The following is a 57,671-nucleotide window of genomic DNA, read 5'->3' as shown; positions in this document are numbered from 1 at the left end:
CCGTAAAAAGGAAATTCTTTTAAACACTCTTTTAAAAGTCTTTAAAGACTCTAAAAATAAAGAACAATTAACGCAAATTTGCACAACTAATTATTGCCTCTTTTCTAATCCTCAATCCATTCTCAAAGCCTTGCAAGATAATGCAGAGACTATAAAAGTTTTAGAGGCTACACAAAATATATTCTCAACAACTTTTGGGATTTTTTCTAAAGAGGCAGAAGAAAATATAGAAAAATTAAGGGCACAAATTAAAGCACAAACACTCAAAGGGGTTTATATTGGAATTGTTCTTTTAATCCTTACAGCCATTGCCATTTTTACAAAATTAGGGGTGCGTAAATATATCCATAATAACGAAAGGATTTATACTGCTAATAAGATTATTAACTTTTTAAACATTACTTTAATTATTGTAATATTGCTTTTTTCTTATTTGGATAATGTTAGCTATCTTGTAACTGTGCTTGGATTTGCCTCTGCTGGTTTAGCCATTGCAATGAAAGACTTGTTTATGTCAATTTTAGGGTGGTTTGTTATTATTATTGGTGGAGCCGTGCATGCAGGGGATAGGATAAAGGTTATCAAAGATGGGGCAGTGTATGTAGGGGATGTCTTAGATATTTCAGTATTAAGAATTATTTTATATGAAGATGTTACTTTAACCTCTTATAAAGAAAATCGCCGTGCAGGGAGAGTGATATTTATCCCTAATAATTTCGTCTTTACCACTATGTTTTCTAATTATAGCCATAGTGGTATGCAAACCGTATGGGATGGCATAGACTTCACCATAACTTTTCAATCTGACCACGCAAAAGCTTGCCATATCGCTAGAGAATGTGCTAGAAAATATGCTAAAGGCTATACAGAATCTACAAGGAAGCAATTTAATAAATTAAGGAATCGCTACACTTTACGCAACCTTAGTGTTGAACCTCGTGTATATAGTTTCTTAGAACCCAATGGTATTAGAATTTCTGTATGGTATCTCACAAATTCCTTTGCAACTTTAGCACTCCGAAGCAACATTAGTGCAGAGATTATTAATGAAATCCTTAAAACCAAAGAGATTGAAATTGCCTACCCAAGCACTACTATTTATTATAGCGGAGATAAAAATATCCCTATAAATGATGGTTCTATTCCTCCCATACAAGGAGATTTATGATAGCTGATACCTTAAGAAAACCTAAAGTTTATTTCAAGACTTTTGGTTGTCGCACTAACCTTTTTGATACACAAGTTATGATGAATGCTTTAAGGGATTTTATACAAACCCCCTATGAAGAAGATAGCGATATTATTATTGTAAATTCTTGCACAGTAACTAATGGGGCAGATAGTGGAGTAAGAAACTATATTAACCGCCTCCAAAATGAGGGAAAAAAAATCTATTTTACAGGCTGTGGAGTCAAAACTCAAGGAGAATCTCTTTTGCAAAAAGGGCTTGTATTTGGGGTATTTGGACATTCTTTTAAAGAACAAATCAATGAATTACTTAAACAATCAAAAAGCTTTTATCTACAAGATGATTTAGAAAATCTCGATTCTACAATCATCACAGATTTTATAGGAAAGAGTCGTGCATTTATTAAGATTCAAGAGGGATGTAACTTCGCTTGTAGTTACTGCATCATCCCTAGTGTTCGTGGAAAGGCTAGAAGCTTTAGCAAAGAAAAAATCTTACAACAAATCACCACCCTTTGCCAAAAAGGCTTTAGCGAGTTTATTTTAACAGGAACGAATATGGGAAGTTGGGGTATTGAATCTAAGCAGAGCATTAGCACGCTACTACAAGATATTTGCCAAATTGATGGAGTGAAACGCTTAAGATTAGGAAGTTTAGAGCCCTCACAAATTAATGGGGCTTTCTTTGAAGTATTAGCTAATCCTAAGATAGAGCGGCATTTACATATTGCCTTACAACACACCTCTCCTTTTATGCTAAAGCTTATGAATCGCCAAAATACTTACTCCAAAGATTATCTACTTTTTGAAAAGCTTTCTAAAATGGGCTTTGCTTTAGGTAGTGATTATATTATAGGACATCCACAAGAATCACAAAAAATTTGGGAAGAAGCGTTAGAGAATTTTAGGGCATTACCCCTTACCCATTTGCATAGCTTTATTTATAGCCCAAGAGATGGAACACCCTCAAGCACGCTTAAACGCGATGTGAGAGGAAATATCGCTAAAGAGCGTCAAAAACAACTTGAAGTAATTGTTGCAAACAATAATCTTGCTATGCGTCAAAAACTCCAACAATCTAATACTCCTCTTAATATTTTAATAGAATCGCAAAAAGTAGTAGAAAATCAAACCCTTTATAGCGGATTAGATGAATATTATAATCGAATTGAAATTACTTCTAAAATGCCAATTTCTAAAGACTGCTGGATAAAAGTAATCCATTTTACTGCTAAAGAGGATAAAAATTATGCACAAATCTAAATATCTTATTTTTGGGATTTGTCTTTCTATCAGTGCATTGATTTTACTAGTAATTCTTTCTTTAAAGGATAATGCTATGCTCATTAGCAATTCACAATTACATTATCTTATGCAAGATTCGCTCCCAAATTCTGCAAAAATAAGAGGGGATTATTTATATTTTAAAATCAATCAGCAATCTTATAAAATCGCTAAAGAAAGTGTAGATCTTAAAAGTTTTGGTGAGAAAATTCCCGTAGAAATTACTACACACTCTACTTTTTTAGAAAACTTCGAATGGATTTTATTTATTTTTGCCATTATTATTTGTTTATTTTTAGTAATTAAAAACTCTCAATACTCTAAAGAGTCTGGTAAAAATCTCTCTTTAAAAAATATTCAAGATATTCAGAAACTAAGCCACGAGATTAATCAAAGCCTTGATTTAGCTAAGATACAATCCACGCAATCTAATATCACTTTTGAAGATGTAGCTGGCATTAGTGAAGCTAAGGAGGAATTAGAAGAAATTATTGATTATCTAAAATCTCCACAAAAATACCAAAACTTTGGAGTGAAGCTCCCAAAAGGAGTGCTTCTAATAGGACCACCTGGAGTTGGTAAAACATTAATCGCTAGAGCCTTAGCAGGGGAAGCTGGTGTGCCGTTTTTTTACCAAAGTGGTGCAAGCTTTGTGCAAATTTATGTCGGTATGGGGGCAAAAAGAGTAAGGGATTTATTCACTAAAGCTAAGCTTAATGCACCCTCTATTATTTTTATTGATGAGATTGATGCAGTGGGTAAAGCAAGAGGAGGTATGCGTAATGATGAGCGAGAAGCAACGCTTAACCAACTCCTAACAGAAATGGATGGCTTTGAAGATAGTAAGGGCGTTATAGTAATTGGGGCAACCAATAATATGGATTCTATGGATGAAGCTTTACTAAGAAGTGGAAGATTTGATAGGAGAATATTTGTTGAATTACCCAATTTGCAAGAGAGGATTAAAATCTTAAAAGTGCATTGTAGGGATAAAAATTATGATTTTAATCTTGAAGAGGTAGCAAGACTTTGCGTAGGGTTTAGCGGAGCTGGTATCGCTTCACTCATTAATGAGGCAGCACTGAATGCGATCAAGAGGGATTCTAAAATTATCCAAAAAGAAGATATTTTAAGTGTGCGTGATAAGGTGATGATAGGGGTAAAGAAAAAACTAAGCTTTAATGAAAAAGAAAAAGAAATTCTAGCTTTTTATCAAGCAGCAAAAGCCTTTAGTGCGTATCATTTAGAAATACCTTTTGAGAAAACAACTTTAATGAGTGATGGTTTAAAATACTTAGATAAAGAATTTTCAAGCAAAAATGAATTAGAAAACCAAATCAAAGTGCATCTCTCGGGGGTTGCAGCATTAAAGCTACTTTATGATGAATACTACTCACATTCTAAAGAGGATTTAAACATCGCCAAAAACATTGCTAAAAAAATGGTTGAATCCTATGGAATGGGGGAATACCTTATAGGCAGTGAAGAAGATATTTTAAGGATTTTAGAAAATTGCAAAATAGAACGTATAGAATTTTTTAAAAATTACCAAAATCTTCTTAATACCATCCAACAAAAACTTTTACAAAATGAAAAATTAGAATACCAAGAAATTGGGGAATTAATCAATGCCACCCTTTAAAAGCTTTGGCACATATAGGCTTTTATCCCTCATCCCTAAAGAGCTTTTAACACCCTTTAGCGTTGTTGGGGTAAAAGAGCATTGTGTTTATGCGATAGATTATGCCTATAAAACCCTCAAAAAGCACCAAAGAATCCAAACTTTAACGCTTATTCTCCCTTCTTTACTTTCAAAGCAAGAACTAAAAACCCTTGATAATATTCAAAAATATGGTTGTAAGAGTTATTTTTTCCTAAGAAAAAAGGATTTAAGTTTTGAAGATTCTAAAGCTTTAAGCCAACTAGGAATGGTGCTTTATTATAATCTCTAGCTTAAAAATTCTTTTATAGTATAAAAAACAATGGTGAGATTGTAAGGGGATATATAACCTCTCCTTTTAGTATCTTTGATACTAAGTGCAAAGCTAAGTAAAAGCACTATAAGGGCTAACTCCTTTGTAAAAATATCTTAAGCAGGAGCGGAACTAAGTTTGCTTTTCCCAACTGCAATGCTAGCAGTTTAATAAAATAATAGGTATCCTCTCTCCCTTAAGCTTATTACCCTCTAAAATCGCTAATCCTACTCTTGCATTATCTAAAGGACAAAAATTATTTAAAATCGCACTTTGAAAGCTTTTTTTACCTTCAAAATCTATAGAAATCTTACCCCTTGTATGCCTAATATTGCAGACCCTAAATTCTAATCTCTTATCGCCTTTTTGCAAATCCTCTTGAAGTGTAACTTCTACAATCTCCTCTTTAAAGGGCATTCCACAAAGTTTTGTTAAAATTGCTTTAACAAAAAGCTCAAAGGTTACTAAAGTAGAATTAGGGAATCCAGGCAAACCAAAAAATTGCTTTTTATGAAAATGCGCATAAATAATATGTTGCCCGGGCTTAATCCTAACCCCCCTAAAGACTATCTTCTCACTCCACTCTTTAGAAATAGCTTGTATAAAATCATAATCCCCAACACTAGCTCCACCCGTTGATATAACCAAATCACATTCCTCTAAGGCATCTTTTAAACAAGATTGTATGCTAAATTTCTCATCTTTTAAAATAGGGTAAAGCTTAGGCATCCCTCCATTTTCTTTAACTTTAGCATAAAGCAAATGCCCATTAGCATTATAGAAGCAATGGGGATTATTCTTAGATTCTCCAATTTCTAAAATCTCATTACCACTGACTAAAATCCCAACTTTTGGTTTCTCAAAAACCTCTACAAAGATGTGATTTAAACTTGCAAGAAGCCCGATATGATTAGCATTTAGCCTCACTCCTTGGCTTAAGAGTTTCTCACCTTTTTTATAATTATCACCGATATTTCTTATAAACTCCCCTATTTTAGGAAATGCATTGATTTCTAAAGTTTCTCCTTTAATATTCACATTTTCAAAAGGAACTAATATATCTGCATTATGGGGTATTGCTGCACCTGTTAGAGTTTTAATAGCATAAGGCTGGGTAAGAGGTAATTCTACCTTTTTTTCATTCCCTGCTGGATTTTCACCTAGTATTGTAAAAATCCCTTTGCTTAACTCTATCATTGTAGAGCTTAGGGCATATCCATCCATATTTGATAATGCAACCTCTGGCATATCCTCACTAGCAAAAATATCTTTAGCTAAAACCCTCCCTAAAGATTCATATAAAAACACTCTTTCTAAGCCTTTGGGCGATATTTTTTGATTTTGCAGTATTTCTTTTGCTCTTGCATAGGTGATTTTCTCTTCCATAAAACTTCCTAAAGTAAATGCCCCATTTTCTCTTTTTTTACTTCTAAGTAATGTGCATTATGTCGATTGCACTGGATAATAATTGGCTCTCTCTCAACCCCTACCATCTGCTTAAAAATTTCTATTTTCTTAGGATTATTGGTAAGGAGACGAATTTGCTTTAAAGCATAAAATTCAAAGATAAACTTCACCACAGAATAATCCCTCTCATCCTCTTTAAACCCTAATTCTAAGTTTGCCTCCACGGTATCTAAACCCTTATCTTGCAAGGCATAAGCATTGACTTTATTAAAAAGCCCTATGCCTCTACCTTCTTGACGCAGATAAATTACCATTCCTTGCTCTTTAGCTATCTTTTTTAAAGCCATTTCTAGTTCACCGCCACAATCACATTTTAAACTCTGCAACGCATCACCTGTTAAGCACTCAGAATGCACTCTAACAAGTGGAATCTTAGGAAGTTCCTCACTCTTTATCACAAGATGATCTAAGTAATAAACCTCATCTCCAACCCTCTTTTTCTCTCTAAAAGATTGGATTTTAAAATCCCCAAATTTCGTTGGTAAGTTAGCTTCTTTAGAAACCTCTATTAATTGCATTTTACTCCTTATAAATATTTTTCTATCTTTTTTAAATCCTCTGGAGTATCAATACCAAAAGATTTGCTTTTAACCTTTGCTATTATAATGCACTTTCCATACTCTAAAGCTCTTAATTGCTCGAGTTTTTCTATCTCCTCTAAGGTAGATTTTGGGAGCTTACAAAATTCTTGCAAACTCTTCCCACTAAAGGCATAAATACCTAAATGCCCCCAATAGCTATTTGTGCTATTAGCTATTTTATCCTCCCTATCATAAGGGATAGGAGAGCGTGAAAAATAAAGTGCCTCATTAGCAGCATTTACAACCACTTTAACAAGATTACAATCTTTTGCTTCTTCTTTGCTAATAGCTTTAGCGCAACTCCCCATAAAGGGTAATTCTCCACTCTCTTTAGCTTTTTTTGCCATAAGATTCTTTAAACTTTGTATCACTTCTTTTTCGATAAAGGGTTCATCACCTTGTAAATTAATAATCATTTCATCCTCAGCTAATCCTAAGATTCTAGCACACTCAGCCATCCTATCTGTTCCACTCTCATGATTTTTAGCGGTTAAAATAGCTTCAAACCCATAATCTTTACAAACCTCTCTTACCGCTTCTTCATCAGTTGCAACCACAACCCTATCGACTTCTTGAGCAATCTTTGCTACACGAATAACCATAGGGATTCCCCCAATGGGGATTAAAACCTTATTAGGAAAGCGGGTAGATTTCAATCTTGCTGGAATAATAATCATAAAAACCTAACATATATTAAGAATTTAAAAGGCGAACTCTAACACACAAAGACTAAAAACAACATAATTTAAGATATTTTAGATTTGATAAAAATCTCTATACCAAGCGACAAAATTAGCTATTCCAACTTTAATAGAAGTGCTAGGCTTATAGCCTAACTCATTGACTAAATCGCTAACATCGGCATAGGTAGCAGGAACATCTCCGGCTTGTAAGGGGAGCATAGTTTTTTTTGCTTCTATTCCAAGCTCCTTTTCTAAAATCTCTATAAAATCCATTAATTTGACAGGATGATTATTGCCTATATTATAAACTTTATAAGGTGCTTTAGAGCTATGGGGGTCTGGATTTTTAGGATTCCAAGTAGAATCTAGCTTAGGTATGTTATCAAGCACTCTAACTACACCCTCTACTATATCATCAATATAAGTAAAATCCCTTAGCATTTCACCATAATTAAAAACATCTATCGCCTCTTGCTTTAAAATAGACTTTGTAAAAAGAAATAATGCCATATCAGGACGCCCCCAAGGACCATAAACCGTAAAAAATCTTAAACCTGTCGTAGGAAGATTAAATAAATAAGAATAAGTATGTGCCATAAGCTCATTACTCTTTTTACTAGCAGCATAAAGACTAATAGGGTGATCGACATTATCGCTGGTGCTAAAAGGCATTTTTTCATTTAATCCATACACCGAAGAGCTAGAAGCATACACTAAATGCTTAATCCCATAATGTCTAGAGCATTCTAAAATATTTAGAAAACCTACAATGTTGCTTTGGATATAAGCATCGGGATTAAGGAGTGAATAACGCACACCCGCTTGTGCGGCAAGATTACAAACTTTATCAAATGTTTCATTTTCAAAAAGTTTTAAAAGATTTTCTTTATCCTCTAAATTTAACTGGATAAAACGATAATTTGGGTATTTTTTGCTTTGTGCTAAAGTATTATATGCCACTAATTCTTGTGGTATTCCTGCCTTTTGCAATCTGCCATATTTAATTGCTACCTCATAATAATCATTAATACTATCTAAGCCTACAACCTCCTCACCTCTCTCTAAAAGCCTTAATGCTAAAAATGAGCCTATAAACCCCGCACTTCCTGTGATTAAAAATTTCATTTTTCTACTTTATTACATCATTTCATAATACTTTTGCAAAAAGATTTGATTAGCCCTGCCATCAAATTTTCTTACCTCCAATCTCTCTAAACTAAGCTCAATAGCATTAATCACCCAAGAAATTTCATTTAAAGCAATAAATCCCATATGATTAATCCTAAAAATCTTGCCCTTTAGATGATCCTGCCCACCTGCTACATTAACCCCAAAGTCATTCTTAAGAATCCTCCTTAAATCTTCACTAGATTCATTAAAAATTGTTGTCATTGCTAAAGCAGGAGTTTTAGGATAAATCCTCAATCCTATTCCCTCCATCGCCGCATTAGTTGCCAAGGCTCTAGCCCTTGTTTGCTGATAAAGTCTGTCTATACCCTTTTCTTGAAGTTTCTCTAAAAATGTATAAAGCCCTATAATAATCGTAGTAGGAGCCGTCCAAGCAGTTGTATTTTTCACTTGATTTTTAAGCTCTGTTTTGAGATTGAAATAAAACCCAATATTCCTTTCCTCAATTTTTGCAATAGCCGCTTGACTAATCCCAATAATACTCATTCCAGGAGGCAACATAAAAGCCTTTTGTGAGCCACCAATTAAAGCATCTACATAACTTACTTCTAAAGGCTCTACCCCCATAGCAGTAATACCATCTATAATAATCATAATGTTAGGGTTATAGGCTTTAATAGCTTTTGTAATTTCTTCATAGGGATGCCTTAATCCACCCGCACTTTCACACACTTGCATACAAAATGCGTCAATATCGGGATTGTCTTTTAATACTTGCAAAATAGATTCTAAACTTACAGGGGTATCCCACTCATTTTTAATTTCTATTAAAGGGATATTAAAAGCTTTGGCAATCTTTCCAAAACGTTCGCCAAACTTTCCGCTATTAACGCTTAAGAGCTTTTTTGTACAAAGAGAAGTTACACACGCTTCCATCGCTCCACTTCCAGAGCTTGCAAGCATTAAAACTTCACGCATTTTAAGAATCTCTTTTAAACCTGCTCTTACTTTAGCAAAAAGGGATTCAAACTCTAAAGTTCGATGATGGATGGTAGGCTCACTCATAGCCATACGCATAAATTCCGGGATAGGGGTTGGACCGGGGGTGAAAAGCAACATATAAAACTCCTAAAACTCAAATTATCAAATTATAACAACTTACAACTTTAATTAGAAACTTCCCCTTGATTTTCTAGCTTTAAGTTTTGATTTTAAACTCCCTAAAATTGGGGTTGAATAAATAAAGAGCTTTGTATTTAACCGCTTTAGATAATCCCTCTCCCCTCTTTTAGCAGATGCACTAGAGATACAAATCCGTTTTATAGCAAAATTATCACAAGATTCCACACAAGCGCCTCCTTCTATAGTAGAAAAAGCAAAAGAATATCCACACTCTCTTAAAGTCTCCTGGGACAAGGCATTAAATTTTCCACGGGGATAACAAAAACCAAAAATATCTTTTTGCGGAAAAAGTTCTGCTACTTTATTCTTAGAAGTAGTCAATTCAAACTCTAAAGTTTCCTTATCTTGTGTATTACAATTATAATGTGACGCGGTATGACTATCAAAAGCCATCCATTCCCTCATAGCAAAAATTTCTTCAGCGGTTAAAAAATATTCTATATCGGCAGTATAATCAATGGTTTTATGGGGCTTAAAAACAGGCTCTTTTTGCCTTTTTTCTACAATAGTATTAGTGATTAAAAAACAAACCGATGGAATTTTTAGCTCCTTTAAAACAGGAAATCCATACTTATAAACATCAAAATAACCATCATCAATACTTAAAAGCACTTGTTTTTTCAAAGGATTCTTTTTAGATTGCAAAATCTCTATGAATTGCGCATAAGAAATGAAGTTATAGCCCTTTTGCTTAATATTTATAAGAGCTTTACCTAATAATTGTGGGCTTACACTCAACCAATCCTCAAAGGGATGAATATGATGAAGGGTGAGAATACAAATGGGATAATTCATAATTTTTCCTTTTCCAAAATTTAATGCAACGAAGCTAAACTTTTATTTAACCTAAATCCTAACTCCCTACCCTCTAATCTCTAAATAAGCCCTTAAACTATCTCTTGTCCAAGTTTCTTGCTCTCTTTGAAAGCTTTGATAACTTTGTAAAACTCTTTTAAAATCTGGATTCTTTGTGCTTTCCTCATCAAGCACTTGCACTAAAGTCTTTTTAAAGCCTTGTATTATCTCTGGAGAGAATGTCCTAACCTTTACCCCTTGATTTTGTAATCTTTCCATTGCCTTTGCATTATAAAACTGCCCCATAGCCGTCATTTGTAAATGTGCTTCTTTGCTCGCAAATTCTAAAATATTTTGCACTTCTTTAGGATAGCTCTCCCATTTTTGTTTATTAAAGACAAATTCTGTAATAGAACCCGCTTCTTGCCAAGGCGTATAATAATAAGGTGCTACTTTATGAATATCAAGTTTCTCATCAAAAGCAGGAGAGACCCATTCTGCTGCGTCTAAAACTCCCCTTTCTAAATTAGGAACAATTTCTGCACCCGGCGTACTTTTAGGTGCTGCCCCAAGTTTAGCTAAAATCTGTCCTGCTACTCCTACCATACGAATCCTTAAACCCTCAAAATCTTTTAAGGTATTCATCTCCTTTTTATACCAACCCGCCATTTGGATACTTGTTGCACCCCCTAAAAGAGGATAAAGATTATATTTCCCTGCAATCTCTCTCCACAAATCCATACCCTCTCCATATAAATACCAGGCATTAATTTCACTATCAATCATACCAAAGGGGATACCGGAGAAAAGATTAAAGGCTGTATTTTTTCCCTCCCAATAATAAGGAGCGGAATGATACGCATCAATTTGCCCGCTACTAACTGCATCAAAGACTCCAAGTGCGGGGACAAGCTTACCTGCTGGAAAAATTTCTATTTGTATAGAACCCTCACTTAATGTGCTAACGACTTTAGCATAATGTTTAACTATATCTGATAATATCGGCAAAGTAAGTGACCAACTCATCGCAAGGGAGATTTTTATATTAGCTTTTTTAGCAGATTCTACACTACCTATATTCTCTCCTTGCTTTACCTTATCTTTACAACCTGCTAATGCTACGACACCCGCAACACCCACTGCACCCAAAGTAGTTTTTTTGATAAAATCGCGTCTTTTCATAATATCTCCTTAAAAAATAAATTGTAAAATTTTGCCCCAATCTTCACTATTTAAGGTAAGGTTTGGGAATAAAAACATCACCGCTAAGATTAAAAGCTGCAGCAAGATAAAGGGTAAAACCCCTTTATAGATTGCATTAATCTTAATACACTCTCCCACTGCAGACTTTAAAAAGAAAATAGAAAACCCAAAAGGAGGCGTTAAAAAACTTGTTTGCAAATTAATTGCCACAAGCAAAGCAAACCATAGCATATTAATTTGATAATGCATAGCAATTCCCGCTAAAATGGGTAAAACAATATAGCAAATCTCAAAAAAATCAATAAAAAAACCTAAAATAAAAATAACCAGCATAGCAACAAGCACAAAATATAAAGGGGAGTCCAAATACACTAAGAAAAACTCCAAAATTATGCTATCTCCCCCTAAAGTGTTAAACACAAGCGTAAAACAATTCGCACCAATTAAAATAGCAAATACCATACCACAAAAAAGTATCGTCTCTCTCCCGCTAACATAGAGCAAATCAATATCTAATCTCCCCTGCAAAAATGTTAAGATTAAAGCCCCTATAACCCCTAAAGCAGCGGCTGCGGTTGGCTCTATCAATCCGCCTAAAATACTCCCTAAAACAAGAATAATTAAAACAATAGGTGGAATAACTGCCTTAAGCGTTTCTAGGGCTAAAGATTTAATATTACTAGAATCTTCACTAGCGGGTGCAAAATGAGGGAGAAAGAAAACAACACCCAAAACAAAGAAAATATAAGCACCTATTAGCAAAATACTAGGCAAAATAGCAGCAGCAAATAAATCCCGCACACTTAATTGCAAAACATCAGCTAAAATAATAAGGATAATAGAGGGAGGAATAATCTGTCCTAATGTCCCACTTGCAGCAACTACACCAGAGAGAAAACTCTTATTATATTGTGCTTTTACCATCACAGGAACTGCAATAACCCCCATCATTACAACCGTAGCACCAACAATACCCGTACTAGCAGCTAATAAAGCCCCTACAATAATCACTCCAATAGCAGCCCCTCCACCAAGTGGGCCAAAAAACTTTGCGATAGAACCTATAAGTCGCTCTGCAATTCCGCTACGCTCTAGTATCATTCCCATAAGGATAAATAAAGGAATACTCATCAAAGTGGTATTGTTAAAAATCCCCTCTAAACGATTAGGCAAAAAGGATAAAATATAAGGATTATTTTCAAAAAATACTAAATAGCTACCAACAATTAATCCACTAGAGCCAAAGGCAAAAGCAACAGGCACACCAAGGATTAATAAAATAATACTAGAAATAATAAGGGCAAATAATTCCATTTTAGATTTATTCCTTTAAGTCTTTTGTTTGTTGTGCAGCAAACAACAAAAGGTTTTTAAAGATTCTCCAATGCTTTGTAAAGCCAATAAAATAAACCCCACTACCACAAAAGATTTAAAAATAAAATAATAGGGTATCTTGCCATTAGGCGAAGATTCACCAATGGAATAAGAGTGCATCATAAAATCAAAACTATATTTTGCAATCACTAAAGAAAAAGGTAGAATAAAGCATATATTAATAAGCAACCAGCTGATATTTTTTAGGTTTTTAGGATATTTTAGCAAATCTAAACGCACATGCCTATCTTCTTTTAGTGTATAAGAAAAGCTTAAAAGAATCATCAAAGCAAAGCAATAAAGGCTAAAATCATCTAATTGGCTATTAACATAAGAAAAATTTAATGCCACCGCTAAAGCAAAAACTAATAAACAAAGAATCCACAACAAAAAAATAGAAATCTTTGCCACTATTTCACTAATATTTTCTATACTTTCAATAATCCTTAATAAAATTTGCATTGAATAATCTTTAATGTTTAGAATTTAGCTTTAAAAAACTAAATTATCTCAAAAAATTCAAGAAAATTCAAGAATTGTAAAGAGTGCGAGGATAAAATAAGACCTTTTTATAAATTTGGTAGAATACCCTCATAAATAATTCAAAGAATAAGGAATACCTAATGCGACAAACTATTGATTTACTAAAAGCACATAATGAAATAAAAATCATAACAGAACCTTTAGATATTCATTTAGAAATTCCTCATTTAGCCTATTTAGAAGTCAAGAAAAAAGATTCTAAAGCCTTACTTTTCACCAATCCTATCCATAAAGAAAAAAATATTCATTTTAAAACACCAGTTTTAATGAATCTTTTTGGAAGTTTCAAAAGGGTAGAATTACTCATTGGGGATACGCAAAAAATCGCAGAGGATATTGCATATCTCCTAAGGTTAAAACCCCCCAAAGACTTTAAAACGGCTTTAAAACTCCTCCCAAAACTGCTTAATTTGCGTTTTTTAGCCCCCAAGATTCTCAAAGAAAAAGGACTTTGTCAAGCCCTCATCCAAAGAGGCAATACAATAGATTTACAATCCCTGCCTATTTTAAAAACCTGGGAGGAAGATGGGGGTGCTTTTATCACTATGGGGCAGTGCTACACACAAAGCCTTGATGGGAATGTTAAAAATCTTGGAATGTATCGTTTGCAAGTTTATGATAAGAATCATTTAGGTTTGCATTGGCAACTCCATAAAGATTCTATGAATTTATTGCAAACCTATAAAGAAGCAAAACAAAAAATGCCCGTTAGCATTGCCATAGGTGGAGACCCTCTTTATACTTGGTGTGCTACTGCCCCTTTACCTTATGGTTTATTTGAACTTATGCTTTATGGATTTATACGCAAGAAAAAGCCCCAAATGGTAAAATGTCTAAGTAATGACCTATATGTCCCTTATGATTGTGATTATGTAATAGAAGGCTTTGTTGAGCCTGATACCTTAAGGGATGAGGGCAAATTTGGAGACCATACTGGATTTTACACACCTATTGAACCCTATCCTGTGCTAAAGGTAGAGGCTATAACCTCTAAAGTCAATCCTATCTATCTAGCGACCGTTGTAGGTAAGCCCCCCTTAGAGGATAAATACCTAGGTTACCCCACAGAGAGAATCTTTTTGCCACTCTTGCAGACAACAACTCCTGATTTAATAGATTATTATATGCCAGAAAATGGGGTATTTCATAATCTCATCCTAGCGAAAATTAAAGCACGTTTTCAAGGACAAGCCCAACAAAGTATGCACGCATTTTGGGGAGTTGGACAAATGAGCTTTGTTAAACACGCCCTCTTTGTAGGAGAGGATGCCCCCTCTTTAAAAGAAGAGGCTATTATCCCCTATATCCTTAATCGCTTCAAAGTTGAAAATTGCCTTATTACAGAGGGAATTTGTGATGTGCTAGACCACGCTTGCAGTGAATATGCTTATGGGGGTAAATTAGGTATTGATTGCACAGGAGAGGAAGTGCAAAAGTCCTTGGAAATATTAAGTGATAAATCACTACAAGAGCTATTAAATCCCCTCTTTAAAAATATCAAACATTTAAAACAATTTTATACTTCCACCAAAAACCCCATTACCCTAATTAGTATCGATAAAAAGACAAGCTTGCAAACAGCTTTTAAGAAAAATATCCCCAAAATACTCAATCAACATTTAAGTATAGGCATTTTCTTAGACTACCAAAAAAATGACTTGGATAATCTGTATATGATTCTTTGGAGAGTGGTTAATAATATTGATGCTAAAAGGGATATAAAAATCATTCACTCAATGATTTTTATTGACGCAACTGATAAGAATAGTAAAGATGGTTACACCAAAGAGTGGCCAAAAGAAACAGATTGCTCTCAAAAAGTTTTAAAATCTCTTCAAAAAAAAGGGTTATTAGAGGATATTAAAGATTTAGAGGCATTTTATAAAAAATTCCATATTGATAAATCCTATGCGTAAAAGTTAAGAAATTCTTTTAAAGATTGTTAAAACTTCCTTAACAATTTTGAGGCATAATCCCATCATTTCACTTAAAGGCTTCAATCAATGAATGAGACTATGAAAGAATCCCGAAAAAATTGGATTAAAAACCTAAAAGCACAAATTGTCAATTTGCGTTTATTGGATAAAAACGACAAAGAGATTAAAAAACAAACCAACAAAGAATTTACACAACATTGCACTTTTATCGAATTGTGTGTGCAAAAAATATTTATGGTGCTACTCATTACATTTGTACTATTTGGTGTGCATATTAGCTATGCCATCTTAATGTGGGAGATGAATATTTATGAATTTAGCACAAGCTTTTCACCCTATATTTCTATGCTTATATTTGCATCTATTAGCATACTTTTATTAGGTATTTTTGCCTTTTGGTTTAGTTTTTTTGTGGATTGGCTAAAATATTATAAAATTATCAATGATGCCTTAGATGAGCATTTTTATCTAAAACTTTCTAAAGCTTTATTGATCTTAACCTTCATAGGATTTATTATCTTTATGATTATGATTTTTGTGGTAGGTTGGCATATTTCAGAAATACACCAAATACCGCTAGGAAGAAGTTTATTTGATACTTTCATGGAGATAATAGATTGATAAAAATAGGCACTCTACAAAAACTTAAAATTTGCAAATTTAGCAAAGCTGGTGCTTATTTGCAACATTACAATCAAGAAATTTTGCTACCTAATAAATATCTCTTAGATACTTTAAACATTGGTGATGAAGTGGAGGTTTTTTTATATCACGATTCAGAGGATAGACCTATTGCTACTACTTTAAAACCCAAAGCACTCAAAGGAGAAATCGCCATTCTCACAATAAAGGATAAAAATAACTTTGGTTGTTTTTTAGAATTGGGTATCGCAAAAGATTTATTTATGCCCTCTTCTAAGCCACAAAATTTCACTTTAGGGACTAAAATAGCGGTTTTTATAGACACTGATAAAGAAAATCGCTTAATCGCTAAATATAATCTTAAACCTTATTTAAAAAACTTCAAACCCCCTTATCCTCTTAACACCTCTGATAAAGTCAAGATTATTCCCTTTAGGGAAACTCCTTTAGGCTATGAATGTATTATTAATAAAACTTATTTAGGGCTTTTATATAGAAATGAAATTTTTGAAAGCCTAAATCTTTTTGAAGAAAAAGAAGCCTTTATCAAAAAAATCTATCCTAATGGCAAATGCGATTTATGGCTAAAAAATCCTAAAGAAAAAGTAAATATTCAAAAAGACTGCCAAAAAGTTTTAGAAGCCCTTAAACAACATCAAGGAATCTTACCCCTTCATTATGATAGCCCACCACAAGAAATTACAAAACTTTGCTTCTTAAGCAAAAAAGCCTTTAAAAAAGTTCTTACACAACTTCTTAAAGAAGAAAAAATCCTTTTATACCCTAAAAAATATATCCAGCTACAAACACCAAAATAATTCCTTTAATATTTATTCCTCTATTTAAAGCTATACACTCTTAACACAAAGGGCAAGTTTCACTCCTTTTTAAGTCTAATTTTAAGCAAGTGTTATAAAATCTTTTCATCAAACCCTAGTTAAAAGGACAAAAATGCAAAATATTCAAAGACCCCTTCCCTTTGTTTTAGCCTCTACCAACACAGGGGCTATGATAGTAAATTACCTCGATAGAAATGAAAATGCCTATGGTGCTTATGGCGTAGGCTACCAATACCTACAAACCGCAAGTTTTGATGCCCTAGAAGTAGGCAATGTGATAGAGCTTTTAAAGCTTAGGAAGCAGTATTTTAAAGAAGGGGTTTTTGCCCTTGATTGTGGTGCAAATATAGGTGCCCATACCATTGCTTGGTCTATTGCTACAACTAACTGGGGGGGGGGCTTAGCCTTTGAAGCACAAGAGAGGATTTATTATGCCTTAGCGGGGAATCTCGCCTTAAATAATTGCTTTAATTTTCGTGCGTTAAATGTAGCCCTTGGTTGTCCCAAGAAAAAAGGAGAATTTCTAGAAATACCTATGCTTGATTATACTAAACCCTCTTCTTTTGGAAGCCTTGAATTAAAATTTGATGAAAAAAATGAATTTATAGGGCAAACCATCAATAAAGACAACACACAAAAAGTGCCATTAATTAGCATTGATTCGCTAAAGCTTGAAAGAATAGATTTCATCAAAATTGATGTAGAAAGAATGGAAATGGAAGTTTTAAAAGGAGGGGCAAAAAGCATAGAAAAGTTTTGCCCCATTTTATTAATAGAGATTATTAAATCCAATCAAAGGGAAATCCAAGACTTTTTACAAAATTTAGAGTATGAGATTTTTTCTATGGGTATAAATATACTTGCTATTCATAAGCAAGATCCCTGCATTAAGCATATCAACCAAAGTTAGATGGGTTTATACTTAAGATAAGAATTTACTTAAGGATATGCAATTTTCAAACTTTAGGCAAATAAGAAGTATCTTGTTTGCTTGTTGGGTTTTTACCTTTAAGATACACGAGAGTTATGATTATGAAAGATTAGAGAGCCTTCAAAACAGAGAAGGAATTAAGAAAAAAGATTAATGCTCAACAAAACTAGGATATAAAACAAAACCCAAACAATAACTCCGCTAAAAAGTAGCTAAATACAGGATCTCTTAATATCTAATATAGATATAGTTGTAAAAATCTTGCAAGTATTAGCGGCTATTATTACAATTGTCGGTATTGTTTTTACAGGCTGGCAATTAAAAAATGCGGTAAAAAACACGAAAATAAATACTTTAAGGACAGAATATGATATTTTTGGAAAAATTTCAGAAAAAATACATTGATGAACTTGAAAAACTAGAAGAACAAGAATCAATAAGCGAAGACGCATTTAAATCGCTTCAAAAAACAAAAGGACAATATTTTAATGAGTTAAATTTAGTGTGTTTGTATGTAGGAAAAGGCTATTTTACAAAAGATCATTTCTTTTTAGCATATGGGAAAGGAAATATTATTAATACACAAACAAATTGAAAAAGAAAATCTTGTAGGAAAATATACCCACATTGATAAAATTATGAAAAGATATAGGACAAAAATCACAAAGGCTTGAATAGTGCATTCTAGGGCTTCAATGGATTTTTAAGAACCAAAGTGTATGAAAGCCAAGAAATTTCAATTTTTAAGCTATCTACAACAGCTTCTTTAGAGAATCTTACCTTTAACTTTATTAGGGTTTATTTGCAAGGACAATAAACTTTTATAATCTATTAAAGCTCCCAATCCTTACGCCAAAAATCAGTATTAGCAAAATTCACTTTATCAAGGAAGTAGAGGATACATCCTATTAAGGCAAATATTAAGATTAAAATCACCACCAAAGTAACAGATTTAGCGGTGTAAATAGATAGTTTTAAGGATTTACCTCTTTAAGAAATTTTTTCACCCCAACAAGCCTTATAAGACATAACTCTTGTAATGATAAATCTTATTTAAACTTGCTTAAGATCCCTATGTAGCACACCCCCAAACATAACGAACGCTAAAATCCAATTTTATCTATTTAGCAACAAAATAAAGTGGCTTATGCTTATAATTTTGCTTCTTATACGCCTTAGGTTGATACACACTTAAAACCTAAATAGACAACTAAACAACGTCATTTATAAATATTCTAACCCTTCCTCAAAAGATAAAACCATCCAAGCTTTTATTCTAAAAAGCTTTCTTTAAAGCTTAAACTCTTTTTTGTTGGCTAGATGATTAAAATTCTTATGCTCTAAAACACCCTTAAAAACATTTATGTAGTTAAATTTTTTACTATTAGAACCTATGCTTGATTATTAAATTAGCTTTTTAATAAAAATTCGAAATCCCCCTCATTAAGAATTTTTACGCCTAATTCCTGTGCTTTTGTTAGTTTAGAGCCTGCTTCCTCACCACGGAGTAAAAAATCTGTCTTTTTAGAAACACTGCTGCTAACTTTTGCACCAAGAGATTCTAAAATCTCTTGGTAATATTCTCGCCTTTGTGAGAGTGTGCCGGTGATAACAAAAGTCTTTCCGTGAAGTTTTGAATCTATTTTAATAGCATTTGCATAACTTGGGGTTAGAATCTCAAGAAGCTTTAAAAGCCTTTGCTTATTAACTCTGCAAAACTCTAATAAAGAATTTGCCATCTCCACGCCAAACCCCTCTAATTCAAGAAAATCCTCAAGATTCTTTGTATGAAACTCCACCCCAAAGGCATTAGCTAACTTCTTACTCGCCCCCTCCCCAATATGTTCAATCCCTAAAGCATTAATTAAACGCCAAAGCTCTACCCCTTTAGTTTGTTTAATAGCCCTTAAGAGATTATCAATCTTTTTTTCCTTAAAGCCCTCTAATCCCTCTAAATCCTTTAAAGTTAGAGAAAAAATATCTTCTAACTTTGTAATCTTTCCCTCATCAAAGAGTAATTCTACAATCTTCTCCCCTAATCCATCAATATTTAGAGCTTTTTTACTCACAAAATGAATAATGGAATTTTTCACCCTTGCCTTACAATTAAGATTTTGGCATTTAATAAGCTTCTCCTCAATTAAAAGCTCACTTCCACAAATGGGGCAATTTTCGGGGATCTTACACTCTCTTTGCGTCCCATCACGCAAATTAGGGAGTGATTTAATAATCTTTGGTATTACATCCCCACTGCGGATAAGAATCACCGTATCGTTAATGCGAATATCTTTTTTCTTGATTTCATCAAAATTATGTAAAGTTGCTCGTGATACCTTTGCCCCCTCTAATTTCACAGGCTCTAAAATAGCCACAGGAGTAACCACCCCTGTCCTACCTACTTGCAAGTCAATATCTAAAACTTTCGTTCTTTTTTCAATTGCTGGAAATTTATAAGCACAAGCAAATCTTGGAGATTTTATCGTAAATCCTAAAGCCTCTTGCAAAGCAATATCATCAAGCCTAATAACCATTCCATCTAAAGTAATAGGATAAGAATCCCTTTCTTTGATTAGAAGCTGATAAGAAGTTTCAATATCTTTAATATCTTCACAAAGTTTAGAAAAGGGGGAGGTAATAAACCCAAAAGAACGAATCTTTTGCATTAGGGCAAAAAAACTCTGTTCTTTAATCTCACAATACCCAACCCCCCAAGGGATAAATTGCAATTTGCGTTTAGCAGTAATTTTATAATCTAATTGTCTTAAACTCCCTGCAGCAGCATTTCTAGGATTTGCAAAGAGATTCTCGCCCTTTTGCAATCTCTCTTGATTAATGTTTTCAAAATCATCTTTAGCAATCACACATTCCCCACGAATCTCAATTTTGTCTTTATAAGGAATACTTAAAGGAATGCTTTTAATAGTCTTTGCATTTTGTGTTACTTCCTCGCCAACAAATCCATCCCCTCTTGTTGTTGCCTTTATGAGTAATCCATTCTCATATAAAAGATTTAAACTCGCCCCATCAAATTTAGGATCAACACTAAAGGCAAGATTCTCCCCCTTACCCACTCTTTGTATCCATTCTTGGAGTTCTTGTAAGGTAAAGACATCATCTAAGCTCCACATTCTTTGTATATGGGATGATTTACTAAAAGATTCTAAGATTTTATCCCCAACCCTCTGCGTTGGAGAATCTTGAGCAATTTTTGAAGGATTTTTAGTTTCAAATTCTTTGATTTGGTGATAGAGCTTATCATATTCCTCATCGCTAACTAAAGGGTCATCTAAAACATAATAATGCCTAGCCCATAAATTTAAAGTTTTAATTGCTTCTAAATACTCTTGATAATCCATTATAAATTAAGCTTTAGCGATTCATTATCCATAATGCCGATGCCTTTATTGAGAGTATCTTTTGCTATTGCTTTAGCGGCGTCTAAAGAATGCATTTTATAAGTTCCACATTGTAGCTCATTAGCCTCTGGAATCTCATTAACCTTTAAAACATCTTGCATACTTTCTTCCCACGCCTTTTTGACAGATTGTGAGCTTGGCTTACCAATTAAACTCATATAAAACCCTGTCCTACAACCCATTGGCGAAATATCAATAATCTCGACTTTATCACTATTTAGATGATCCCGCATAAACCCTGCAAAGAGATGCTCTAAAGTATGAATCCCCTCTTGGCTTAAGATCTCACTATTGGGCTTACAAAAACGCAAATCAAAAACACAAACTTCATCTCCACTTGGAGTATGCATAACCTTACCTAACCTCACAGCTGGGGCTGACATCCTAGTATGATCGACTTTGAAACTATCTAAAAGTGGCATAATATTCCTTATTAATTATTTATTTTTAAAATGCTATAAAAACTTCCCTCATTTTAACTTTAATTTTTTACATTTTCTTTAAAAATTTTAAAATTTTTAAAGTCATACTAGAAATAGGAAGAGTGTCTAAATCCTGGAGATTAAATAAGGTTATATCGTCCTCAAAAACTCCTAAATCCTGCACCTTATACAGGTGTAAGTCCAAAAGATATTTAGTATAAGAATGTTTTAAGATTCCTAATTTTTCCAAAGATTGATAGGATTTTAACAAAGGGAAATTATAGAGATTATAATAAAGCCTCTCTTGACTTTTATAAAGGGCAATTTGAGAATCTTTTTCAAATACGCCTAGATGAAGACTTTTTTTAATGCTCTTAGGAGTCTTTTTAAGATTTAAGACCTTTAAATCCTCTTTGCCCTTACAAAACTCACTAAGGGGGCACAAAAGACATTTGGGATTAGGGGTGCAAATCAACGCCCCTAAATCTATCAAAGCTTGATTATGATTAAAAGGATTTTCTGTATTTAAAATATTTCTAGCTTCACTCTCTAAAAGGCTTTGAGTAGGATTATACATAGCAAAAAGCCGAATAAGGATTCTTCTAATATTAGAATCTACAAAACTCACAGCCTTATCAAACCCAAAACAAGCCACCGCTCCAGCAGTATAACTACCAATACCCGGGAGGGTTTTTAATAATTCCACGCAATCTGGCAAACACGCATTAAAATCACAAGAGCAAATCCTCGCACATTTTAAGAGATTCCTAGCCCTTGTATAATACCCCATTCCCCTCCATTGCAACAATACTTCCTCCTCACTAGCTTCTGCTAAAGATTCTAAAGTAGGAAATTGTTGCAAAAATGGAAAATAATAATGCTCTAAGATGGTTTTAACTTGTGTTTGTTGAAGCATAATTTCACTAATTAAAACCCTATAAGGACGATTAGGCATACTCTTATCCCTCCAAGGTAGAGTTTTTCTCCCACATTTTTCATACCATGATAAAAGTTCTGCTTGAAATGAATAAATATCCATACCTATTTAACTCAACCGCCTTTTATTTTTATCAATATAAAAGCTTACACTCAAACAAACCCATACCCTTATTTCCTTTACAAAAACCTATGTATCTCACATCCTACTCTCTTTACAATTTAAGGTAGTCTAAAAACAATAACCAAAGTCCTTGTAAAGCTGCCTCATCATCACTTACATATCCTAATATATTCTAAGATTAACCCCCCCCCTCTAACAAACCCAAAAAGGAATCTTCATCCAAAGATTTCTAGTTTTCTACAAAATACTTCAAAGACAGCTCTTTAATCCTCCAATAAATCTCCTCAAAATCCACCCCATAGGCTCTACAATCACCAATAGTTGTAAAAAAATTTGTATCGCCAAAAAATCTAGGAATAAGATGCAAATGGATATGCCCTGGAATACCTGCACCGCCTACTTGCTTGATATTCATTCCCATATTAATCCCCTTTGCTCCAAATTCATTAAGTAACCCTATGCCCTTTTGTGCAAATTTTTGCAAATGCAACCAAATATCTTCTTTCAAATCACAAGGGGTATCGGTATGATGATGAGGAATAATAAGAAAATGTCCCGGAACATAAGGGTATTTATTCATCACACAAAATATTTTATCATCACGATAAAAGACTCTATTAGGTATATCAAGATTTTGGTTTGAAATTTGACAAAAAATACATTCCTCTTGACTTTCTTTAAAGTATCCACTCCTCCAAGGTGCATATAAATATTCCATTATCCCTCCATTAAATCCACATTAAATATAACTTGGAGCATCATTAGCAAACAAGATTAAATCTCCGGGTTTTGTTATAGATTTTAAAATCCCTTCAATATTGCTTTTATCTTTTAAAATCACTTTCAGAGGATTAGAAATATTCTCTTGTAAAATCTTTGAATTTAGCTCCCCTGTGATAATAGCAACACTAAAAACACTATTAATAGCTTTAGCTAAAGCAACATTAAATTCTTTATTACTCTCTACCAAACCAGGAGTAACAATAACTTTTCTACCATTATGCAAAGAAGCAAGCCTAATGGCTTCAAGCATACCATCAAGATTCCCATTATAACTATCATCTAAAATAACCTTATCATTCACAACAATTTTACTTAAGCGATGATTAATAGGCTCTAATTTAGAAACTTGCTTAATAATGCTCTCATTTTTCATACCCAAATCTTTAGATATAGCAATCACTGCACTAATATTAATAGCATTAAAAGCTCCCAAAACAGGGGTGCTTAGATGTAATTTCTCACCTTGTATTTCTAAATCAAAATCTGTGCCATTTAAAGTTGCTTCTATATTACTAATATTTTGCGGAAAATTTACAATAGGCACAAGACAAATAGTGGGTTGAATATTATCTTTATAAATATACACCCTCTGTAAGCGCCTACTCTCTAAAATCTCATATTTTGCCTTATAAATTGTCTCTATGTTTTTAAAGTATTCAATATGGGCTGCTCCAATCTTGCCTACTACGACAATTTGAGGAGCTACTAAATCAATAATTTCTTGAATATCCCCCAACCCTCTAGCTCCTGCTTCAACAATATAAACATCATTCAAAGGTGAAAGGTTTTGGTTAATATCTGCAATAATACCTGTCAGAGTATTAACACTGCGTGGGGTGGCATAAACTTTAAAAGATTCTTGCAAAACTTGAAACAAAAAATTCTTTAAGCTTGTTTTACCATAACTCCCTGTAATAACAATGATGATTAAATTATGCATACTTTCTAATTTATCTTGAGCGACTTTCTTATAGCGATTAAGCAAAATTTTCTCTATTACCAAAGAAAGAGCAAGAGATATAGGCAAAGGGAATAAATAAACAATTTGTATAAGAATAGAGGGTTTTGCAATACTCAATAAAAGCAACTCATTAAAAAGAATAAAAATAATATAAAGCCCAAAAAATCGAAGCACTCTCCCTGTAAAAATAAGTTTGTTACTAAGATTGAAAATCCAATATCCAAAAAATATAAGATAAAAATAAATCAAAAGATAAAAATAAATATCATGGGGAAGAAAAATAAAACAAATAATAGGTAAAACAAAATAAAGTAAATGCCATTTTTGCTTATGATGTTTAAAAATAACGCGTGAAATTTTATAATGATACCATTGTAAATTAGTAATAATGTAATACCCAAGTGCAATAAGAAAAATCCATCTTGTTGTCATAATGAAAAAATCAATATTCTGCACTATGCAATCCTTCAATCTAAATTTAGAGATTTTAACAAAATAAAGTTAAAGAATGAATCAATCACTTTATTCTTTTAAGAAAATGCTCCCATAAGGCTAGTTTCAATGGCTTTTGCTTGGGTTAGATAGAAATAATGATCCCCCTGTAGGGTAAAAAAGCTTGAATCTTTGATTAAAGAATGTATTTTCTCTCCTGCATACAAAGGAGTTACCGTATCATCCTCCCCCCAAAAAATCCAAGCTTTATTTTTAAAATGTGCAAATGTTGCTGAAAAATCCTCATCAACGACATTTTTAAAAGTTTGATACATTACCTCTTCCATACCAGCAACATCCTTAGAGCGTAGAAAAACTTTCATAATATTATGAAAATAGGGAAAATGTTTAAGGATTTTGCTTATCTTAATCTTAGAAGTTACACAAAAAGGCTTAGGTAGCAAAATCCCAGCACTACTTAAAAGAACAAGATTCTTAGGATTTAATAAAGTCGCAATCTTGCCTCCAAAACTATGCCCAAAAATCGCAAAAGGTTCTACCTTTAAAGCCTCTAAAAAAAGTGTTAAAATGGCTTGATAATCTTTAGAAGTAAGCCCAAAAGATGGGAGTGTAGAGTTTCCAAATCCAGGCATATCAATATATAAATGTCGATATTCTTTAAAACAATCCTCAAAGGCCTGTTTCATTAAAGCTTTATTTGAACCCCAGCCGTGCAAAAAAACCAATGTTTTAGAAATGTCAAAATTTATAAACTCATAAGAGATACCAAACATTTCACCCCTAAATACTAGTGTCTTTTGTGCCACTATTTACCTTTAGCAAAGTGAATTTTATGCAAAAACTCATAAGAAATTTTAAGATTCTTTTGTATCGGGAGATTTTGTGCAAGATTTTGTAAATCTTTAGAAAAATCGTAGAATAAATAATTTGCCATACTTCCAGGTATGGGATTAATCTCATTTAAATAAATAATAGAATCTTTAAAGAAAAAATCACAACGGATTAAAGCCCCCTCAAAGCAATTCTCATAAATCTTTTTAAAGGCTTCTTGCAAGGATTGTTTTAAAGTTTCATCAATAGCAGCTTCTTTAGCATTTTGTGTGCGTGCAAAATCAAGGTATTTTTTCTCAAAATCTAAAATCTCTTGTTTTTGTGGCTCTTCAATAAAAGAAAAGTGCATACCATCTTTAGCTTTATAACCCGCTAAATTATATTCTTTAATATTCTTAAAAAAGGGTTCAATTAATACTTTCTCATCATATTCAAAAGCCTGTTCTATTGCATATTCTAACTCTGTTTGGTGTTTGGCTATAGCAATACCTAAGGAACTACCAAGCCTTGCAGGTTTTATAATTACAGGATAATCTACCCCATTAAGCGTATCGCCTTTATAGAGAATCTTATAATCTAGAGTTTGTATTCCCCGACTTTTTGCATAAAGCTTAGTAAGCTCTTTATCACAGCTTAATACACAAGCAGGATTCCTAGGTCCAATATAAGGAATATTATAAAATTCCAAAAGTGAGGCAATCACGCCATCTTCACCATCAAAGCCGTGGATAAGATTTAAAATCACAGAAAAATCTAAACACTTCTCACCCCATAGAGTCTTATAAAAAAATCCACCTTCTTTAGGGTGGATTTGTTTTTCTTTTTTATAATCCTTAGAGCTAAAAAGTTTTGATTGCATCTTATTAGCGGGGATAAGATAAAAATGATGATTATCGTCTAAAAAAATAAAAAAATGCAAATGTGAAAAAAGCTTTTTTAGAGCAATTGCACTGACAATACTAATTTCATGCTCATAGGTCTTTCCACCAAATAAAAGACAAAGATTCACGACTTTCCTTATGTAGAGATTAATAACGCAATCATACCATTTATATTATCTTTTTGGGTATGCTAGAATGCAAATGCACTAAAATCTCATAAGGAATAGTATTAAAAGCCTCCGCCCATTTCTCTACATTATCAAACACACAAATCTCTTCTTTTTCACTCTCTACACTAAGACAATCCATAGAAGCAGGAGGCAAAATCTTAAAACCCTCTTTGGTATAAAGCTCCATTCCCTCCCTTAAGCGAAAAAGCCCATCCCCATAACCAATATCATAAGTACTAACTACACAATCCCTACTTAAGACAGAAATTCCTCCATAACCTACCCTCTCTCCCTTTTTAAGCATTCTTGAAGAAATTTTTTTCGCCCAAAGAGAGGCGATAGGCTTCAAATGTATAGGGATATTTAAAATCTCTTCTTGGCATAAATACCCATAAAAAGCAATACCGATACGATAACAATCATCTTGTAAAGATTGAGGAATGCTAAGGTCTTTATTAACCCTTAATCCAGCTGAAGAGCAAAGAGAGTGAAAGCGAGGCTTAGGTAGGGAGTATTTCTCACAAAGTTTTAAAACTTCTTTTTTAACTGCTAAAAATACAGCATTTTGGGTATAAAACTCACAACCAAAGTTATCCCCAAAACCATTATGGGTAAAGATTCCTACAAGCTGCAATTTGTTTTTAACAATAAGCTCAAAAGCTTCTTTTAAAGAATTATAAGCAATGCCATTACGATTCATCCCTGTATTAATCTTTAGTTCAATCCTACTTAAAGGCGGATAATCCGGCAATTTCTCTAAAGCAGAGATACAAAAATAAATATTAGGAGACTCCAAACATTGTTTAAAGAGAGAGGGATTTTCTAAAGCATTTGGGTATAAAATACTAATATGCGGAAACCAATCAATAACCTCTAACGCCTCTTGAATATTTTTAACAAAACAAGAAATAATTCCACATTTTTTAGCTAAAGTCGCTATTTCTTTTAACCCGTGTCCATAGGCATTATCTTTTAAAACAATAGCAAGTTTTTGAGGATTATTAGGGGATATTGCTTGAGAAAGCGTATGAAAATTATCAAAAAAATTCTGTGAATGGATTTGGATATAGGGCATATTGTCCCCAAATAAGGGGGGGGGATTATTTTTTAGGAAGTTTTGAGATATAGTCTGCTACAGCTTCAATATCCGCATCTGACAATTTCCAGCTTTTCATATTAGCATACATAATTTGCTTTGCACCACCATTATCAGCTGTTCCTGCTGCATATCCGTGAAGCTGTTCAATCAATCTTGCTTTATCCATACCACCAATTGTAACTCCACCTTTGCTTCCAGGGGCTACTTTGTCTCCATTAACCCCGTGACAGGCTATACATTTTTTATAAATATCAGCACCATCAGCTGCCATTAAAAAACCACTTGCCAACACCAAACTTAATAGAACTTTTTTCATAATGTTCTCCTTAATTCTTTTTCAAGATTCAAACCTACTTGTTAGGTTTGAATGCAATCATACACTTTTTGCATAAAAAAATTATTAAATAAAGTCTTTTTTAGGATAGAATTTTAAAAATTTCATTAAGAGGTTTAAAAAGCTTGGGAAAAACAAAATTATTTGGGACTTCTTTAGAAGCAAAAGCTCGAATTTTAGTCTTTAATATTGCCTCTGGCTTACTATCTTTAGCTATTATTTCTTATATTTTCTATTTTAGTTTAAAATCTGATTATGATAGTCTCTTTACACAATACAATCATTCCTTGATAGAATTAGAAGCAATCCGACAAATCATCAATCAAATGCAAAATCTACCCTCTATAGAGGAAGAAAAAATTATCTTTTTAGAAAACCAAGAAAAAATTCAAGAAATTTGGGAAAACTATCAACAAAGCCAAAGCCATTTAGCAAACCATAATATCCTTAGAGAACTCGGGCTTAGAATTTATCACTTTTTCATTGAAGAAACCAAAACCACTAAAGAAAGGGATATTTTAAAAAGCAATTTAGAAAATTCGCAAAACCTAAATAGACAAATTCAAGAGTTCTTAACCCCGCTTAATGGTATCTTAGGAGGAGAAAATATCCAAGAGGAATCCCTAAAAACTTCTATCAACCAATTAAATAGACAAATTTCTAAGATTATAAGCAACAACTTAAAGCTTATTGAAATAGAAAAAGAACGTAATAATATACTCTATAATATACTCCATAAAGTGGTATTAGGGATTATGTGCCTTATTATGCTGATTACTTTATGCTTAAGTTTCTTAATCTTACAAAATATCAAAACCCTCCATATGCTCTTAGAATCAAAAGTGCAAGAAAAAACCAAAGAATTACAAAATCTCAATAACTCCTTACAAGAAACCATTGAAAAAGAAGTCTTAGAAAGCCGAAAAAAAGACCAAATTATGTATCAACAAGCAAGATTAGCAAGTATGGGAGAGATGATAGGAAATATTGCACACCAATGGAGACAACCCCTAAATGCTCTTATGCTACTTATCCAAACTTTTAAAGTTAAATCCCAAAATGGAAAGCTCACCAAAGACTTCATTGATACCCAAGTAGAGGATGGATTAAAAATCGCTAAAAAAATGTCAAGAACCATTGAAGATTTTCGGAATTTTTTTCACAATTCTAGCCAAAAGGAATCTTTTAATCTCAAAGAAAACCTAGAGGATTCTATCTCGCTTGTAGATGCCTTCTTAAAACAAAGCGAGATAGAATTAAACATATTATGCCCTCAAACAACAATGCTTTATGGTTATAAAAATGCTTTTTCCCAAGTAATTTTAAATCTCATTAAAAACGCTCAGGATGTTTTACAAGAGCGAAAAATACCAAACCCTAAAATCCTAATCCTTGTTATTGAAGAACCGGTAATTCAAAAAGATTATGTTAAAATATTTTTTATGGATAATGCAGGAGGGGTAAAGCTTGATGATATTCAAAAAATCTTTGAACCTTACTTTACTACAAAGCATAAATCCGTTGGAACAGGAATTGGACTTTATATGTCTAAACAAATCATTGAAAAGCAAATGCAAGGAAGTATTGAAGTAAAAAACACCTATTGGAGAGCAACACTACCAATGCTACCACAACCCTTTAAGGTTTTAGAAAATGATTTTTATGGGGCGCAGTTTATCATTTCTATCCCCACAAAAAATAATGAAAATGACGAACAACAAAACTTAGGAAGATAAAATGCCCTCAAAAAAGAATGAAACACTCTTAAAAAAACTAAAAATCCTCTATGTAGAGGATGAAGAAGATATTTTAAAATTCGCAAAAATGGCTTTAGAAGACTATGTAAAAGAATTTTTTACCGCTAGAAATGGCAAAGAAGCCCTAGAGATTCTAAAAACACAAAATATTGATTTAGTAATTACAGATATTTTAATGCCAAAGCTAAATGGCATTAATCTCATTAAAGAGATTAAGAAAAACCCCCTATGGGATATGGCAGTTATTATCGCTACAGCCCACACAGAAACCCAATATCTACTAGATTGTATAGAATTGAGGGTAGATGGATATATCCTAAAGCCCATTGATATAGAAGATATTTTAAAAACCATTTTAAAAGCAACTTTACCAAAATTCCAAGCTAAACAACTCCACGAAAAAAATGTTTTATTAAACGCTATCTCTGTTTTTGTCGGAGGTAAAAAAATAGAAATTATCAAATACTTAATCGAAAATAGCGATAAAGATAATATCTTTTATGGCTCCTATGAAGATATAGTAGAGCAGCTTAAGGTTAGCAAACCCACCGTTGTAAAAACCTTCAGACAGCTCATAGATACAGGATTATTAGTCCGATTAAAAAACAAAATCTATAAACTCCAACCTGATATTTCAACCTATAAAGATTCCCTATAAACGACAAAATCCTCCGATGAAAGCTTCTAAGATTACCCTAGCCTAATCCCAAAATTTCCATAAACTAACCCCTCCCTCAAACTTCCATAAACTACCCCAAAACTCCTAAAAATTCTTAAATTTAACTTAAGAGTTACCAAACTCCACAATTCTAAAAATTTTCACAAAAAGGCAGGAGTTTAATCAAATATTCAGCGGGGGGGGGGGGCATAATAAAAGTCTCATTTTATATTTTAAACAAGGAGAATGAATGGGCATTTCATCAATTAGTTCAAAAGCTTTAATAAGCTTTGGTATTTTAGGTGCTATTTCAGCTTATGCAGTGGATATTACAAATAGTCAAGATTTTACCAATAACTTCCGATCAAACAATGGAAATTGGAGTGTAAAAGCAGATTCCAAGATTAAAAGCGAAGGTGTAACTATTAAGGGGGCATTAACCCAACTTCAACAACCCATTAATACTATCACACTAACCACCGATAAAAAAGTAACCATCGAAAAGGATATAGAAATTGGGTATTATACCGATAAAGACAAGAAAGACAAATTCTATAGCCTTAATATTAGTGCTAAAGAGGGGGTAGAGAATGGAGGTGAGATAAACATCTTAAGGGATTCTAAGATTACAGCCAATACCACTTTACAAAATATTTCTGTTCTGAGTGCTTTAGCGAGTAAGCTTGATATTATAGGTGATGTTGTCGCAGAAAATAATAGCATCATTAATCTTGCTACCTTGACGAATGAAGATATTAATATTATCCATATTTTCAAGAAACTCAATGAAGAGAAAGTTACACTTACTACTACTAAAAAACCTGATTCTAGCATTGCTAATTTTGATGAGGAAGCTATTCGTATAGCTAATGCTCTAAGTGATACTAGCACCTTAAAGACGGGTATTTTAAACATTAGGGGAAACTTTACAACAAAGGGGAGTACAATTTTTGGTTTTTATAATGATGGCTTTATCAATGTTAGTGGAAAAGCTACGATTAACTCCAAAAGCGACTTTGAGATTATAACCAATAACAACCCTTTAAGTGATGATAAAACACTACTTTTTGCAAAAGAGGGAGTAGATATTGTAGAAACAAATAACACAAGTATCTTACAACAACAAAGCGATAAGACTTGGAAGCCCTCTAACGGAGCAAAACTTAATGTAACTTATGACAGGCAAGTAGCCTCCTATCTTTCTAAACCCTCCTTGCTAGATGGGATATTTGTAGATGCAGTGGAGGATTTAAAAAATGATAACTATATATACGAATTGCGTGTTGATGAGAAGAAAAACAATATTTTTGTAAAAGTCAATGTAAATAATTCCAAAATAAACACCGCAAGTCTTAAAGATCCTAAAACTATTGACGATTTCCTTAAAAACCAACTAACAACCCTCTCTGTAGGAGAGAAAAAGAATCTTGAAACCGCTAAAAAGAATCTTGAAAATGCAAAACAAATCTACAATCAAACAAATATTAGCAATAAGGCACAAATCATCAAAAATATTGAGGAGGCTCTTAAAGATATTGAGGGCAAAATACAAGCTACAAACACTTTTAACAACACAAACACTACAACAAAGGATATTCTTAATGTGTTGGTAAAAGGTGCGGATACTAGTGTAGCAGAGAATGTATTAGTAACCTTGGTCAATAAAAAAGACAATAAACTCTTTTCCGCTGCTCTTGATGCAGCAACCCTAAAGGATACTACCACCTCCATCTCCCAAAGCGGAAACACGCAAGAAGCATTAAGCATTTTAAATGCTCTTTCTACCTCTAATATCAATACCAATGATGTATTAAGTGCTATAACCCATGAAAACTTCTTTAAAGATACAAGAACACAAGGACAAGTAGCCACACAAACTTCTAATACTTCTAGCCAATTAGGGGCTATTAATGTAGCCAATGATATGGCAATTGGGGATAGAATCGCAAGATTTAATAATCCCTATATAGAGACTAAACGATTTGCAGCCTTAAGTAGTGATGCAGCTTATAATTATTATGATGAGTATAAATCTAGTCTTTGGGCAAATGCCTTTGGGGGATTAAATATCATTGGGGATAATGATGGGGGATTTTATGGTATCACTGCAGGGATTGATAGAAACATTAATACTAATCTCTTACTTGGTGGATACTTTACTTATGCAAATTCTACCCTTAAGAGCATAACCAATAAGCAACAAAGCAATAACTACCAATTAGGACTTTATACTCTCATAAAATTCGCACAAGATTGGGAAGTAGGTGGAAAAGCCTATACACAACTTAGCCCCACTAATCAATATGATTATAATTCCTTAGGAACAGATTCTGCAGATTTTACAAGAAGACTCTTTGGTTTTAATGGAAGCATAGGAAAAGTATTCCAAATTTCTAATGCATTTTTTATTAAACCCTTTGGTGGCGTGAATTACTATTATAGTTTCACCCCTAATTATGCACAAAGCGGAACCGCTTTAGCTAAAAAGATTCGCTCTTTAACAAACAATGCTCTAAGCTTAGAAGCAGGGTTAGAGGCTAGACAATATTTTGGGGCTAACTCTTATTTTTATATCACTCCTAAGCTAGAGCAATATGTTGTTAATAATGGGGATGATTATATAGCAAGATTTGCAGGTTCTACTTCTGTCTTTAAAATCAGTAATGATGAAAAGAAAAAGACTTATGGACAACTTACTTTTGGGGGGAATGTCTATATTAAAGAAAATCTCTCTTTAAATATCGGAGGAGGTATCAAGCAAATCTTAGCGGGTAAATCTAACTCGACCAATGAAACTTATTTAAGCATAAATACAGGACTTAAATATAAGTTTTAAGAGATAACATCAAAGAAATTACAATAACAAATACTACAAACTTAAATAAGAAATTAAACAGGCTTCTTAAGTTTTTATTATGGGGGACAATCTTTTTAAGATTGCCTCTTTTTGCTGTATTCTTTTTAACCCCTTTAACCTAAGATTTTATTTCAACTTCTTAATGAAGTTTTAGCGTTTTTTTAGTAAAATTTACTCCAATATTTCCTTATAAGTTAGGTTTAATATGCAAGAACACAATGAAGCTTTAGCACTCAAATATCGCCCCTTAGATTTTGATGAACTTGTAGGGCAAGAATCCGTTAGCAAAACACTCTCTTTAGCCTTAAATACCAAGCGATTATCTCACGCCTATTTATTCTCTGGATTAAGGGGAAGTGGTAAAACTTCAAGTGCTAGAATCTTCGCTAGATCTTTGCAATGTGAAAATGGACCTAAGGCAAAGCCTTGCGGAGAGTGTGCGAATTGTATCGCTGCTAATCCTCACAAAATGCGACACATTGATATTATTGAACTTGATGGTGCGTCTAACCGCAAAATTGATGATATTCGCGATCTTATAGAGCAAACCAAATACCACCCTAATATGGGAAGATTCAAAATCTTTATCATTGATGAAGTGCATATGCTAACTAAAGAAGCCTTTAATGCTCTCTTAAAAACCCTAGAAGAACCCCCCCCTTATGTTAAATTCATCCTTGCAACAACAGATCCTCTAAAGCTACCTGCTACGATTTTAAGCAGAACGCAACATTTTAGGTTTAAAAGAATCTCCGATAAAAGTATCTTAGAACATTTAAAAAGCATCCTTCAAAAAGAAAGTATTCCCTATGAAGAAGAAGCCTTAAAAATGCTAATACGGAGTGGAAGCGGATCTTTAAGGGATACATTAACACTCCTAGACCAAGTTATTATCTATTCTAATTACAATATCACCGCCAATGCCTGTGCGAATATGTTAGGGCTTATCAACCCCCAAAATCTGCAATCCCTCTTTGAATGTATCTTAGATAATGATAGAGACAAACTACTTAAAGAAATGGAAGGGTTTTTAGAATATGAAAGCGAAATGCTCCTAGATGAAATGAGTATTTTTCTTAAAGATAAACTCTTAAAAAGTGATAGCACTTATAATGTTATACTTATTGATAGATTTTTTCGCATTATTGCTCAAGCTAAAGAACTCCTCTTTTTAGGCTCTGATGATAATTTTGTGCTGACTTTAAGCCTCCTTAAAATGCTAGAAGCTATGCAAATTCAAGAAATTGATATTGCCATAGAAAACTTAAAAAACCAACATCCACAAATCCCAATATCGCCTAACCCCTCTCCTATCCCTTCACTTACCACCACACAAACTCCTACTTCAACTAAACAAAACCCCTCTTTATTCCAATTACTCCTCCAAAGAATCTATGAGAGGAATTATGACTTAGGAGAATGTTTTGAGAGAAACATTACTTTTATATCCTTTGATAATAATCTTCTAGTATGGGAGAGCAAAGCAAAGGATACTGACAAAGAACGATTAAGAAATAGTTATTCTATTATTAAAAATCTCGTTTTAGAGATTTTTGGCTTACAAACGCAAATTAAATCCCTAAGCAAAGAAGAATCTTCTAAAACCCAAGAAACTCTGCCCGTTAATTCCAATGCTACAAGCCTAGATACTACCCCCCCCCATACCACTAATCCTACAACCCCCCAACAAAACCCCCAAACTCCTATGGCAAATGACCCCAAAGCAGAAGTTACACAAGCCCTAGAAACTCCGCTTCTAAAAAATGTAAAAGAATTACTAGAAATTAGACAAATCAAAGTCCGCCTTAAAGAAGAAAATCTATGCAACTCTTAACTTCACTCACCCTAAAAGAAAATGAACTTACAAAGCTTGCTGAAAGCCTAGCAATTCAAAACAAAAAAGGAATTTATCTTTTAGAGGGGAATTTAGCAAGCGGCAAAACAACTCTAATCAAAGCCATAGCAGAGTATCTAGGAAGCACAAGTCTTGTTACTTCACCAACTTTTTTAATAAAACAAGAATATGACCATCAAATTTACCATTATGATATTTACCAAAAAGATTTGCAAAGTCTTTTAGAGCTAGGATTTTTAGAGGAGATTGAAAAAGAAGGTTGGCATTTTGTAGAATGGGGGGATGAAAAATTAGCTAAAATACTGCAAGAAGTCGGAATAAGCTTTACAACTATTAAGATTTTACCCCAAAAAGATGAAAGGGAATACCAAATTTATGTATAAACTAGAAGCTAGGCAACTATCTAAAATTATTAAAAAAACAAAAATTATCTCTAATATCTCCGTGAGAGTAAAAAGCGGCGAAATTGTAGGTTTATTAGGACCTAATGGGGCGGGAAAAACAACAAGTTTTTATATCATTTGCGGGCTTTTATCCCCAGATGTTGGAGGAGTATTTTTAGATGATGAGGAAATTACCCATCTAAGTTTGCACCAAAGGGCTAAATTAGGTATTGGATATCTCCCCCAAGAAAGTAGCGTTTTTAAAGACTTAAGCGTAGAGGAAAACCTAAGGATTGCCGCAGAAATATCTATTCCAAGAGAAAAAGACAGAATTAAGCGGATAGAGGAACTCTTAGAGACTTTTAACATCGAACCTATAAGATATCGCAAAGGCATTAACTTAAGCGGTGGAGAGCGAAGAAGAGTAGAGATTGCAAGGGCACTTATTAAAAAACCAAAATTTATTTTATTAGATGAACCTTTTGCGGGGGTTGATCCTATTGCAGTTTTAGATATACAAAATATTATTAAAAAACTTTTAACCTTTAAAATAGGGGTTTTAATCACCGATCATAATGTGCGTGAAACACTGAGTGTTTGCGATAGGGCTTATGTGATTAATAAAGGGAAACTTTTAGCAAGTGGCAATTCAGAGGAGATTCATACTAATGAACTCGTTAGGAAGCATTATCTAGGAGAAAATTTCAAAATATGAAATTAAAAACCCAAGCTTCTACGACACTTAAAAGCAAACTCTCCTCCACGTTAAAAAGCTGGTTACCTATTTTGCAAAGTGGTATGCAAGATTTAGAGGAAACCTTAGGAGAGTTTGCAAAAGACAATCCTTATTTTGATATAAAATCAAAAATAACTAATAACTTCTCCTCTTACAAAAAAAATAGAAATCTCCCAAAAGGTTCTAGAGTGGGACAAGGAGGAGGATTAAGTGATAGTATTGAAAATTTTTGCATCCAAGAGGAGAGCTTAGAAGAGAGCTTGTTAGCACAAATTATTCCCCCTCTTTTCCCCACACAAACTTCACAAAATATCGCCCTAAAAATCATAGAAAACCTTAATGAGGAAGGGTATTTTGAAGGTGATATTGAAAATATGGCTAAAGAATGTCGCTGCAGCAGTGAAGAAATAGAAAAAATCCGCAAACGTTTTGCCTATCTTGACCCACCAGGAATTGGGGCAAAAAATTTAAAAGAATCCTTTTACTTTCAACTAGATAATATGGATATAAAATCTGAAATTTTTGAACTTTGCTCAAAAATCTTAGAAGATTTAGAACATCATATTCACTTTAAAGACGAATGCCTTTACAAAGAGGCTATGCGTGTAATTCAAAGTTTCAAAAACCCTCCCGCGCTAGATTTTTATGAAAAAGAAGCAGTGATTATCCCTGATATTTTAATCCGACAAGAATCTAATAATATTCAAGTGCAAATCAATGAAAAATATTATCCAGGTATTGAAATAAATCTCCATAAAGAAAAAAATCTCAAAGCCAAAGAAGAATTTATTAAAATAAAAACCAAAGAGGCTAGAGATTTGGTAGATGCACTAGAGATGCGAAAAGCAACGCTTTATAAAATTGGCATTATGATTGTAGAATACCAATATGAGTTTTTCACAGGGGGAGAAATAAAACCGATGAAACTTAAAGATTTAGCCCAAGAATTTGGACACGCCCCAAGCACTATTTCAAGAGCAATTTCTAATAAATTCCTAGAATGCTCCCGTGGCATATTCCCCCTTAAAGTATTTTTTGCTACCGCTATTGATGAAGAAATAGCTAATGTTACTATTAAGGATTTTGTAGTGGATTTAATTAGGAAGGAAAATAAACAAAAACCCTTAAGTGATACAAAAATCCTAAAACTTATCGAAGAAAAATTTGACATTAAAATAGTGCGTCGAACTATCACAAAATACAGAGCCCAACTCAATATCGCAAGCTCTAGTGAGCGTAAAAAACTCTATAAAATGTCCCTTTAATTACCACAAGCTTTATGGTCTCTTTAAATTAAATCTTTTAGTGTAACTTTAAAATGTAAGAACAAATTTTAACCAATCTATAAAATTAATATTTATACTTCTTAGAGAATCTCTAAAACCAACTAAAGGAGTATTTATAAATAATAAAAATAAGCGTAAAATTTCCCTCCTAAGATTCGTGCTTACATTAAAGGGTATAGCAATAAAGTGCAAAGAGAGGCTTTGAAAAAAATGCAAGAAATAGAAGAGAAAATTGCAAAACTAAAAGAATAACAAAAACAAAATGCCTACCCCAAAGAGCAAAGATATGTGATTTCCTAATATCCTATACCCTTTATAGACAATTAGTAAAACTATCGCAAATCACAACTCTTCTTGCTCTATTATTTGGTATATCATCCATTAAAGGCTACAAGAAAAAATGCTAAAGTAAATCTCATTAAAACAGAAATTGCTATATTTAACCAAAATTCACAGAAGCAAGTGATATTTATTGACAACATTTATAGTTATAAAAATGGATAATAAATATAAAAGATTACTAAAGAGTAGCTAAGAGCAATATGCTGATATGTTAAATTTAGTAGGTTTTTATACAATAAAAGGCTATTTTACAGAAAACATTTTCTTACAAGATGTGGCAAATTAACATTATCAATGCACTATGTTAGATAACTCAATGAGAATTATGGATAATCTTTAGGTAATGTTAATACACAATTAAGAGAACTTTAATTGTATCTCACAAAAAAAGGGGGGGGATTAAAACCTCTAATGGTAACTAAATCCCCAAATGAAAGATTATATTTTTAGCATTATTAAAAAGCTAGTAAGATTCTAAGAAAGCTTTAGGATTAACAACTATAAGTTGTTAAAAACTCAAAAGGATGAGGTCTTCCCTCCCAAGGCCAAATCTCTGTTTCAAACTTATATGCCTTATAAGTTTGGATAAAGGTTTCACTAAAGACATTATCAACCTTTAGATATTCTCTATCAACTAACATTTCTTCAATAGCGTGCCTTAGTGTATGAGGAAGCTGTTTAATACCTTGCTCACGCACTTCATCTAAAGTCAGCTCAAAAAGATTAACTTCCATAGGCTCTCCGGGATGAATCTTATTTTTAATCCCATCTAATCCCGCCATCAATAAAGCAGCAAACGCTAAATAAGGGTTACTAGAACTATCAGGAAACCGAAATTCCATCCTTTTAGCTTTCTCTCCGCTATTATAAGGAATCCTAATACTCGCACTTCTATTTTGTGCAGAATAAGTAAGAATAGAGGGAGCTTCAAAGCCGGGTATTAATCGTTTATAGGAATTTGTAGAAGCATTAGTAAAAGCCGCTAATCCTCTAGCGTGTTTTAAGACTCCGCCTAAAAAATATAAAGCTTCCTCACTCATTCCCTCATAAGCATCTCCTGCAAAGAGATTCTTCCCCCGCTTCCAAATGCTTATATGTGTATGCATTCCGCTACCATTATCATTATATAGAGGCTTAGGCATAAAAGTTGCACTCTTACCATTAAGATGTGCTACCATTTTAATAACATATTTAAGCTTTTGCACATTATCAGCCGCTTCAAGCATATCCCCAAACTTCACACCTATCTCCCCTTGTCCTTGTGCTACTTCGTGATGCACAACAAAAGTTTCTAATCCCACTTGGTTAAGAACTTTCACCATCTCTGCTCTTATATCTACCATAGAATCCACAGGTGCTACTGGAAAATAACCCCCTTTAAGTCCCGGACGATGCCCCAAATTTACGCCATCATATTCTTTAGAACGATTCCACTCCCCCTCTTCTGTATCAATCTCATAATACTGGCAATTTATAGAATCCCGCATTTTAATAGAATCAAAAACAAAAAATTCATTTTCAGGACCATAATAAGCAATATCCCCTATGCCAGAATCTTTTAAATGTTGCATAGCTTTTTTAACAATACTTCGCGGACATTTCTCATAAGGCTCATTTTTATAAATATCCCATATATCGCAAAATACTACCATAGTAGTATCAGCCGTAAAAGGATCAATAAAATATCGTATAGGGTCAGGAATTAAAATCATGTCGGATTTATCAACAGGTTGCCAAGCAGGAATAGAGCTTCCATCAAAGGCAATCCCCTCAAAACTCTCCTCATCAATGGCAGTAGCACTAAAAGACAAATGATGCCATATACCCTTAATATCAGTAAATCTAAAATCAATAAATTCTACTTCATTTTCTTTACACACTTCAAAAAATTTTTTTATAGCTTGTTTATCAACTTTTGGTTTATTTAGAGCCTCTTTCATTATTTATTCCTTAAATTCCTCAATTAATTTACCCCGAAATTATAACAATAATTTTTTAAAGTATTCCCAAAAACACCCAACATTAATTTACACAAAAACCCTAATGATAAAACTTTAATAAATTAGTATTTCGTTATGCAGTATTCAATTTCTTAAGCTTCAAAAATTAAAACTTTAATGGAGTTTATATTCTAAAGATTTGCAAAGATTTGTAAGGGTATGAAAGTAAAAAATATAGAATTATTATTATTTTTATTTATGAATATTACTCCTAAAAAATAGCAATAAATAAGGTAATTTCAAGATTATTTTTGGTTCTCATTTTATTTTTAATAATTTAAGTTTTTTTTAATGGTATTATACTACAATTCTTTGATTAAAAACCAAAAAAGAAGTTTCAATGTCTCCTAATCAACCTCAAAATCTAAGATCTCTTAAAAACTACCAAATCACTCCCAAAGATTTAGAAATACTTGCTACTTACTTTTCTATCATTCATCATAGCAAAGGGAGGATTAGACTTCGGGCAAGTTCAAAACTCAAAAACGCTGTAGAAGAAAACTCTGTTGATGCACAATCACTCTTAGAATGTCTTAAAAAAATTCCAGCTATTAAAGCGATAAAGTTTAATAAAATCGTGGGTTCTTTAACGATTGAATATGATTTTAATCTTTTGCAACCAAGTTTTTGGGAGTTCTCCCTCAAAGGAGAAAGACTAGAGGAAATTTCACAAACCATTAATATTATGCTAAAGGACTTATAATGACGACACAAGAAAACTTGACTCAAGCCTTAGACAATGAATACAAAGCCTATAGTTTTTATGCTAATGCCTCTAAAACTTTTGGTTTTCCTTTTAACCAAATTTTTAGCACTAAACTCCAAGATATTAACGCTCTAAATTTACACCTCACTAGCCTAAATATCCCTATACCCACCAACCCTTACATTAACACTATTTTGCCTAATACCTTAGAAGAAACTTTACAAAATGCTATAAGTAACGAAAACACAGGCATTACTCTTTATAACACCTTAATCACTCAAGAAACAGATATGAGGGCTTTAGATACTTTCTATTTATTACAAGCAGCTTCTTTTAATCACCATATCCCTACTTTGCAAAACTTTCTTTATGGTTTGAGGCAAAATAATAAAAATCCCTTAGAGCAGATTCATCAAGGAAAGGCTCTTTTAGATGAAACTGGAACTATCATCACACAATTACAAAATGGAAATCTCTCACAAGGAGAATTAGAGGGCTTTCTTAATAAACTCAATTATTCTTTAATTGGGGGAATAATACTAGGTGCATTTGGTGCAATCATCTTAAATGAATTTTTAAATAGAGAAAAGGAGTAAAAATGCCATTACCATTTATCGCAGGATTAGCTATAGGTTCAACAGCTGCGTTGTTATTTACTAAACGAAAGACATTAAAAAAGATTTTAGAATCTAAAAATATCCAAAAAAGCTTTCATCAAGGTAAAGAAATTTCTTTAAAAGCTTATAATAAACTCTCAAAAAGCATTAAAGATGCAAAAGGTGATTTAGAGCAAAAATTTCTTAATAAAGAAACTACTACAAAGAAAACAAGTAGTGCTAGAAAAAACACAAAGCACAAAGAAGGATAAATAATGGTTATAAACACAGGAACATCACGATCTATTGTAGGGCACGCCATTAGCGGAGCAATCATTGGCGGTATGCTAAGTGGAATCTATGAATTTTCACAATACAAACAAGGAAATACTTCCAAAAACAAAGCTTTAAAAAGCGCACTTAAAGCCACATTAGAAGGTGGCATTATCACTGCTAGTGGAATTGCTGCTACTAATGCTTTAGGAAATACTTCCAAAAACCCTTTACGCAACACTCTAGAAGCTACTGCCTGTATCGCTTTAGGATTAGCCAGTGTTTATGGAATCTCACAATTAATTAATACAAAGCTTACTTCACAAAAGGAAAAATAATGAATACACAACCTCACCCAAACAATCCTTATACAAAAAACAATCCAAATACCTCTACACAAAATAATAAAAATAGTCTCTTTGGAAATACCAATCCCAATGCACAAAAGGACTTTTTAAAAGGAGCTTTAATAGGTGCAGTGGCTACTTTTATTTTAACCAATGAAAACGCACAAAGAGCAATTTTTAAAGGTTTTGCAAAAATAAGTGGAATTTTTGAAGCAGGAATTGAAGAGCTAAAAGAACGTTATGAAGATGCTAAGGCTGAAGTTAATTCTGAAGAATAAACAAGAATAACTATGTTAGCACAATACGAACTTACTTTAAGCCTCATTCATTCAACTAAAAAACGAGCAAGATTTAAATATACTTATTCAAAAGATTCAACGATTAATCCTTTACATCTACGCGTAGAACTTGATAGTATCGAAAATATCTCCTCCCTTAGGATTAATGCTATTTTAAATAATATTATTATTGAATACCAAGGGGATTTAAAAACCATCCAAACAGAAATCTATCAAGCCTTACTTAAACATATTCTACAAACAAAAAACCCTAAAAAACAAGAAAGTTACATTGCTCTAAGGGATGAAATTCCAAGCTCTGCAGAAGTAACCCGTGCTGGAACCGCTCTTGTGCTTTCACCTTTTTTGAATAATCTAACCATACAAACTGGATTTTCTCTTGTAGCTTGTGCGCCTTTGCTTTTAAGCGGTGTAACAGAAACTTTTGCACACGGCATTAATTCACGCACTTTAGAAGCTTTAGCAGTGGCTATCTCTCTTTATTTGAAAGACTTTAAAACTGCAAATTCTACAAACTTTATGTTGGCATTAGGCGAATATATAGAAGAAATGACAATGTATAAAAGTGATGACCTCATTAAAGAATTAGCTAAACCAACATCAGGTGAAGTATGGATTGAACTCAAAGAAAACAATAAAACTATTACTAAAAAAGTCTCAAGTGATACCCTAAAAATTGGTGATATTGTTGTTATCGGTGCAGGAGATACAATTTTAATTGATGGGCATATCATTGAAGGGGAAGCCCTTGTTAATCAAATTTCTATGACAGGAGAGGCAACCCCCACACAAAAAGTGCGTGGAGATAAGGTGCTATCTGGCACCATTGTTCAAGAGGGGAAAATCAAAGTATGGGCTGAATCTATTGGTAAAGATACCGCTACAGCAAGGATTAAAAGCTATCTTGAAGAAACCCTAGTCCAAAAATCCTCGCAGGAATTAAATGCTTCTAAAATGGCAGATTCTCTTGTGCCTATTACCTTTGGTTTAGCCATTCTTTCTTATCTTTTTACGCGTGATTTAATGCGTGCTGCTAGTGTTTTACAAGGGGATTATTCTTGTGCTTTGAAACTTACTACACCCGTCACTTTCAAATCTGCTATTTCTAGCGCAGGAAAAGAGGGCATTATTATAAAAGGAGCAAAAAGCTTAGAATCCTTGCAACTTAGTGAAGTTTTTATCTTTGATAAAACCGGGACTTTAACAAAAGGGGATTTAGAAGTTTTAGATATTTATTCTTTCTCTAAAGAATGGAGTCCAGAGACCATCTTAAACCTTGCTGCAAGCATTGAAGAGCATTATTTTCATCCAGTAGCACAAGCGGTTGTAAAAGCCGCTAAAGAAAAGAAATTTACGCACTTTCACCACGATGAAGTAACTTTTATAGTAGCACGTGGAGTTAAAAGCGAAATTAATGCGAAAAGTGTCGTAATAGGGAGTCGCCATTTTTTAGAAAATGACGAGCAAATTCCCTTTGCCACCCATAATAAAAAAATACAAAAAATCCTCTCAAGTGGTGAAACCCCTCTATTTATAGGCTATGATAAACAACTACTAGGAGTAATTTTACTCAAAGATACCCTAAGAGAAAATTCCAAAAAAGCTTTGGAACGTTTAAGAAAAAGTGGTGTCAAAGAGATTATTATGCTTACAGGAGATACTAAACAAAAAGCCAAACAAATAGCCCAAGAGCTAGAAATTAACCGCTATTATGCGGAATTACTCCCTACACAAAAAGCGGAGATTTTAGAACAAATTATGCAAGAGGGCAAAAAGGTAGCATTTGTCGGCGATGGGATTAATGATGCTCCCGCTCTTATCCGTGCAGATACGGGTATTGGTATGCATAAAGGTGCAGATATTGCAAAAGCAAGTGCGGATGTTGTGCTTTTACATGATGATATAGAAGCGGTTGCAGAAGCTAGAGAAATCGCTATTATGTGCTTAAATAAAGTGCATAGGAACTTTAAAATTACCGTAATAGTTAATAGCCTGATTTTAGGACTTGCCACTTTAGGAAAACTCTCTGCTATCCAAACTGCTTTTATGCATAATGGAACAACTATAGCTTTGCTCCTTAACGCCTTACAAAGAATAAAAATTAAAGAAAAATAATGCGTCTTTTATTATTAATGGCTACAACACTTAGTGGAATTATATTAGCATCCACCCTAAAAAACACTTATTATAAATACAAAAAATACAAAAGGAATGATGATGAAAACTAAAGATTCACTAGAACAAAAAAGAGAAATAGCAAAAATTGGTATGAGCACCTCTTTACTCCTTACTGCTGGAAGTGCTTTGTTTTTAAGACATACTTTAGCAAAGAGAATCCACATAGGTGCTGGCATAGCACTCATTGGATTTTCTTTATGGCATTCCTCTCTCTACCCCAAAACAAAGCTAAAAGATAAAAGTTCCTAACTTTACCTTGTTATTAAACTTTTTAGTTGCAGTAATGAAATTTTAGTTTTTAAGGATGAAAAACTTGATACATTTTTTAAGTATTCTTATAGCAATTTTATATTTGGGTTGTGCTAAACTCCCAAACACACAGGAGCTTACACATAAAATCCCACAAAACTTTATTAACAAAGAAATCCTTATAAACCTTAGCGATACCAATATCAATCTCACAGCCTCTTTAGCTCCTAAAGAACAATTAAAATCCCTATTCCTTGATGAATCCTTAGAAAAGCTTTATGAAATCGCATTATCAAGCAATACTGACTTACAGATTATGCAAACAAGAATACAGCAAGCTAGAGCGCAACTAAAAAGTGCTTGGGGAGGACTTTTTCCAACCCTTAATGGAAACCTCAACACTAATGATGGCCATAGCAAAAACAATGCCACTCATAACTCCTCACAAAGCACACAAATAGGGGCTACACTTTCTTGGGAGATAGATTTATTTGGGAGATTAAATGCGAATAAAAGTGCTAAAGAATCCTTATACTATCAAAGTTTAGAAAATCTAAAAAATGCAGAAATTAGCCTTTTAGCAGAGGTTACAAGTCTTTATTTTACCCTTAGAGAAACTGCTCTTAATATTCTCCTTACCCAACAAAACATTACTGCTCTAACACAAGCCTTAGAATTAACTCACCTTAAAGTAGAAAATGGTCTTTTAGATAGCACAGAACTTTTTAACAAACAAGATTCACTCAATAATGAGCAAAACACCCTAGAATCTCTTAAAATGAAATTAGAAGAAAACAAAAATGCACTTTTAGTTTTACTAGATTTAAACAACCTGCCTTTTGATATTCACGATTCTTTTGCCTTCCATAATCCTCAACCCTTTAACCCAGACACTATTCCAGCAGATGTGCTTCTATCGCGTCCAGATATTCAAGCAAGTATCCAAAGTCTCTATGCACAAGTTTATAATAAAGCCAATGCTAGAGCTAGTCTTTTTCCTACTTTATCCTTTAATGCAAACATTAATGAAATTTTGCACTCCTCTGCCCAAAATAGCGGAAATATTGCGTGGCAGCTTGCGGCTTCACTCACCGCACCCCTACTTAATCGCACCCAATTAACACAAAATTATTTGCTACAAGATGCACTCTTAAAAGAATCCTATTTAACTTTACAAAAAAACTTAAACACTGCATTAAGTGAAATAGAAAATGCCATTTTTAACACCCAAAATACACAATTACAACTTGAAAATAACAAACACGGACTACAAAACGCTAAAGAATATTATAACTTCTCTAATAATCGTAGAAATATGGGATTAATTGATGATTTAGAACATTTAAACAATACTGCCTTTTTAAATAATTCACAAAAAAACCTTAATACTTCAACAAATGCTAAACTTCAAGCACTTATTACATTATTTAAAGCTTTTGGCGGTAATCTTTATCTCTCTAAAGGAATGCAATGAATACTTCAGAAAATATTTTGCAAAACTTAAATCCTAAAAGAAACTATAAAAAATTCCTTTTATTGTGGATTATAGCCCTTTTAATACTTATCCTCTTAGGTGGGGGAATCTACTATTTTAGCAATAGAGCACCCCTTATTATCTACCAAACTAAAGAAGTATTCCTAGGGGATATTTCAAGCACTATTAGTGCTAATGGAACACTCTCTCCTACCAATGAAGTTTCTATAGGAAGTGTTGTTTCAGGCATTGTTTTAAAGGTTTTTGTAGATGTTAATGATAGGGTAAGCAAAGGAGAGGTTTTAGCTAAAATTGATTCAGAGAGTATTGAGCAAAATCTCTACCGATTTCAAGCTCAATTAGAAAGTGCAAAGGCTCAATTAAAAAGCTCTCAAGTGGCTTTAGAAGAGAAAAAATGGCAATACCAACAACTCCAAAATCTCTATGAAAAAACGCAAGGTAAAACCCCTTCAATGTTAGAATTACAAAGTGCAAAAACTTCCTATAATGCAGCCCTCAGTGATATAGAAATTAAAAAGGCAAATATTAAAGAAATTGAAACCTCTATCCGCTCTACCCAAGTGGATTTAAAAAACTCTCAAATCATAAGCCCCATTGATGGCATTATTTTAAAACGTTCCATTGAAGCTGGACAAAGTGTAGCGGCTTCTTTTCAAGCTCCTGAATTTTTCATCGTAGCAGAGAGCTTAGAAGAAATGGAGCTTAACGCAAGTGTTTCAGAAGCAGATATTGGGAAAGTGCAAGTAGGACAAAAAGTGAATTTTAGCGTAGATTCCTACCCCTCAAAAACCTTTGAAGAAAAAATTAATCGTGTCAATTATGGTTCTAATTCTAGCACTTCAAGTAATGGCGTTGTAAGCTATGAAGTAAAAATTTATGTCCATAACAAAGATTTACTTTTGCGTCCGGGAATGAGTGCTACAGCTGATATTGAAGTAGCCAGTGCACAAAATGTTCTTTTAGTCCCCTCTAGTGCCTTATATTTCACCCCCAAAATCACCACCAAAACACAGAATAAAAATCCTTTCAATCCTTTAAACAATGTTAAAAGGAGACAATCTCCGCAAAAAACAGCGGCTAATCAAGGAAAAACCCTTTGGATATTAGAAAATAACTTACCCAAACAAATAGAAGTTGAAGTTGGTATTAGCGATGGGGAATACACACAAATCTCTAGCGAATTAATCCAACCAGGCACACAAGTTATCATAGGGCAACAAGGTAGCTAATGCAATTCATACAATTAAGCAATATTCATAAAAGCTATGGAAAACCCCCTCATACTTTTGAAGCTTTAAAAGGAGTAAATCTCCAAATAGAACAAAGGGAATTTATCGCACTAATGGGACCAAGTGGTAGTGGCAAATCAACAATGGCAAATATTCTAGGAACCCTCGATAGCCCAACAAGTGGAATCTATGAGTTCTGCGGTGTTAATGTCTGTGCTTTAAACCTCAAAGAAAAAGCTCTCTTAAGAAGAAATTATATTGGCTTTATTTTTCAAGGATTTAATCTCCTACCTAAAACAACGGCTTTAGAAAATGTTGAACTCCCCCTTATTTATCGCCAAATACCCAAAAAAGAACGTTTAAGAATCTCTATGGAAGCCTTAGAAATGGTAGGATTAGAAAAATGGTATAACCATAGCAATAATGAGCTAAGTGGGGGACAACAACAAAGAGTAGCTATTGCAAGAGCTATTGCTTCTAAACCTCTTTTTTTACTTGCTGATGAACCAACAGGGAATCTTGATACAAAAAGAAGCATAGAAATTATGGAGATTCTCTCAAGGCTCAATAAAGACTTTAAAATCACTATCTTAATGGTAACCCACGAACCTGATATGGTTAAATACACAACAAGAAAAATACTCTTTTTAGATGGTTTAATCCAGCAAGACTTAAAAGGCAATATATGATTTTAAATGCCTTTCTTCTAGCTTTTCGGCAAATTAAAAGGAATTTTTTACGCTCTTTTTTAACAATGTTAGGAATAATTATTGGCGTTGGTGCAGTGATTGTTATGATTGCTTTAGGTAATGGCACGACATTAGCTATTACAGAGCAAATGAGCAGCTTAGGGAGCAATATTTTGCTTATATTTCCCGCAAGAGATCAAACACCTGGAAGAGGTGGCAGAAAACAATTTATGCTAAAAGATGTAGAAGATTTAAAACTCCAAGTAGGGCATTTAACTCGTGCAATTGCTCCTGTAACCTCTACAAGTCTTTTAGCACAATTCCGACAAAACAATACGCAAACAGAGATATTTGGGATTGATGAGGATTATCTCATCGCTACAAACTGGGAAACTACTCAAGGAAGGACTTTTAGCAAAGAGGAATATAAAGCAGGAAGTAATGTTTGTATGATTGGTGGAAGTGTTTTAAAAAACCTTTTCAACAACGATCTTAGTAATGCCTTAGGTTCTCGCATTAAACTTGGAAATATTGTTTGTGATTGCATAGGTGTTTTAGAGAGCAAAGGACAAGGTGCTTGGGGAAATGATCAAGATGATGTAATTTTACTTCCGCTTAAAACCTACCAAAGAAGTATCTCAAAATCTGATTCCCTTTATAATATTAATCGCTTAATGGTATCCCTTAAAGATGATATTAACTCCACTACTGCACTTAATCAAATCTCTATGGCATTACAACAAATACGCAATATCAAAAAGGGGCAAAAAAACGATTTTGAAATTATGGATACTAAACAGATTCTTGAAATTATGAAAAATACAACGAATAATCTTACACTATTTTTAGGTGCTATTGCAGGAGTTAGTTTGATTATAGGGGGCATTGGGATTATGAATATTATGCTTGTCTCTGTTACAGAGCGAACCAAAGAAATAGGGACTCGTTTAGCTATTGGTGCTTTGCAAAGCGAAGTTTTATTGCAATTCCTTATTGAAGCCATAACCCTAAGTTCTCTTGGTGGAATCTTAGGGATTATTTTAGCCTTTTTTTCTTCTTTGGGTATTAGCCACTTAATGGATATTCCTTTTAGCTTTGATTATAGTGTTGCACTATTTGCCTTTTTATTTTCTGCTTTTATTGGAATCTTATTTGGTTATATTCCCGCTAAAAGAGCTTCAAAACTTAATCCTATTGATGCTCTAAGGCACGAATAAAAGAGTTTATTTCATACGGAAGTATAGATATTAAAAACTTGTTTTAAGTAATTTTATAATAGAATAAAAGTTTATTTTAAATTAAGGTAGTTTTAATGAAAAGGACCTATCAACCTCATAATACACCCAGAAAAAGAACTCACGGATTTAGAGCCAGAATGCAAAACAAAAATGGAAGAAGAATTATCAATGCTAGACGTGCTAAAGGAAGAAAAAAATTAGCTCTCTAAAATTGGAATTATTTTGGTTACTTTAAAAATAAAAGCAGAGTTTGAAAGTGTTTATAAAAGTCAAAAAAGATGGCATAGCCCCTATTTTATCCTTTTTTTTAAAGAGAATATCCATTCTCAAAAAAGAATAGGATTTTGTGTCTCTAAAAAGATAGGAAATGCGGTTTGTAGAAATTCCATAAAAAGACGTTTGCGTAATATTTATAAGGAATCTATACCAAAGCTAAAAAATGGAGATATGATTTTATTGGCTAAAGGCGGAGTAGATAAAATTACCTATGAAACCTTAAGAAATAACTATAATTATGCACTTTTAAGACTTAATTTAATGCAAAAATTAGGGTAAATTTATGTTAAAAAAAGTAAGTAAAGTCAGTATTAATATTATTAATTTTTATCAATGTTATATTTCTGTTTTATTGGGTGCAAAATGTCGCTATTACCCTAGTTGTTCAGAATACTCTAAACAAATTTTCCACTTCCATAATCCTTTTGTGGCTTTTTATAAAACACTCTTACGCATTTTAAGCTGTAATCAGTTTTTTCAAGGAGGGATTAATTATCCAAAAGCAACGCTTTTTATACAACCCATTTTTACTTCACCAAAACATTTTAACTTTTGGCTAATCCCTACACAACCTATACTTTTTAGCCTAAAAAACTTCACAAAACAACAAGTTTATATCATCAAAAATCTATCAAAGGATCCTAGTGTTTAATAAAATTGATAATCTAAGCTCTCAAGCAAGAATCTTAATTGCCGTTATTTTAGCACTCTTGTTTTTTGTCCCTTATAGTTATCTTTATAAACCCACCCAAACCACAGAACAAGAAAACAAAACGACCAATTCCGCCATCCCACAAACTATACAAGAGCAAAGCACCCAACCCATACAACAAAATCTCCCCACAAGTAATAATCCAACAAAAGAAATTATTGCAACCATTCAATCTAAAAATTTTGAATACCAAATTGATAGATTAGGAAGAATCACGCAAGCTTTTTTAAAAGACACCAAATACCAAAAGGACTCCCAAGATTTACCACTTTTCTCCACAGATATTTCCCAACAAGATAACCCAAAGCCCTTAGAAATAAGATTTTCTGACCCCCTAATCAATCAGCAAGCTTTTAGCACACCCTATTTAGCAAATACCGCTAATATCCAAATAGAAGACAATCCTCAAACCCTAATACTCACACAAAAACTTCAAGAAATTACCATTGAAAAGCATATTACCTTTTATCCTAATGGATATTATGAGATAAATATTAATGCCCCACAAAACTACGCCTACTTTGTATCTCCGGGAATGCGTCCTAATGTAGAAAGTGATGCTTATATCTTTAAAGGTGTAATTATTAAAGAATCTGATAATACTATCACAACTATAGAAGATGGAGATGCTAAAGAACAAACTAATTTCAAAGCCTCCACTATCTTAGCCGCTGTTGATAGATACTATACAACCCTATTTTTTAAACAAGAAGGAAATATAGATTCTATTATTTTAAATAATAGCAATAAAGACCCTATGCCCTTTATTAGTGCTAATGGAAATATTAGTTTATCAGGTTATATTGGTCCTAAAGATCACAGAGTATTAGAGAGTATTAACCCCTCTCTTACAGATGTTATAGAGTATGGAATCATCACCTTTTTTGCAAAACCTCTTTTTTTACTTTTAGATACACTCTACAAGCTAACAGGTAATTGGGGGTGGGCTATTATTTTACTCACACTTATTGTTAGAATTGTGCTTTATCCACTGACCTATAAGGGTATGGTGTCTATGCAAAAACTTAAAGATTTAGCCCCTAAACTTAAAGAAATACAAGCCAAATATAAAGGCGAACCCCAAAAACTCCAAGCCCATATGATGGAACTCTATAAAAAACACGGAGCCAACCCTATGGGTGGTTGTTTGCCATTACTCTTACAATTACCCGTATTTTTTGCTATCTATCGTGTTTTATATAATGCCATAGAGTTAAAAGGTGCAGGGTGGCTTTTATGGATACAAGATTTATCGGTTATGGATCCTTATTTTGTATTACCTATTTTGATGGGGCTTACAATGTTTTTACAACAACATTTAACACCCACAACCTTTAGCGACCCTATGCAAGAAAAAATCTTTAAATTCCTACCCCTTATTTTCACGATATTTTTTGTTACTTTTCCTTCAGGACTAGTGCTTTATTGGTTTGTTAATAATGTTTTTTCAATCCTCCAACAACTTGCTATTAACAAATCTTTAGCCTATAAAAAATCCAAAGAAATCGCAGAACATAAACATCGCCCAAAAGATTCTTAAATGAAAAAAATAGAAGCTGATAGTTTAGAAGATGCACTCATAAAAGCCTCTAATGAGTTTAATTGCTCGGTAATAGATTTAGAATATGAGATCATTCAAAACCCTTCTAAAGGTTTTTTAGGATTTGGTAAAAAATCCTCTATTATTTGCGTAGAACCAAAAATAAAAACCACCAAAGAAGAATCTAAAAAAGAAAATCCACAGCATTTAATACACAAAACCCCATCTTCTTTACGACAAGAAAAGGATATAGCAATTATTGCAAAAACTATCCAACAAGAATTAAAAGAATTACTAGGCCTACTCCCTTATAACATCCATACAATCCTAGTGAAGCCCTATGATGAAAATACCTTATATATTAAACTCGATGGAGAAGATTCTGCTTTACTCATCGGTAAAGAGGGTTATCGTTACAAGGCTATTTCTTATTTGCTTTTTAATTGGATAAATCACAAACATGGCTTGATGGTAAGGCTAGAAATTGCGGAATTTTTGAAGAATCAAGAAGAAATGATTGCAAATTATTTATTACCCATTATTGAAACAATTAAATTAACAGGTAAAGCACAAACTAAGCCTTTAGATGGAGTTTTAGCCCACATTGCCATTACACAATTAAGGGAGCAATTTCCCAATAAATACATAGCCTTTCGTTTGACAAACGATGGGCAAAGGTATATTATCATTAATGACTTCCATCACGCATAGCACTATTGTAGCACCCGCGACCACTTACGGAAACTCTTCACTGAATGTTATCCGCTTAAGCGGGACTAGAAGCTTAGACATAGCTTCACAACTTGCTAAAAAAGATTTAACCACTCTCCAACCCCGCTTTGCAAAACTTACAAAAATCTATTTTGAAAACAACATTTTATTAGATGAATGTATTATCATTTACTTTAAAAGCCCTCATAGCTATACAACAGAAGATGTAGTAGAATTTCAATGCCACGGAGGCACTTTTATCGCAAAAAACATTATAGAAGAATGTATCAAATATGGAGCTATTCTTGCTAAACCCGGAGAATTTACAAAAAGGGCTTTTTTAGGTGGTAGAATCGACTTAACACAAGCCCAAGCTATCGCTAAACTTATCCAATCTAATAATGCACAAGCCCACAAAATGCTAATGCGACACTTAAAAGGAGAAATGCAAGATTTTTGCGAACTCTTACGCGAATCCCTCCTTAAGATATTAGCCCATAGCGAAGTTTTTATTGACTATGCCGATGAAGAACTGCCGCAAAATCTACTCCAAAGCATCCAAAAACAACTTGATTCTATATTACAGACACTCTCTAGCCTCTCTGAAAAATCTTACCAAAAACGCAATCTCTTTGAAGGCTATAAAATTTGCATTATTGGCAAACCCAATGTTGGCAAAAGCTCTCTTTTAAACGCACTCCTAGAGGATAATCGTGCTATTGTTAGTGATATTGCAGGCACAACTCGTGATAGTATTGAAGAAAATTTTATCCTAGATGGGCATTTATTGCGACTAATTGATACCGCAGGGATTAGAAAAAACGCTGATATTATCGAAAATGAGGGTATCCAAAGAAGCTTAGAGAAGGCTAAAGATAGTGATTTACTCCTTGTGCTTTTTGATAATAGTAGAATCTTAGATGATGAGGATTTAACGATTTTGCACCTTTTAAAAGAATATAAAGATTCTAAAAAAATTGTTGTTATTATCAATAAAATAGATTTAAAAAATTGCTTTAACCAACAACAACTCACGCCCTTTAAGCCCTTATTGCTTTCTTTAAAAAACAAAGATTCCTTGCAATCTCTTAAAAACCATTTAAAGACTATTTTAAGCTCCCAAGATGATAATCATACCCTACTGCTAACTTCCCAATACCAATTTGAAACTATACAAACCTGCATACAAGCACTGCAATCCTCTATTATGCCCTTGCAAAATGGCGAATTAGAGCTCTTTAGTTTCCATATCAATGAAGCAATACAAGCCATTGCCTCTCTTACAAAACCCTATGAATATTCCCAAATGCTAGATAAAATGTTTAGTGATTTTTGCTTAGGCAAATAACACCTAAAATTCTCTAAAAATAATTTGTTTCTTAGCATTAATAGTCTGTCTTTTGATAGTATTGTTAAAAAAATCCTGCTTAGAATCTTTATGAACTAGAGGCAATATCGCAAGGAATTTTCCCCTAAAAAGCTCCCCACCCTCAAGCTCACCCCTTGTATCATACATCGCCAAAAACTGCTCCTTACTCAAAGTTCTATTCCCAAGTGAAGGATCGGCTAACCATATAGTCTTTTCATTAATACCCCTAATTACAGAAAAATGATCACTCTTTCTATGCTTTAGATAAACCACCACAGGAATCTTTAGCTTAGAGAGTTGCTCAAAACTCGCAGCAAAGCCTTGTGCTTTAAATCCAAATTGCGGCAATGCCTTTGCCATATCCTCAAAACTCGATTTATTATCCCCTTTATCCATTGCTTGAAGTATCTCTTCCTCGCTAGTTTCTCTACCATAATAAAAAGTAAGGATTGTAGCCAAAGAAGCAGCCCCACAAGAGTAATCCAAATCTTGTTTGATGATTTTTTCATCCCTTAATTCCTTATAGCTTTTTACCCCTACAGAAAGGGTATGAGAGGAGTTTATAAAAAAACGATAATCCTTAGCCTCTAACAAAGAAATCCATAAAAGAAAGTATAAAACCTTGAATTGAAAACATTGCAAATCATCATCTCCTTTTACTTTTATCCCTTAAGAGGAATCTTAAAGCATAAACCTAAAAGCCTTGCCCTAAAAAGTATAGCTCCAATGCAAAGTTACACTGCTATTACTATCTTTTTGTGTAGCGGCTTTAAAGTTAAGATTTAAGATATTATCTTCAGAAAAGCCATACCCCAAACCAAAGGTTGGTTGGAGGAAGCTACGATGAAGCCCATTTTTGCTACCATCAAATTTACTTGCCCTTTGATGAAGCCATTCAAAGCCCAAACTTAGAGTAATCCATTCATTAACCGCAAAACCAACATTAGGATGAAGTAAAAGCACATTTCCGGGCTTATAAGTTCCATCTTTGCTTTTGCGTTTATGACTATAGCGATAGGTGGTGTTTAAAACCAAAACCACAGGATCAATGCTTTTATACACAATACTTCCTATTTGTAGAGAGTGTAAGTAGGAGGATTTATTAAGGTTTTTCTCATAAAGTGCGGTTTCTATGTAGCCTAAAACACCAACACTAGAATCATCTTTTAAAAACTCATAATTCACGCCCAGCCAACTATCTATAGGCTTATGCGTAAAGGTATTTGTAGAAATACTAGGATCTTTTTGCTGCCTATAGCTCCCTAGATAGCTACCGCGGATATAAATATCTGCTTTATTGCTTATCCCATAATTAATCCCTAAAGTCCCAATAAGATTATCATTCTCTTGCTCACTCTCTCCAAAGCTAGAGGGAATAGCCACAAAACCAGTATTGCTAATAGGGACGATAATGGGATCCCCTGTAGAGAGATTCTGACTTTTAGAATTCGTATAGCTAAGGGAGCTTTCTAGCTTAAACTTCCCCTTCCCACTCACTAGATCTTCTACCAACAAAGGCATATCCGCCGATAAAGACGCACAAAAAATAATAAAAAAGAATAATAAGACCCGCATAAAACCTCCTTTGAAAAATTAATCATTAAAGAGCAAATCAGGTAAGAGACCAGCTCATAGGACAAAATAACCAAAATATTAGAGGCAAATAAATCTCTATCCATTGATAAAATCTAGTAAAACGACCCCTATCTCCCTCTAATTGAAAAAACTTAGAATGGTATCTATAGCGATAACACAAAAAGATAAAGATAGTCTCTAGCATAACAACTAGCATTCCAAGAAATTGCCACCATTGCGTATCAAAGAACATAAGGGAGATGATAACAAGGGAAGATTCCACACACATCATAGTATAAAAGATGACCTCACCATTAACAAAACTTCGAGCATTTAGAATCATCTTACATTTTGCAAAAAACATTTATAATATCCTTATAAAAAAAACATGGAGGCAGACAAGATAAATATAAAATACAACAGCTCTTCAAGGCATAACTTTCCACTCATTCTAAAAATCCTAATGGCAAAGAATTTATGGCATCTCTCTTCGGTATAACAAATCACTAACGCATTAAAAATAATAAAAATAGGTATCAACGCAGGATTGATTGGAAACCCATAAAAACCATAGGCAACAATAAATGCAAAAATAACGAGTATAAAATTAAACAACACAATACCCCATAAAACACTCCTTGGAGAGAGTGTAATTGGACGCTTTAGCATTTCTTTATTATCTCCAATATTGAAATCTTTGGTTTTTTACTTAGCGTTTTATCTCCTAAAATATTGAGGGTATTGGGACTTAAGAGATTCTAAGCGAGGTTGCACATATTTAGTCATCACTCTACCAGCTACCAAACTTCCACCCATCGTTGCTGGAGCCAGTGCTGATTTTGCAAAGATTTGTATTGGTTTTAAATATTTATACCCAACTGCCCCAGCATATACACCTCTACGAAAGCTTCTCCAACTCCAACCTTGATTCTTACCAATTTGATAAGCAATATTATGAGCACCCCCATAAAATGCACCAATACCAATCCTCACAGCAAATGGCACCCACGCTCCCTCTGTGGTTTTCATCTCTTAATCAGAGAGGGCTATTAACTCTAAAGGTTGAGAATCTTGTATAAAAAGTGATTCTATCTCTTGTTGTGTAAAATTGCTATCTTGTGCGAAAGTCAAAGTAGAAAGAAAACCAATAAAGATTAAAAAACTAAATATTGTCTTTTTCATAATGAACCCTTTAAAATGTAATTTTTAATAAAACTATTCTATTTTTAACTCTATTAAAATAATCTTAAGGTGAGAAAGGGAATTAAAAATAAAGTTATGTAAAGTATAAAAAGTAACAATATTTTAGAAAATATCTATCCATACAAAAAAATGACAAGATTTATAGAGATTTTATTAAAAAATATTAAAACTTAAAACTAATCAAACCACCCTGTAAAAATATCTCCCAATGTATAAAACGCAAATAATAAAAACGCATCTAACAATAAATAAACCAACAAAAGAATCGCAATTATCAAAAATGGAGTTATGGGATATTTGTGGAATATAGGAAAATATAAAAACCCCATAAGGGGCAGGAGAATAATTAATAATGCAATGAATATTCCTACCTCAACCCAATATTGCAACGAAATACACAATGCAGGCAAAGCAAAAAGAATAAGAAAGATTAAAACGACTCTCTTTTTTTCATTATTTTTTATTCTTAGCATTCTTTTAAAAAACAACTTCCAGCTTGTTTGATATACTCTAAAAAAATTCTTATTCATTACACAATTATCTACGATATCGATGATGGTATCTATACCTATCATACCCCATAATTCCACCAAAAGTAGTAACTCCTTGTATAGTGCCAGCAGTTACTGCTTTGTCGTATAGGAGGTGTTGGCTTAACAACAGCAGGAGGTAATCTCCTAAATGTCCTATACGCTCTTACCCCAGCCTTCCAAGCATACCCGCCTATGGGAGCCATTACCGCCCCTTTTGCCACAGCCCACCCAAAGGAACTCCAGCTCCAGCTTCGCCTTATACTTAATTGATAAGCAATATTTCCAATTCCACTTCCAATAGCCCCACCCATTATCGAAACAAATGGCAACCACGCTCCCTCTGTGGTTTTCATCTCTTAATCAGAGAGGGCTATTAACTCCAAAGGTTGAGAATCTTGTATAAAAAGTGATTCTATCTC

General features: G+C 33.3%; 60 protein-coding genes (1 of these 60 running past the window's edge). 34 read left to right on the top strand and 26 right to left on the bottom strand.

The genetic code is table 11. From position 1 onward, the window contains the following. The 4 genes in view from LS72_RS06020 to LS72_RS06005 are tightly spaced (each overlapping or abutting the next) and all read left to right on the top strand, a layout consistent with a single transcriptional unit that may run on beyond the window. On the top strand, window positions 1-1,168 hold the 3' portion of the coding sequence (locus LS72_RS06020) for a mechanosensitive ion channel domain-containing protein (protein ID WP_034552323.1). 500 nt of this gene lie to the left of the window's left edge; 1,168 of the gene's 1,668 nt are visible here — the last part of the coding sequence; the start codon falls outside the window, past its left edge; the stop codon is at window positions 1,166-1,168. Next, complete coding sequence (gene mtaB / locus LS72_RS06015; RefSeq protein WP_034552321.1) at window positions 1,165-2,451, top strand: tRNA (N(6)-L-threonylcarbamoyladenosine(37)-C(2))-methylthiotransferase MtaB; 1,287 nt, start codon at window positions 1,165-1,167, stop codon at window positions 2,449-2,451. Before LS72_RS06020 ends, mtaB begins: the two co-directional genes overlap by 4 nt. Continuing rightward, a complete protein-coding gene (locus tag LS72_RS06010) occupies window positions 2,438-4,114 on the top strand; it encodes an AAA family ATPase (RefSeq protein ID WP_034552319.1) in 1,677 nt (558 codons plus the stop codon). Before mtaB ends, LS72_RS06010 begins: the two co-directional genes overlap by 14 nt. Continuing rightward, entirely contained in the window at window positions 4,101-4,424 is a 324-nt protein-coding gene (locus LS72_RS06005; protein ID WP_034552316.1) for a hypothetical protein, read from the top strand. The genes LS72_RS06010 and LS72_RS06005 overlap by 14 nt, the downstream gene beginning before the upstream one ends. 180 nt (window positions 4,425-4,604) lie before the next feature. On the opposite strand, the gene LS72_RS06000 is transcribed toward LS72_RS06005, so the two are convergent. From LS72_RS06000 to LS72_RS05960, 9 genes are all read right to left on the bottom strand, one after another. Then, a complete protein-coding gene (locus tag LS72_RS06000; protein ID WP_034552313.1) occupies window positions 4,605-5,831 on the bottom strand; it encodes a molybdopterin molybdotransferase MoeA in 1,227 nt (408 codons plus the stop codon). Window positions 5,832-5,839: 8 nt separating this feature from the next. Next, window positions 5,840-6,430 carry a GTP cyclohydrolase II gene (ribA, locus tag LS72_RS05995; protein WP_034552310.1) on the bottom strand — a complete coding sequence of 197 codons (591 nt, stop codon included), beginning with the start codon at window positions 6,428-6,430 and terminating at the stop codon, window positions 5,840-5,842. A gap of 8 nt (window positions 6,431-6,438) precedes the next feature. Beyond that, window positions 6,439-7,170 carry a 3-deoxy-manno-octulosonate cytidylyltransferase gene (gene kdsB, locus LS72_RS05990; protein ID WP_034552307.1) on the bottom strand — a complete coding sequence of 244 codons (732 nt, stop codon included), beginning with the start codon at window positions 7,168-7,170 and terminating at the stop codon, window positions 6,439-6,441. A 78-nt stretch (window positions 7,171-7,248) separates the two neighbouring features. Continuing rightward, complete coding sequence (locus LS72_RS05985) at window positions 7,249-8,301, bottom strand: NAD-dependent epimerase (protein WP_034552305.1); 1,053 nt, start codon at window positions 8,299-8,301, stop codon at window positions 7,249-7,251. 12 nt (window positions 8,302-8,313) lie between these two features. Next, window positions 8,314-9,423 carry a pyridoxal-phosphate-dependent aminotransferase family protein gene (locus LS72_RS05980; RefSeq protein ID WP_034552303.1) on the bottom strand — a complete coding sequence of 370 codons (1,110 nt, stop codon included), beginning with the start codon at window positions 9,421-9,423 and terminating at the stop codon, window positions 8,314-8,316. Window positions 9,424-9,474: 51 nt separating this feature from the next. Then, on the bottom strand, window positions 9,475-10,281 hold the full coding sequence (locus LS72_RS05975; protein ID WP_034552301.1) for a polysaccharide deacetylase family protein: 807 nt from the start codon (window positions 10,279-10,281) through the stop codon (window positions 9,475-9,477). 66 nt (window positions 10,282-10,347) lie between these two features. After that, window positions 10,348-11,463 (bottom strand): TRAP transporter substrate-binding protein, encoded by a 1,116-nt coding sequence (locus tag LS72_RS05970; RefSeq protein ID WP_034552300.1) that lies wholly within the window; start codon window positions 11,461-11,463, stop codon window positions 10,348-10,350. 9 nt (window positions 11,464-11,472) lie between these two features. Then, on the bottom strand, window positions 11,473-12,798 hold the full coding sequence (locus tag LS72_RS05965; RefSeq protein ID WP_034552297.1) for a TRAP transporter large permease: 1,326 nt from the start codon (window positions 12,796-12,798) through the stop codon (window positions 11,473-11,475). A gap of 15 nt (window positions 12,799-12,813) precedes the next feature. After that, on the bottom strand, window positions 12,814-13,320 hold the full coding sequence (locus LS72_RS05960; RefSeq protein WP_034552295.1) for a TRAP transporter small permease subunit: 507 nt from the start codon (window positions 13,318-13,320) through the stop codon (window positions 12,814-12,816). 161 nt (window positions 13,321-13,481) lie between these two features. Between LS72_RS05960 and LS72_RS05955 the strand changes: the two genes are divergently transcribed. From LS72_RS05955 to LS72_RS05935, 6 genes are all read left to right on the top strand, one after another. Further along, complete coding sequence (locus LS72_RS05955) at window positions 13,482-15,317, top strand: menaquinone biosynthesis decarboxylase (protein ID WP_034552293.1); 1,836 nt, start codon at window positions 13,482-13,484, stop codon at window positions 15,315-15,317. A gap of 87 nt (window positions 15,318-15,404) precedes the next feature. Further along, window positions 15,405-15,959 (top strand): hypothetical protein, encoded by a 555-nt coding sequence (locus LS72_RS05950; protein WP_052087206.1) that lies wholly within the window; start codon window positions 15,405-15,407, stop codon window positions 15,957-15,959. Beyond that, a complete protein-coding gene (locus LS72_RS05945; protein WP_238700730.1) occupies window positions 15,956-16,798 on the top strand; it encodes a CvfB family protein in 843 nt (280 codons plus the stop codon). Before LS72_RS05950 ends, LS72_RS05945 begins: the two co-directional genes overlap by 4 nt. A 133-nt stretch (window positions 16,799-16,931) precedes the next feature. Further along, complete coding sequence (locus LS72_RS05940) at window positions 16,932-17,729, top strand: FkbM family methyltransferase (RefSeq protein ID WP_034552290.1); 798 nt, start codon at window positions 16,932-16,934, stop codon at window positions 17,727-17,729. Between the two features lie 37 nt (window positions 17,730-17,766). Continuing rightward, window positions 17,767-17,904 carry a hypothetical protein gene (locus LS72_RS10840; protein ID WP_194145566.1) on the top strand — a complete coding sequence of 46 codons (138 nt, stop codon included), beginning with the start codon at window positions 17,767-17,769 and terminating at the stop codon, window positions 17,902-17,904. A gap of 213 nt (window positions 17,905-18,117) precedes the next feature. After that, window positions 18,118-18,345: a hypothetical protein gene (locus LS72_RS05935; RefSeq protein WP_034552287.1), complete on the top strand. Its 228-nt coding sequence runs from the start codon at window positions 18,118-18,120 to the stop codon at window positions 18,343-18,345. 814 nt (window positions 18,346-19,159) lie between these two features. Here LS72_RS05935 and ligA read toward each other — a convergent pair. The 9 genes from ligA to LS72_RS05890 all read right to left on the bottom strand — a co-directional run bounded on the left by ligA (window position 19,160) and on the right by LS72_RS05890 (window position 28,142). Then, window positions 19,160-21,106 (bottom strand): NAD-dependent DNA ligase LigA, encoded by a 1,947-nt coding sequence (gene ligA, locus LS72_RS05930; RefSeq protein ID WP_034552285.1) that lies wholly within the window; start codon window positions 21,104-21,106, stop codon window positions 19,160-19,162. Then, window positions 21,106-21,588: an S-ribosylhomocysteine lyase gene (gene luxS, locus LS72_RS05925; RefSeq protein ID WP_034552282.1), complete on the bottom strand. Its 483-nt coding sequence runs from the start codon at window positions 21,586-21,588 to the stop codon at window positions 21,106-21,108. Before luxS ends, ligA begins: the two co-directional genes overlap by 1 nt. A 67-nt stretch (window positions 21,589-21,655) precedes the next feature. Further along, window positions 21,656-22,621, bottom strand: a complete 966-nt coding sequence (gene mutY, locus LS72_RS05920; protein ID WP_414458064.1) for an A/G-specific adenine glycosylase — start codon at window positions 22,619-22,621, stop codon at window positions 21,656-21,658. A gap of 256 nt (window positions 22,622-22,877) precedes the next feature. Beyond that, the gene (locus LS72_RS05915) at window positions 22,878-23,366 is read right to left on the bottom strand and encodes an HIT family protein (protein ID WP_034552277.1); all 489 of its coding nucleotides are present in this window, start codon (window positions 23,364-23,366) and stop codon (window positions 22,878-22,880) included. A gap of 21 nt (window positions 23,367-23,387) precedes the next feature. Further along, the gene (locus LS72_RS05910; protein ID WP_052087205.1) at window positions 23,388-24,848 is read right to left on the bottom strand and encodes a Mur ligase family protein; all 1,461 of its coding nucleotides are present in this window, start codon (window positions 24,846-24,848) and stop codon (window positions 23,388-23,390) included. A gap of 74 nt (window positions 24,849-24,922) precedes the next feature. Beyond that, a complete protein-coding gene (locus LS72_RS05905) occupies window positions 24,923-25,651 on the bottom strand; it encodes an alpha/beta fold hydrolase (RefSeq protein ID WP_034552275.1) in 729 nt (242 codons plus the stop codon). Then, a complete protein-coding gene (locus LS72_RS05900; protein ID WP_034552273.1) occupies window positions 25,651-26,685 on the bottom strand; it encodes a D-alanine--D-alanine ligase in 1,035 nt (344 codons plus the stop codon). The genes LS72_RS05905 and LS72_RS05900 overlap by 1 nt, the downstream gene beginning before the upstream one ends. 40 nt (window positions 26,686-26,725) lie before the next feature. Further along, entirely contained in the window at window positions 26,726-27,802 is a 1,077-nt protein-coding gene (locus LS72_RS05895) for an alanine racemase (protein ID WP_034552270.1), read from the bottom strand. Window positions 27,803-27,827: 25 nt separating this feature from the next. After that, on the bottom strand, window positions 27,828-28,142 hold the full coding sequence (locus LS72_RS05890; protein ID WP_034552268.1) for a c-type cytochrome: 315 nt from the start codon (window positions 28,140-28,142) through the stop codon (window positions 27,828-27,830). Window positions 28,143-28,285: 143 nt separating this feature from the next. Between LS72_RS05890 and LS72_RS05885 the strand changes: the two genes are divergently transcribed. From LS72_RS05885 to LS72_RS05855, 7 genes are all read left to right on the top strand, one after another. Beyond that, window positions 28,286-29,896 (top strand): sensor histidine kinase, encoded by a 1,611-nt coding sequence (locus LS72_RS05885; protein ID WP_138155173.1) that lies wholly within the window; start codon window positions 28,286-28,288, stop codon window positions 29,894-29,896. 1 nt (window position 29,897) lies between these two features. Beyond that, window positions 29,898-30,575, top strand: coding sequence for a response regulator (locus tag LS72_RS05880; RefSeq protein ID WP_034555398.1), 678 nt, complete (start codon window positions 29,898-29,900; stop codon window positions 30,573-30,575). A gap of 250 nt (window positions 30,576-30,825) precedes the next feature. After that, window positions 30,826-33,411, top strand: a complete 2,586-nt coding sequence (locus LS72_RS05875) for an autotransporter outer membrane beta-barrel domain-containing protein (RefSeq protein ID WP_084590123.1) — start codon at window positions 30,826-30,828, stop codon at window positions 33,409-33,411. A gap of 226 nt (window positions 33,412-33,637) precedes the next feature. Then, entirely contained in the window at window positions 33,638-35,266 is a 1,629-nt protein-coding gene (locus tag LS72_RS05870) for a DNA polymerase III subunit gamma/tau (protein ID WP_034552786.1), read from the top strand. Then, window positions 35,254-35,670 (top strand): tRNA (adenosine(37)-N6)-threonylcarbamoyltransferase complex ATPase subunit type 1 TsaE, encoded by a 417-nt coding sequence (tsaE, locus tag LS72_RS05865; protein ID WP_034552783.1) that lies wholly within the window; start codon window positions 35,254-35,256, stop codon window positions 35,668-35,670. Before LS72_RS05870 ends, tsaE begins: the two co-directional genes overlap by 13 nt. Then, complete coding sequence (gene lptB / locus LS72_RS05860; protein ID WP_034552781.1) at window positions 35,663-36,385, top strand: LPS export ABC transporter ATP-binding protein; 723 nt, start codon at window positions 35,663-35,665, stop codon at window positions 36,383-36,385. The genes tsaE and lptB overlap by 8 nt, the downstream gene beginning before the upstream one ends. Next, window positions 36,382-37,671, top strand: coding sequence for an RNA polymerase factor sigma-54 (locus tag LS72_RS05855; protein WP_034552778.1), 1,290 nt, complete (start codon window positions 36,382-36,384; stop codon window positions 37,669-37,671). Before lptB ends, LS72_RS05855 begins: the two co-directional genes overlap by 4 nt. 854 nt (window positions 37,672-38,525) lie before the next feature. On the opposite strand, the gene glnA is transcribed toward LS72_RS05855, so the two are convergent. Then, window positions 38,526-39,974 (bottom strand): type I glutamate--ammonia ligase, encoded by a 1,449-nt coding sequence (gene glnA, locus LS72_RS05850; protein WP_034552775.1) that lies wholly within the window; start codon window positions 39,972-39,974, stop codon window positions 38,526-38,528. A 400-nt stretch (window positions 39,975-40,374) separates the two neighbouring features. Between glnA and LS72_RS05845 the strand changes: the two genes are divergently transcribed. From LS72_RS05845 to mnmE, 17 genes are all read left to right on the top strand, one after another. Next, window positions 40,375-40,737 (top strand): HMA2 domain-containing protein, encoded by a 363-nt coding sequence (locus LS72_RS05845; RefSeq protein ID WP_052087220.1) that lies wholly within the window; start codon window positions 40,375-40,377, stop codon window positions 40,735-40,737. Then, entirely contained in the window at window positions 40,737-41,336 is a 600-nt protein-coding gene (locus LS72_RS05840; protein ID WP_034552772.1) for a ferritin family protein, read from the top strand. The genes LS72_RS05845 and LS72_RS05840 overlap by 1 nt, the downstream gene beginning before the upstream one ends. Before the next feature lie 2 nt (window positions 41,337-41,338). Continuing rightward, on the top strand, window positions 41,339-41,608 hold the full coding sequence (locus LS72_RS05835; protein WP_034552771.1) for a hypothetical protein: 270 nt from the start codon (window positions 41,339-41,341) through the stop codon (window positions 41,606-41,608). Between the two features lie 3 nt (window positions 41,609-41,611). Then, window positions 41,612-41,947 (top strand): hypothetical protein, encoded by a 336-nt coding sequence (locus LS72_RS05830; protein WP_052087219.1) that lies wholly within the window; start codon window positions 41,612-41,614, stop codon window positions 41,945-41,947. Next, entirely contained in the window at window positions 41,947-42,234 is a 288-nt protein-coding gene (locus LS72_RS05825; protein WP_034552766.1) for a hypothetical protein, read from the top strand. Before LS72_RS05830 ends, LS72_RS05825 begins: the two co-directional genes overlap by 1 nt. Before the next feature lie 12 nt (window positions 42,235-42,246). Then, the gene (locus tag LS72_RS05820; protein ID WP_034552764.1) at window positions 42,247-44,370 is read left to right on the top strand and encodes a heavy metal translocating P-type ATPase; all 2,124 of its coding nucleotides are present in this window, start codon (window positions 42,247-42,249) and stop codon (window positions 44,368-44,370) included. Window positions 44,371-44,472: 102 nt separating this feature from the next. After that, window positions 44,473-44,682 carry a hypothetical protein gene (locus tag LS72_RS05815; RefSeq protein ID WP_238700728.1) on the top strand — a complete coding sequence of 70 codons (210 nt, stop codon included), beginning with the start codon at window positions 44,473-44,475 and terminating at the stop codon, window positions 44,680-44,682. Between the two features lie 55 nt (window positions 44,683-44,737). Beyond that, on the top strand, window positions 44,738-46,156 hold the full coding sequence (locus tag LS72_RS05810; RefSeq protein WP_034552760.1) for a TolC family protein: 1,419 nt from the start codon (window positions 44,738-44,740) through the stop codon (window positions 46,154-46,156). After that, entirely contained in the window at window positions 46,153-47,406 is a 1,254-nt protein-coding gene (locus LS72_RS05805; protein WP_034552758.1) for an efflux RND transporter periplasmic adaptor subunit, read from the top strand. The genes LS72_RS05810 and LS72_RS05805 overlap by 4 nt, the downstream gene beginning before the upstream one ends. Then, entirely contained in the window at window positions 47,406-48,095 is a 690-nt protein-coding gene (locus tag LS72_RS05800; protein WP_034552755.1) for an ABC transporter ATP-binding protein, read from the top strand. The genes LS72_RS05805 and LS72_RS05800 overlap by 1 nt, the downstream gene beginning before the upstream one ends. Beyond that, window positions 48,092-49,312 carry an ABC transporter permease gene (locus tag LS72_RS05795; RefSeq protein ID WP_034552753.1) on the top strand — a complete coding sequence of 407 codons (1,221 nt, stop codon included), beginning with the start codon at window positions 48,092-48,094 and terminating at the stop codon, window positions 49,310-49,312. Before LS72_RS05800 ends, LS72_RS05795 begins: the two co-directional genes overlap by 4 nt. Window positions 49,313-49,407: 95 nt before the next feature. Further along, window positions 49,408-49,542 (top strand): 50S ribosomal protein L34, encoded by a 135-nt coding sequence (rpmH, locus tag LS72_RS05790; RefSeq protein WP_034552751.1) that lies wholly within the window; start codon window positions 49,408-49,410, stop codon window positions 49,540-49,542. Between the two features lie 13 nt (window positions 49,543-49,555). After that, the gene (rnpA, locus tag LS72_RS05785) at window positions 49,556-49,888 is read left to right on the top strand and encodes a ribonuclease P protein component (protein WP_034552749.1); all 333 of its coding nucleotides are present in this window, start codon (window positions 49,556-49,558) and stop codon (window positions 49,886-49,888) included. 4 nt (window positions 49,889-49,892) lie between these two features. Next, window positions 49,893-50,261 (top strand): membrane protein insertion efficiency factor YidD, encoded by a 369-nt coding sequence (gene yidD / locus LS72_RS05780; RefSeq protein ID WP_084590122.1) that lies wholly within the window; start codon window positions 49,893-49,895, stop codon window positions 50,259-50,261. After that, window positions 50,254-51,861, top strand: coding sequence for a membrane protein insertase YidC (yidC, locus tag LS72_RS05775; protein WP_034552747.1), 1,608 nt, complete (start codon window positions 50,254-50,256; stop codon window positions 51,859-51,861). The genes yidD and yidC overlap by 8 nt, the downstream gene beginning before the upstream one ends. Then, a complete protein-coding gene (locus LS72_RS05770) occupies window positions 51,862-52,572 on the top strand; it encodes a Jag N-terminal domain-containing protein (RefSeq protein ID WP_034552744.1) in 711 nt (236 codons plus the stop codon). Continuing rightward, complete coding sequence (gene mnmE / locus LS72_RS05765; RefSeq protein WP_034552741.1) at window positions 52,553-53,920, top strand: tRNA uridine-5-carboxymethylaminomethyl(34) synthesis GTPase MnmE; 1,368 nt, start codon at window positions 52,553-52,555, stop codon at window positions 53,918-53,920. The genes LS72_RS05770 and mnmE overlap by 20 nt, the downstream gene beginning before the upstream one ends. 3 nt (window positions 53,921-53,923) lie before the next feature. Here mnmE and LS72_RS05760 read toward each other — a convergent pair whose 3' ends face one another. The 7 genes from LS72_RS05760 to LS72_RS05735 all read right to left on the bottom strand — a co-directional run bounded on the left by LS72_RS05760 (window position 53,924) and on the right by LS72_RS05735 (window position 57,605). Then, window positions 53,924-54,583 (bottom strand): C39 family peptidase, encoded by a 660-nt coding sequence (locus LS72_RS05760; protein ID WP_034552738.1) that lies wholly within the window; start codon window positions 54,581-54,583, stop codon window positions 53,924-53,926. Window positions 54,584-54,649: 66 nt separating this feature from the next. Further along, window positions 54,650-55,516 carry a hypothetical protein gene (locus LS72_RS05755; protein WP_052087218.1) on the bottom strand — a complete coding sequence of 289 codons (867 nt, stop codon included), beginning with the start codon at window positions 55,514-55,516 and terminating at the stop codon, window positions 54,650-54,652. A 37-nt stretch (window positions 55,517-55,553) separates the two neighbouring features. Beyond that, window positions 55,554-55,880 (bottom strand): hypothetical protein, encoded by a 327-nt coding sequence (locus tag LS72_RS05750; RefSeq protein WP_034552736.1) that lies wholly within the window; start codon window positions 55,878-55,880, stop codon window positions 55,554-55,556. 353 nt (window positions 55,881-56,233) lie between these two features. Further along, window positions 56,234-56,545: a hypothetical protein gene (locus LS72_RS05745; protein ID WP_138155171.1), complete on the bottom strand. Its 312-nt coding sequence runs from the start codon at window positions 56,543-56,545 to the stop codon at window positions 56,234-56,236. A gap of 3 nt (window positions 56,546-56,548) precedes the next feature. Then, window positions 56,549-56,698, bottom strand: a complete 150-nt coding sequence (locus LS72_RS10835; protein ID WP_194145565.1) for a hypothetical protein — start codon at window positions 56,696-56,698, stop codon at window positions 56,549-56,551. A gap of 197 nt (window positions 56,699-56,895) precedes the next feature. Further along, window positions 56,896-57,309 carry a hypothetical protein gene (locus LS72_RS05740; RefSeq protein WP_138155169.1) on the bottom strand — a complete coding sequence of 138 codons (414 nt, stop codon included), beginning with the start codon at window positions 57,307-57,309 and terminating at the stop codon, window positions 56,896-56,898. Continuing rightward, complete coding sequence (locus LS72_RS05735) at window positions 57,291-57,605, bottom strand: hypothetical protein (protein WP_138155167.1); 315 nt, start codon at window positions 57,603-57,605, stop codon at window positions 57,291-57,293. Before LS72_RS05735 ends, LS72_RS05740 begins: the two co-directional genes overlap by 19 nt. Between the last annotated feature and the right edge of the window lie 66 nt (window positions 57,606-57,671).

It is taken from the genome of Helicobacter apodemus, assembly GCF_000765745.2.
Taxonomy (GTDB): Bacteria; Campylobacterota; Campylobacteria; order Campylobacterales; family Helicobacteraceae; genus Helicobacter_D; species Helicobacter_D apodemus.
This window is presented reverse-complemented; position numbering and strand designations above follow the sequence as displayed.

Excerpts from the sequence above, each read along its gene's own strand:
- mtaB (WP_034552321.1), top strand. The coding sequence starts at position 1,165 with ATGATAGCTGATACCTTAAGAAAACCTAAAGTTTATTTCAAGACTTTT.
- LS72_RS06010 (WP_034552319.1), top strand. The coding sequence starts at position 2,438 with ATGCACAAATCTAAATATCTTATTTTTGGGATTTGTCTTTCTATCAGT.
- LS72_RS06005 (WP_034552316.1), top strand. The coding sequence starts at position 4,101 with ATGCCACCCTTTAAAAGCTTTGGCACATATAGGCTTTTATCCCTCATC.
- LS72_RS06000 (WP_034552313.1), bottom strand. The coding sequence starts at position 5,831 with ATGGAAGAGAAAATCACCTATGCAAGAGCAAAAGAAATACTGCAAAAT.
- ribA (WP_034552310.1), bottom strand. The coding sequence starts at position 6,430 with ATGCAATTAATAGAGGTTTCTAAAGAAGCTAACTTACCAACGAAATTT.
- kdsB (WP_034552307.1), bottom strand. The coding sequence starts at position 7,170 with ATGATTATTATTCCAGCAAGATTGAAATCTACCCGCTTTCCTAATAAG.
- LS72_RS05985 (WP_034552305.1), bottom strand. The coding sequence starts at position 8,301 with ATGAAATTTTTAATCACAGGAAGTGCGGGGTTTATAGGCTCATTTTTA.
- LS72_RS05980 (WP_034552303.1), bottom strand. The coding sequence starts at position 9,423 with ATGTTGCTTTTCACCCCCGGTCCAACCCCTATCCCGGAATTTATGCGT.
- LS72_RS05975 (WP_034552301.1), bottom strand. The coding sequence starts at position 10,281 with ATGAATTATCCCATTTGTATTCTCACCCTTCATCATATTCATCCCTTT.
- LS72_RS05970 (WP_034552300.1), bottom strand. The coding sequence starts at position 11,463 with ATGAAAAGACGCGATTTTATCAAAAAAACTACTTTGGGTGCAGTGGGT.
- LS72_RS05965 (WP_034552297.1), bottom strand. The coding sequence starts at position 12,798 with ATGGAATTATTTGCCCTTATTATTTCTAGTATTATTTTATTAATCCTT.
- LS72_RS05960 (WP_034552295.1), bottom strand. The coding sequence starts at position 13,320 with ATGCAAATTTTATTAAGGATTATTGAAAGTATAGAAAATATTAGTGAA.
- LS72_RS05955 (WP_034552293.1), top strand. The coding sequence starts at position 13,482 with ATGCGACAAACTATTGATTTACTAAAAGCACATAATGAAATAAAAATC.
- LS72_RS05950 (WP_052087206.1), top strand. The coding sequence starts at position 15,405 with ATGAATGAGACTATGAAAGAATCCCGAAAAAATTGGATTAAAAACCTA.
- LS72_RS05940 (WP_034552290.1), top strand. The coding sequence starts at position 16,932 with ATGCAAAATATTCAAAGACCCCTTCCCTTTGTTTTAGCCTCTACCAAC.
- LS72_RS10840 (WP_194145566.1), top strand. The coding sequence starts at position 17,767 with ATGCAATTTTCAAACTTTAGGCAAATAAGAAGTATCTTGTTTGCTTGT.
- LS72_RS05935 (WP_034552287.1), top strand. The coding sequence starts at position 18,118 with ATGATATTTTTGGAAAAATTTCAGAAAAAATACATTGATGAACTTGAA.
- ligA (WP_034552285.1), bottom strand. The coding sequence starts at position 21,106 with ATGGATTATCAAGAGTATTTAGAAGCAATTAAAACTTTAAATTTATGG.
- luxS (WP_034552282.1), bottom strand. The coding sequence starts at position 21,588 with ATGCCACTTTTAGATAGTTTCAAAGTCGATCATACTAGGATGTCAGCC.
- LS72_RS05915 (WP_034552277.1), bottom strand. The coding sequence starts at position 23,366 with ATGGAATATTTATATGCACCTTGGAGGAGTGGATACTTTAAAGAAAGT.
- LS72_RS05895 (WP_034552270.1), bottom strand. The coding sequence starts at position 27,802 with ATGCCCTATATCCAAATCCATTCACAGAATTTTTTTGATAATTTTCAT.
- LS72_RS05890 (WP_034552268.1), bottom strand. The coding sequence starts at position 28,142 with ATGAAAAAAGTTCTATTAAGTTTGGTGTTGGCAAGTGGTTTTTTAATG.
- LS72_RS05880 (WP_034555398.1), top strand. The coding sequence starts at position 29,898 with ATGCCCTCAAAAAAGAATGAAACACTCTTAAAAAAACTAAAAATCCTC.
- LS72_RS05875 (WP_084590123.1), top strand. The coding sequence starts at position 30,826 with ATGGGCATTTCATCAATTAGTTCAAAAGCTTTAATAAGCTTTGGTATT.
- LS72_RS05870 (WP_034552786.1), top strand. The coding sequence starts at position 33,638 with ATGCAAGAACACAATGAAGCTTTAGCACTCAAATATCGCCCCTTAGAT.
- tsaE (WP_034552783.1), top strand. The coding sequence starts at position 35,254 with ATGCAACTCTTAACTTCACTCACCCTAAAAGAAAATGAACTTACAAAG.
- lptB (WP_034552781.1), top strand. The coding sequence starts at position 35,663 with ATGTATAAACTAGAAGCTAGGCAACTATCTAAAATTATTAAAAAAACA.
- LS72_RS05855 (WP_034552778.1), top strand. The coding sequence starts at position 36,382 with ATGAAATTAAAAACCCAAGCTTCTACGACACTTAAAAGCAAACTCTCC.
- glnA (WP_034552775.1), bottom strand. The coding sequence starts at position 39,974 with ATGAAAGAGGCTCTAAATAAACCAAAAGTTGATAAACAAGCTATAAAA.
- LS72_RS05845 (WP_052087220.1), top strand. The coding sequence starts at position 40,375 with ATGTCTCCTAATCAACCTCAAAATCTAAGATCTCTTAAAAACTACCAA.
- LS72_RS05840 (WP_034552772.1), top strand. The coding sequence starts at position 40,737 with ATGACGACACAAGAAAACTTGACTCAAGCCTTAGACAATGAATACAAA.
- LS72_RS05835 (WP_034552771.1), top strand. The coding sequence starts at position 41,339 with ATGCCATTACCATTTATCGCAGGATTAGCTATAGGTTCAACAGCTGCG.
- LS72_RS05830 (WP_052087219.1), top strand. The coding sequence starts at position 41,612 with ATGGTTATAAACACAGGAACATCACGATCTATTGTAGGGCACGCCATT.
- LS72_RS05825 (WP_034552766.1), top strand. The coding sequence starts at position 41,947 with ATGAATACACAACCTCACCCAAACAATCCTTATACAAAAAACAATCCA.
- LS72_RS05820 (WP_034552764.1), top strand. The coding sequence starts at position 42,247 with ATGTTAGCACAATACGAACTTACTTTAAGCCTCATTCATTCAACTAAA.
- LS72_RS05815 (WP_238700728.1), top strand. The coding sequence starts at position 44,473 with ATGAAAACTAAAGATTCACTAGAACAAAAAAGAGAAATAGCAAAAATT.
- LS72_RS05810 (WP_034552760.1), top strand. The coding sequence starts at position 44,738 with ATGAAAAACTTGATACATTTTTTAAGTATTCTTATAGCAATTTTATAT.
- LS72_RS05805 (WP_034552758.1), top strand. The coding sequence starts at position 46,153 with ATGAATACTTCAGAAAATATTTTGCAAAACTTAAATCCTAAAAGAAAC.
- LS72_RS05800 (WP_034552755.1), top strand. The coding sequence starts at position 47,406 with ATGCAATTCATACAATTAAGCAATATTCATAAAAGCTATGGAAAACCC.
- LS72_RS05795 (WP_034552753.1), top strand. The coding sequence starts at position 48,092 with ATGATTTTAAATGCCTTTCTTCTAGCTTTTCGGCAAATTAAAAGGAAT.
- rpmH (WP_034552751.1), top strand. The coding sequence starts at position 49,408 with ATGAAAAGGACCTATCAACCTCATAATACACCCAGAAAAAGAACTCAC.
- yidD (WP_084590122.1), top strand. The coding sequence starts at position 49,893 with ATGTTAAAAAAAGTAAGTAAAGTCAGTATTAATATTATTAATTTTTAT.
- LS72_RS05770 (WP_034552744.1), top strand. The coding sequence starts at position 51,862 with ATGAAAAAAATAGAAGCTGATAGTTTAGAAGATGCACTCATAAAAGCC.
- mnmE (WP_034552741.1), top strand. The coding sequence starts at position 52,553 with ATGACTTCCATCACGCATAGCACTATTGTAGCACCCGCGACCACTTAC.
- LS72_RS05755 (WP_052087218.1), bottom strand. The coding sequence starts at position 55,516 with ATGCGGGTCTTATTATTCTTTTTTATTATTTTTTGTGCGTCTTTATCG.
- LS72_RS05750 (WP_034552736.1), bottom strand. The coding sequence starts at position 55,880 with ATGTTTTTTGCAAAATGTAAGATGATTCTAAATGCTCGAAGTTTTGTT.
- LS72_RS05745 (WP_138155171.1), bottom strand. The coding sequence starts at position 56,545 with ATGAAAACCACAGAGGGAGCGTGGGTGCCATTTGCTGTGAGGATTGGT.
- LS72_RS10835 (WP_194145565.1), bottom strand. The coding sequence starts at position 56,698 with ATGAAAAAGACAATATTTAGTTTTTTAATCTTTATTGGTTTTCTTTCT.
- LS72_RS05735 (WP_138155167.1), bottom strand. The coding sequence starts at position 57,605 with ATGAAAACCACAGAGGGAGCGTGGTTGCCATTTGTTTCGATAATGGGT.